We start from the raw sequence: 57,671 nt of genomic DNA on the forward strand, positions 1-57,671 counted from the left end.
AGTGCCGCTGGCGCAGCAGTTCCTGCTGCAGAAAGACAAGATGGTCGTTTTACTGGATAAGTGGACGGAGGAAGAACTGGACAGGTACCAGGTGCCTCATCCCCTGCTGGGCAAACTGACCGTGCGCGAAGTGCTGTATTTTACGGCCTATCACAACCGCCACCACCTCGTTACGCTGCAGCAGCGCGAAGAACTGAATCAACCGTGGGCCAGCCAGCTGGAACGGACGATATTCTAAATTGCATAACTTCCTGAGGAGCGGGCGCCGGTGGCGCCCGTTTTTTTTGCCATTAAATTCGTAACTTCCATTACTTCTATAACCCCAGGGCTGCGGCAAGCCACCCCAAAAACGAACCGTCTTCCGCCGCCCCACAATTGTTGATTCCATGAAAAATAAACGGCAATTAATGTGCGTCGTTCTGCTGTTGCTGTATGCACCCGTCCGCAGCCTGGCGCAAAGCGAATTTGCGAAGGGATGGATTTTCCCGCTCGAGTTAGGACAGGGCGCGGTCACCGCCTTCAACCAGTCGCCCGACCTCTATCTCGCCACCCTGGCGTTTTCCCCGCAGATAACGGTAGTGCCGGGCAAATTGCGTGTAGGCCTCACCGGGGGCGGCGCGTTTTACGCCAAACGTATTTACGGCTTCGGCGGCGGCAGGGCCTCCCTGATGATCTGGGGCGGCCCCAAAGTGCTGGAAAGCTCCGTATTCAACGTGCAGCTGGTGGGCGAATACCTGTTCGGCACCAAAGACCAGCGGCTGGCGGGCGGCGGCCTGGCTGCCGAAATAGGCACCCTCGCCACGGTGGCCGTCAAAACCCACCGCGACTATGCGTTGAACAGCTGGTGGTTCCAGGCGAGCCTGGGCCTGCACCTATTCCGGAAAAAAGTGGCGCCGCCGCCATCGTTGTAAACCTTAAACCCATCCACATGCCCACAACTGCCTTGGTCATCAGCGGCGGCGGCTCCAAAGGGGCCTTTGCCGTAGGCGTGCTCAAATACATGGCCGCCACCCCGAAAATCAAATTCGATACGCTCTGCGGCACCAGCACCGGCTCGCTCATCGTGCCGCTGGCCGCTTTAGGGGAAATCAACCTGCTCGAAAAACTGTACACCACGCATAAAACCAGCGATATCATCACCACCGGCAACGTCATCGGCCGGTTTGCGGGAAAAGACACCTACTCCCTGTTCGACGCGCAGCCACTGAGCATCCTCATCAAAAACACGTACACGGAAGACATGTACCAGGCGCTGCTGCAAAGCCGGAAAGCGCTGTACCTCACCACCGTGTGCCTGCAAACGGGGCGCATCACCTATTTCACGAACAGCGACCAGCCCATGACGTCCTCCGATTACGATGTGATCCGCGTGCAGAACAGCAGCACGTTCCGCCGCGCCATGTTCGCCTCCTCATGCCAGCCCGTGTTCATGCCGCCTTACAGGGTGATCGAGCAGGAACGCTGGCAGTACGTCGACGGCGGCCTGCGGGAATACGCGCCCATTGAACTGGCCATCGATACAGGCGCCACGGAAGTATACGCCATCCTGCTGTCGCCGGAAACGCCGGCAGTCGACGATCATGAATTCAAAAGCCCGTTCGAGATATTGCAGCAGACGATGGACTGGTTCACGATGGACGTAGCCGTCAACGATCTGAAGATGCCGAAGTTCATCAACCGCAGCCTCGATTACCTGAAAGCGGTCAAAGCCAAAATGAAGGAAGCCGGCCTCAAACCCAAAGAGATCGACGCTTTTTTCGACATCCCGTTCGACAATCCGTTCATGGGCAAAAAGGATTTAAAGCTGCACATCATCCGGCCCGAAAAGCCCCTGAACGGCGGCCCCGGCGGCCTCACCTTCGACCCCGCAGAAATGAAAAAAATGGTGGCCTACGGTGAAGAAACGGCCCGGAAATATTTTGAAGGGCTGTAACGGCAGAGGGCCGTATCATTCCCTGATACAGCCCTCTGTCGTATAGTGCGTTGTATGTTTATCGCGCTACCGCTTTGTTATTCGACCGGTCAATATCCGCCAGCCGCAGGCTGGGATCTATTTCCAGGCTTTTCAGCTGCCCGATGGGCACATCGAGCATCAACGTGTAGGTGGGATGCGTCCAGCGCCAGCCGTCGTGCACGATGTATTGCTGCGCGGGGTTTTCGTTGGGTTTGCTACCGAACATCAGCGTGAGCGGAATGTTGTGCATTTCCTTCCTGCCATCGGCCAGCTCCACGGCCAGGTCTACGGGCATGGGGAACTGTCCTTCGCGGCGAAGGCGCACCGCGGTTTTGCCGTTCACTTCATACACGCTGTCGAGCGCATAATCGATGTGTTTGGTGGAGTTCATCATGTATTGCAGGTACCAGTCGAGCTGCAGGCCGCTTTCTTTTTCCATCACCCGGATAAAGTCCTTTGCGTTGGGATGTTTAAAACGCCAGTCTTTGTAATACCGCAGCAGCCCCGCATCGCGGTTGGCCGCACCGATCACGTAGCCCAGCTGTTCGAGGAACACGGCGCCTTTGGAATAGGCGTTGATGCTGTAGCCGTAATTGGTGTTGAAATGATCGGAATGGGTGCTCATCGGCTCTTCGAAGCCGCTTCTGATCAGCGCGAAATAAGAGCGGTAATTGCCTGCCTGGTGCCATTTTCCTTTCAGTGAATCAACGGTATTGCCGATGGTATTGTCTTCCGCGAAAGTCGTGAAACCCTCATCCATCCATGGGTACAGGCTTTCGTTGGTGGCCAGCATACCCTGGTACCAGCTGTGCATCCATTCGTGGATGGCTACGCCGTACAGTCCGTCCATTTTCCCGTTGCCCATGATCAGCGTGGCCATGGGATATTCCATGCCGCCGTCGCCGCCCTGGATAAAGGAATACTGTTTATACGGATAAGGCCCGTAGTGTTTCTTGATATAGGCGTAGGCGGTGGGGATCATCTCCGCCAGCTGCGGCCAGGTGGCGCGGGTGGTGTCGTTCTCGCGGTAAAAAAAGTGCGCGGTAAAATCGTCCACCTGTTTGGTGATGTGTTTGTATTCCGGATCGGCCGCCCACACAAAATCGTGCACGTTGGGCGCTGAAAACCGCCAGGTGAGCGTGTTCCCGGCCGGGCGGGTTACTTTGCTGCCTTTGGTTTCATAGCCGTATCCGATCTGCTGCGGGTTTTGCAGGTAGCCGGTAGCGGCGATCACATATTTTTTATCGATGGTGATGTTCACGTCGAAGTCGCCCCAGATGCCGTAAAACTCACGCGCGATATAGGGCGTGGGATGCCAGCCTTCGTAATCGTATTCGCACATTTTGGGGTACCACTGCGCCATCGAAAAGTCGATGCCTTCCTTATTGTGCCGGCCGCTGCGGCGGATCTGCACGGGTACCTGGGCTTCGAATTCCATATCGAACACCGCTTTGCTTTTGGGCAGTATCGGCTGGTCGAGGTCCACCACCAGGATGGTTTCTTCGGTGCGGTACGTCTGCTGGCGGCCGTCGCGCTTCAGCGATTTTATTTTCTGATAACCGGTTTCGTCGGGTTTGAGTTTTGAAATGCGATCCGTCACGCGGGCATCCCAGTCGTGTTTGTTATTCCCTTTGGCGTCTTTGCTGGAAACGATTTTCCCGAGCTCCTGGCTGCGCACGTCCATCATGCTGCCCGGCTGAAATGCGTTCCAGTACAGGTGGTAAAATACGCGGTAAAGGGTATCGGGCGAGTTGTTGGTGTACTCCAGCTGCTGTTTGCCGGTGAAGCGGTTGGTTTGCACATCCATCTGAATGTCCATGGTATACTTCACACGTTGCTGCCATCTGTCGGTCTGTGCCAGGGCCCCGGTTGTTCCCAGCATCAGGAAGATGACCGGGAATAATGATCTTCTCATACTCAGATTGTTGGTATAAGGCGCGAAAATAATGAATTTAAACGGAGGGTATCCCTGATTTGGGATGTGCGGTGGTACGAATAAAGGCCTGCCGGCGCCCCGATTGTTCTCATGTCCATTGCTGTTCAGGCCGGCAGGCGGGTTTTTCCCTCTGCATACCAGGCGTATAGCCGGTTATGCGATGGTGATGCCCTGCGTGGTGACGGGGGCAGACAGGTCCCAGTTATCTTTCTGGGCCTGTGTTAAAAATGTTTTGGTGCGGTATACGGTAGGATGCAATATTTTCCGGGGATGATTGGCCAGCCAGTGCTGACGGGCTTTCGTATAGGCCAGTATCCAGCTTTTTTCGTCGCCGCCCCGCAACGGTGTGCGTTCCGGGAACCGGGAACGGAGAAAGGGCGGAATGGAGCCGGAGTGGATATAACTGTCGTAAATGACGAGCAGGCTCAGCGGCAGCTCGAATTTTTCCGCTTCGAAGAAGTGCAGCGCCGGCTGGAAGTAGAGGATCTCGAATGTTTCGTCCTGCGCCTGGCGCATCAGCGGGTCCTGGCGCGCACTGTCTTTCAGCAGTTTGATGAAGTTCCTGTCGTTGACGAGCGATGTGCGCCCCACACGGTCCATGTACGGCGCAAAATCTGCTGCGAAGCTGCCGCCGAGGTCGATGTAGCGCTGCAGCAGATTGCGGAGGTTGCCCTGCTCGGTGGTCTGGCTGCGGCCATACGTGATCTGGCGGCTGCCGCCTCTTCCGTCCGGCAGTATTACGACCGCATCGTACCGGCCGTCTGCGCTGCCTGTTTCGAAAACATTGACGATACGCAGGATTTTTCGTTTGATTTCACTGGTAATCATAAGTAAACATTTTGGGGATTTTATGGTGTCCATTGCACGGTAAGCAATTGTCGCATCCAGGGCAGCCTCACAGGATCCGAACCGGGCGGATTCCCCGCCGTTTGCCGGTTTATCTGTAAACGCCAGGCATCATGGCTGTATTGCAGGCGGCCCTCCCGTTGCAGCCAGCCGCTGCGTAATCCGTCGCGGTGCATGCCGTATAATGCCGCCGCTTCATCGAGTGAAGTGAGGGCGCATTGTTTTTCCGCCGCGGTGAGCTGCACATCTTTTTCCACGGGAGCGTCCAGCGGCAGGCCGCATAGCAGTTTGTGCAGCGCCATATTATATTCCGGCGTCTGTTCGGCGCCGCCGGCCATAAACTCCAGCAGGTGCAGGGCCCTGGCATGAAAGTCCCGCTGCAAGGCGGCAGCCGGTTCCAGCCAGTTCAGCCTGCCAAACAGCGACGGCAGTTGGTGTTGCAGCAGTACGAGGCCCGCCTGTTTCACCTGGAGTGGCTCATCGATGTCGAGGTTGGGAGATGATGCGGGAGGGGTGATTATTTTGCGGGGCACGGGCGCCGGAAAGCCCTGCAGTACTTCAGGAAAGGAGATGCCGTCGAGCAATTTACTGCTGGAGATGGTGATGTCGGCCTGCATCCAGTTGCGCCACTTTTCGCGGATACGGTCTTTCAGCCGCAACGGCCCGCCGCCTGCCATGAGGGCGCCGAAAAGGGCGTCCCAGTAGATGCAGCGCAGGTGGTTTTGAGCGGTCGCAGCCTGTTCGGAGAACCGCTGCAGCAGGCCGCCTTCCGCGGCGATGGCCGCTTTTCCCGCGGCATCGCCAAACACGGCGCGCAGTACCGCCTGTTGTGTGGCGGAGGAGCATTGCTGCACCCAGCGCTGGATATTCAGCCGGTTGGCCGCCCAGGCTTTCGCCCATTTGTGGCGGCACAGCGCTTCGTGCCGCTGCACTGCGCCGATGATATTTTCTTCGAGGGTAGCGGGCGTTTCCTGCTGCATCCACCAGGGAATCAAACCATACTGCATAAAAAAGAACCAGGCGTACTGGTAAATTTCATCCACAGAACAAAGACCCCATTGCTGATCCTGCTCGGTTTCAGGGTACAGCCCGTTTTCATGCTCCTGTTGTGGCGATGCGCTGTTCCAAACTTCCATAAAGTATTTATTTTGACTGCCTCTCCTGGGTTGCGGGCAGCAGTTTTAAGAATCCGTGCGTGTACGGCCGGCGGAAATGCCATTCATTGTGCGTCTGTTACCTGCGCTCCAATAGCTGTAAGACACCAGATGCCTGAGTTTATTTTGGGGTCGCATCTTTTTACGGTATCCTGGGGTTGAATGAAGTAGGCGGTCTTTTGTTCTTCTTTTCCGGGGCTGTACTATTATGTAATATTAGTCATAATTCCGAACATGACAAAGCGCCGGGTCAGGCGTTTTTCCCTTCCACGATCATTACGATCTCCCCTTTCACGCCTTTTTCCGCAAAATAGTCGCGTACTTCCTGCAGGGAGCCTCTTTTATTTTCTTCGAACATTTTGGTAAGCTCGCGGGAAACGCAGCAGGGCCTGTCTGCGCCGAAATAGGTGATAAAGTCTTCCAGTGTTTTGACGAGGCGGTGGGGCGATTCATAAAACACCATGGTGCGGTCTTCTTCGGCCAGGCGGGTTAACAGGGTGTGGCGGCCTTTTTTGGGGGGCAGAAAACCTTCGAAAGCAAAGCGGTTCATGGGGATGCCGCTGTTGACGAGCGCCGGCACGAAGGCCGTTGCGCCGGGTAAACATTCCACCGGTACGCCGGCGCGGATGCATTCGCGCACCAGCAGGAAACCCGGGTCTGAAACACCCGGCGTGCCTGCATCCGTCAGGAGGGCCATCTGTTTGCCAGCCTGCAGCTGCTGTACCAGGTGCTGCAACACCTTATGCTCGTTGTGCTGATGATAAGGTGTTACAGGCCTCGTAATGCCATAGTGCTTCAGCAGTACACCCGAGGTACGGGTATCTTCCGCCAGCACCAGCTCCACCGTTTCCAGCACTTTTACGGCCCTGTAGGTCATATCCGCCAGGTTTCCGATGGGTGAAGGAATGATGAAGAGTTTGGACAAATTATTGGATATTAACTTCGTAAAATTCCATTACCTGGTTGGCCAGCAGTTTCTGGCAGGCATTTTCAGCAATGTGCTGCGCCTCTTCTTTGGAACCTGCCTCGATCTGCAGGGTAATGTGTTTGCCTACACGTACATCGTGTACATTTCCAAGGCCGAGGTTCTTTAACCCGCCCAATACGGCTTTACCCTGGGGATCCAGCAGTTCTTTCAGCGGCATCACGTTGATATGTGCAGTAAATGTCATTTGTCTCGAAAATTTTGACGCAAACCTAAGGAATAAATCAGGAATTACGAAATGCACCGCATCCGTAGATTCCTTTGAAATACAATACAGTAATGAATATCACCCTATTTGGATGCCTTATTTCAGGCCACGGAAATTTTCGGCGGCGCCAGCAGGGAAAGCCCCACATACACGATGAAGATAAACGGCACCACGGCGAACCCCAGCACGGGGATGCCGGCAAGGGTGAGCGCGATCAGCAGGAAGCGCGGCCAGTTGTCCTTCACGCTGAAATTCTTGAATTTGAGGCTGATCATGGGATGTGAGCTCACCATCAGGTAACAGAGCGCCGCAATGATGCCGTAAAGCACCCATACGTTTTCCAGCCAGTGCGCGAGGTTGAAGGGATTGTTGAGCATGATGAGCGGGAAAGACGCTACCAGGAAACCGACAGCCGGGGTGGGTACGCCGATGAAGTTCTCGGATTGCCGCGTATCGAGGTTGAACACCGCCAGCCGGTACGCCGCGAAACAGGGTACCAGCAATGCCGGGGCGAGGTTGAGATAAGACACGTCGAACACATCGGGCGTGCGCAAATAAGCGCTGCGGAGCAGGCGGAACAATATCATGCCCGGCACCACGCCGAACGACACCACGTCCGCCAGCGAATCCAGCTCCTTGCCGAGCGGCGACGATACTTTGAGCAGCCGCGCCACGAAACCGTCGAAAAAATCGATGATGCCGGCCAGCACCACCAGCCCTGACGCCCAGTAGATGGGCTCGGGATTCGTGACGGTGTATTCGGTGTTGTTGAATTCTGCGATGTATTCCGGCGCATGAAGGATAAAAATGATCGCGAGCGCGCCGCAAAAAAGATTGGACAGGGTAAGGATGTTCGGAATTTGTTTCATCAGCGTATTATTCGTCTTTTCAGTGGCCTGATGGAACTCTCACATGCGATTTGCTGTACCAGGCCGGTAAGCGTTTCATCAGTTTATCGTTCGTCTTTTCAATGGCCTGATGGAACTTACATATGCGATAGCAGCACCAGGCCGGCAAACGTTTCATCAGTTTATTGTTCGTCTTTTCAATGGCCTGATGGAACTTACATATGCGATTGCAGCACCAGGCCGGTAAACGTTTCATCAGTTTATCGTTAACACCGGAACCGGCCGCAATAGCCGGTTCCGGTGCCAATATACAGGATTATGCTTTCATCAGGGCTTCAATTTCTTCCGCGGTGATGGGGATGTTTTGCATCAAATCCACGTTTCCGCTTTTCTTCAGCCAGATATTGTTTTCAATCCGGACACCCATCTGCTCTTCTTCGATATAGATACCCGGCTCCACGGTCAGCACCGCGCCTTCGGGCAGCGGCTGGTGGAAAGAAGGCGCCAGGTCGTGCACATCCACGCCCAGGTGATGGGAAATACCATGGTAGAGATATTTACGGTAGGCAGGCGTCTCAGGGTCCTGGTTCTTGATATCGTTTTCCGTCAGCAGGCCGAGTTTCACAAACTCCTTACCGGCTTCCACGCCCACCATTTCGTGATATTTCGCAATGGTGACGCCGGGGGCCAGGATGGATTTGGCGTAGTTGTGCAGGTGCAGGCAGGCGTTGTACACCTGGCGCTGACGGTCGGTAAACCTGCCGTTCACCGGCACCGTGCGGGTAAGGTCCGCGTTATACCCGCCGTAAGCGGCGCCGAAGTCCATCAGGATCAGTTCGCCGTCTTTACACTCCTGGTTGTTGGACACATAGTGCAGCGTACGGGCCCTGTCGCCGGAAGCGAGGATGGAACTGTACGCTTCGCCGGTAGCGCGGTTGCGCAAAAATTCGTGCATGATCTCCGCATGGATTTCGTGCTCGAACACGCCGGGCTTGATGAAGGTCAACAGGCGGCGGAATGTTTTTTCCGTGATATCGATGGCCTGCTGGATGACTTTTATTTCCTGCTCCGTTTTTACGGCCCGCAGTTCTTTTAAAATGGGCGCGGAACGGAGATAGTTGTGCAGCGGATAGCGGGCGCGCAATTCTGTCGCGTACCGGTAGTCGCGCACGGGCACCAGGTTGGCCTTACGGTTGTTTTCGTTCGTGTTGAGATAGATGTTCTGCGCATCGTGGATCCAGGGCTGGAGCAGCGTGTCCAGGCTGTCGAGCCACACGATGGTCTGAATCCCTGAAATGGCCTGTGCTTCTTCGCGGCGGAGGCGGTGGCCGTCCCACTTCTCCTTCAGCTCGTTAGGGCGCACCAGCACCAGTACTTCGCGGTACTTGGGATCCGGGTTATCGGGGAACAATACCAGCATGGTATCTTCCTGGTCGATACCCGTGAGCCAGTACAAATCCGCATTCTGCTTAAAGGCATGCAATGCGTCGCCGTTGGTGGGCAACTCGTCGTTTGAATTGAATATGGCAATCGATCCCGGCTGCAGTTTAGCTTTGAAGCGCTCCCTGTTGTTGATAAAGAGCTGTTGGTCGAGCGGTAAATATTTCATCTGTTTCTGTTTTCAAAAAGTATGAGGGCTCAAACTTACCGGAAAATCACCAACCGGCAAAAACGCATCGCGGCGTTTCAAGCGGCGGAGCCGTTCGATAATTAACAAATAAATATTCCCGCGGTCCTTTGATTTTCCGGCAAATTGAAATCGAATGAATTAGATAATATCTAAAAACAACCCTCAAAACCATTGATTTTACAGGAAATTAAGTGGTGCAACATCCATAAAATTTGATAATATCAAAAAAAGCATAGATTTGCTCATACACCAAAACAATCTTTCTTTATGCAAATCAGCAGTGTAAGAGATACACTCAGAGAATTGCGGGATCTTGGCATAGAGAACATCGCCGATGTACATTACCAATTGCCGCCTGAGGAGTTAACAGCGCAGACACTGGCATTGCACCAGGGTTGCCAGACAGATACCGGCGCATTGATGGTCAATACCGGCGAGTTCACCGGCCGCTCCCCTAAAGACAAGTTTATCGTCAAAGACCAGCTCACCGCCAACTCCGTGAACTGGAACGATTTCAACCAACCATTTTCCGCAGAGCATTTCGAAAAGCTGTACCAGAAAATCACCCGCTACTTTACCGGCAAACCGGTGTGGGTGAGGGACTGCCAGGCCTGCGCCGACCCTGCCTACCGCGTCAATGTGCGCGTGATCACGGAAAGCCCCTGGGCCAGCCTTTTTGCATATAACATGTTTCTCCGGCCTTCTGAAGACGAGCTGGAGCACACGGAACCGGAATGGACGGTTATCCAGGCGCCCGGCTGCCATGCCGACCCTGCTGAAGACGGTACCCGCCAGCACAATTTTGCCGTGGTGAGCTTCACCCGCAAAATGATCCTCATCGGAGGCTCCGCCTATACCGGCGAAATCAAGAAAGGCGTCTTTACCATACTCAACTACCTCCTGCCGCACACGCAGAACGTATTGAGCATGCACTGCTCCGCCAACCTGGGGAAAGACGGCGACACGGCTGTTTTCTTCGGCCTCAGCGGCACCGGTAAAACCACCCTGAGCGCGGATCCGGAGCGTAAGCTGATCGGCGACGACGAACATGGCTGGACGGACAGCGGCGTTTTCAACTTTGAAGGCGGCTGTTATGCCAAAACCATCGACCTCAGCGCCGAAAAGGAGCCGCAGATATTCCAGGCCATCCGCGAAGGCGCGCTGCTGGAGAATACGGTTTTCTTCCCCGGTACCAGCAATGTGAATTATGCAGACAAGAGCATCACCGAAAACACCCGTGTGAGCTACCCGCTGCATTACATCGATAACGCCCTGGAGCCTTCCATCGGCGGCATCCCGAAAAACATCTTTTTCCTGACCTGCGACGCGTACGGCGTGTTGCCGCCCATCTCCCGCCTGAGCCCCGGCCAGGCCATGTACCAGTTCATTTCCGGTTATACTGCGAAAGTAGCCGGTACGGAAGCGGGCGTAACAGAGCCGAAATCCACGTTCAGCGCCTGTTTCGGCGCACCCTTCCTCCCCCTCCACCCTGCCCGTTACGCGCAGATGCTCGGGGACAGGATGCGGGCGCACCAGGTGAACATCTGGCTGATCAACACCGGCTGGACCGGCGGCGCTTACGGCACCGGCCACCGCATCAAACTCAGCTACACCCGCGCCATGATCAGCGCCGCACTGAAAGGAGAGCTCGATAAGGTAGCGTACAAAAACCACGAAGTGTTCGGCGTGGCCATCCCGGAAAGTTGCCCCGGCGTGCCCGACGAACTGCTCGACCCGCGCAACACCTGGGCCGACGCCGCTGCGTACGACGCCCAGGCGAAAGACCTTGCCGGGCAATTCGTGAAGAATTTCGAGAAGTATGCCGCACAGGCCGGGGAAGAAATCCTGGCCGCAGCGCCGAAAGTGTAAGATGCGATTTATTACGGCTATCGTTATTCAATATGTAAACCGTTTGCCTTTATACCTCCCGCGGTTTGACCGCGGACATCCTTCCGGGGATTTCCATCGTCAAAACTTCGTGTGTTCCTTTTAAATTCCAACGTTCATTTATCAATTTGGTTTGACGGGGTTGCCTTTGGCCAGGCAACCCCTTTCCATTCCCCGATTTTTCTTTACCTTTGCGCATGCAAATTTTAGACGGCAAACACGTATCCCAGGCAATTAAAGACCAGCTGGCAACCCAGGTGGCTGAATTAAAAGCGCAGGGCAAAAAAATCCCTCACCTGGCCGCCATCCTCGTAGGCAACAGCGGCGCCAGCGAAACCTATGTGGCCAGCAAGGTTAAATCCTGCGCCGAAATTGGCTACAACTCCACCCTGCTGCGTTTTGAGGACACCATTTCCGAAAAGCACCTGCTGGATCACATCAACATGCTGAACGAAAACACCGACATCGACGGCATTCTCGTACAGCTGCCGCTTCCCAAACACATCAACGAAGAGCTGGTCATCAATACCATCGACCCCAGCAAAGACGTGGACGGCTTCCATCCCATGAATGTGGGCAAAATGGTGAGCGGTCTCCCTACTTTCATACCCGCCACGCCCTACGGCATCATGCTGATGCTGGAGCATTATAACATCGACACCAAAGGCAAACATGCCGTGGTGATAGGCCGCAGCCATATCGTGGGCACGCCCATCAGCATCCTGCTCAGCCGCAACACCAATCCCGGCAACTGCACCGTTACCCTTTGCCACTCCCACACCAAAAACCTGGCGGAGATCTGCAAACAGGCCGATATTGTGGTAGCCGCCATCGGCAGGCCCAATTTCGTGACCGCTGATATGGTGAAGGAAGGAGCCGTGGTGATCGACGTAGGTATCAACCGCATCGCGGACGCTTCCAAAAAGAGCGGCTTCCGCCTCGTGGGAGATGTGGACTTTAACGCCGTGGCGCCCCTTTGCAGCTACATCACCCCCGTTCCGGGAGGTGTGGGCCCCATGACCATCGCCGCATTGCTGAAAAACACCTACCACGCCGCCACCGGCCAGCGCGGGCACCAGAACTAATTAATCAGTTACCTTTGTACCATGCAAAGCACCGCTTTACATACCGCTACTTTACCCGTGATGGAATCTTTTTACACCCTGCAGGGCGAAGGATTCCATCAGGGGAAAGCCGCGTACTTCATCCGCCTCGGCGGCTGTGACGTAGGCTGCGTATGGTGCGATGTGAAAGAAAGCTGGGATGCGGACAAACATCCGCAGCTGGCCATCCCGGATATGGTACGGGAAGCAGCCGCCAACCCCGGCCGGATCGTCGTGATCACCGGCGGCGAGCCCCTGATGCACGATCTCACCGTCCTTACCCAGGCCCTGCACAAAGCCGGTTTCCGGAATCATATCGAAACGTCCGGCTCTTCTCCCCTGAGCGGCAGCTGGGACTGGATTACCCTTTCCCCGAAAAAATTCAAGGCGCCCCTCCCCGAAATCTGCGCCAAAGCCCACGAACTGAAAATCGTGGTCTACAATAAATCCGATTTTGCCTGGGCGGAGAAATACGCCGCCCTGGTGGGCAAACAGTGCAAACTGTACCTCCAGCCCGAATGGAGCCGCGCCGCGGAAATGACGCCCTTTATCATCGATTACGTAAAGGAGAACCCCCAATGGCAGATTTCCCTGCAAATCCATAAGTATATCAACGTTCCTTAAAACAGTCCGCCTCTACGGTTGTGCGAAAATGCTGTGAGCCATTCATCATCCTAGGGTATTCTTAGGGTTATTATAGGGTTATCATTGGTTTTTTAATTTAAAAAGCCTAAGATAACCCCAGGAATACCCTATTTTTATTCTATGATGCTGCTATTCTGCGTAAGACGTCATTAATTCCGCTTCATCATGGCAATCAATGAGCCTGACGCCCGAACCACAAGCATCCCGGTCGTCCCGGGCGCCGGGGCTATCAGCAGGCTCAAACCCGGATTAAGGACTACCTTATATTACAATTCATTATAATTCCCATACCGGAAACCCTTATTTTTCCGTTATTTAGGGACTTGCTATGAAACACATCCTGTTATGCTGCTGCTGCCTTTTCAGTCTCGGGCTGATGGCGCAAAAAACCGACAAGGCCGACAAAAAGGCGAATGAGCTGTTTGAACGGTCGCTCGAATCGATGCGCGTATATAAGTACGATGAAGCGATCCAATTCCTTCAGGAAGCGCTGAAGGTGAAGCCCAACTATCCGGACGCCTACGGGCAGATGGGGCTCACCTATGTGGCCAAGAAAAACTATAAGGAAGCGATCACAGCGTTTAAGAAACTGCTGGAAATCGACCCGGACGGCATCCGTTTCATCCGCTTTTCGTACGCCAAGGCGCTGGCGGGCAACGGCCAGTTCGCGGACGCCCTGCGCATGGCCGACGAACAGCTGGCCGCCTCCAAGAATCCGTCTGTGGAGCTGAGGGCCTTTAAGAAAAACATGGAGTACGCCCTCACCACCAAGCCGGTGCCGTTCGAGCCCAAAAACCTCGGCAATCAAATCAACTCCCCCGACGCGGAGTATTTTCCCTCTCTTACCATCGACGGTAAAACGCTCGTGTATACGCGACGCGTGGGCGGCCGGAACGAAGACTTCTTTGTGTCCGAAAGAGACAGCCTGCAATGGCTGGCCGCCAAAGACATGGGTGAGCCCGTAAACTCCGAGTTCAACGAAGGCGCGCAGAACATTTCGCAGGACGGGGAAATGCTCGTGTTCACCGGCTGCGACTTCCCGGGCGGGCGGGGCAGCTGCGACATCTACTTTTCCGTTAAAACCGCCAACGGCTGGCTGGCGCCCCGCAGCATCGGAACTGCCATCAACACCGAACTGTGGGAATCGCAGCCCTGCCTTTCTCCGGATAAACAAACACTTTATTTCACCCGCGAAACATCCGACGCCGGCGCCGATATTTTTGTGAGCCGCCGGGGCCCGGACGGGCGCTGGAGCCTGGCGGAACGCCTCGGTCCGAACATCAATACGCCCGGCCGCGAAATGACACCCTTCCTGCACGCGGACGGCCAGACGCTGTTTTTCGCCTCCACGGGCCACCAGGGTTTCGGCGGGCTCGATATATTCTTTTCCCGCATGCAGCCCGACGGCAATTGGGGCCCCGCCATCAATCTCGGTTACCCGATCAATACCATCGATGAAGACGGCAGTCTTACCGTAGCCGCAGACGGCGTAACGGCTTACTTCGCCTCCGACCGTACAGACAGCAAAGGCTCGCTCGACATCTACAGTTTTGAACTGTACGAAAGCGCCCGCCCCCAGCCGACCCTCTACGTCAGAGGGTATGTGTACGACGCAAAAACCAACCAGCGCCTCGTAGCGGCCCTCGAGCTGACCGACCTGGCAACCAAACTAACGGTGGCGAACATACGCAGCAGCGAAAACGGCGAATACCTCGTTCCCTTGCCAACGGGCAAAGATTATGCGTTGTCGGTAAGCCGGAAAGGGTATCTCTTTTTCTCGGAGAATTTTTCACTGAAAGAAGTGAAGAAGGGGCAGCCTTACGAAAAGAACGTGCCCCTGCAGCCGCTGGAAGCCAACGCCGTGGTGGTGCTGCGGAACATCTTTTTCGCCAGCAAGGAATACACCTTGCAGCCCGCATCCACCACGGAGCTGGACAAACTCGTGGCGCTGCTGAAAAGCAATCCCACGATGCAGGCCGAGTTAAGCGGGCATACAGACAACGTGGGCAGCGACGCAGACAACCAGGCGCTGTCCGAAAACCGCGCGAAAGCCGTGGTAGCGTACCTGGTGCAACAGGGCATCGACGCCAAAAGATTGAAAGCAAAGGGCTATGGGGAAACGAAACCGGTTGACACGAATGATACGGAGGAAGGCCGTGCGCAGAACAGGCGTACGGAGTTGAAGGTGGTGAGTATGTAATAGCTTACAGATAATAAAAGAAGAAGGGAGGAAAAAAATGCTGTTCCTCCCTTCTTCTTTTATTTCGATAATTGTTTTTTCAGCGTGTCGATTTCCTTTTCCTGCTTCGCCAGTTTCTGTTGCTGGCTCTTCATCACTTTTTCCTGCGCAGTCATTTTTTTATTCATATCGATCATATAAAGCGTCAGCTCTTCGATTTTCTGAAGGAGCATGGCCTGATTGCCACCTACGTCCAGTCCCTGCTGCTGCACTTCCGAAGCCGGCGGCATTTCAGGGAGGTGTTTATGTTTTGCGATGAACCCTGCTACTTCTTCCAGGCTTTTCAATCTATACTCCGGCTGGAATACGAAATCGGGCCATTCTGATACGGTAACTTTTATTCTCCGCGTTTTTATATCACCGTTCACCGCTAATTTGTATCCGCTGCTCTGGCTGGTTCCAATGCAGAGGCCGCCGTATTCGTCCATAATGATTTTATTATGTTCAGCACCGCCGTTTGTTTTTGTGGTAAACACCAGTTTTCCGCCAATGAGGCCCGGATGGCTGGGAAGGTCTGCCTTTTCCGCCCAGATACCTGCCACCTGGCGGGGTGCGTCGGACTGGCCGGTGAGGTTGGAGAAAAATATCGCCCCTACCCGTTCTCCCGTGCCCAGGGCGCTGACAGGCCGGCCCAGTTCCAATACGGGCTGTTCGGCTGCCGCGATGCTTACCACTTTATCCTGCTGAGAATAGGTACGTGGATAATTTACCTGGTTCTGGTTGTAAAAGCTGCCGGGAACGAGCGTACCGAAGCCGATGTTACCATTGCGATCGACGATCATATGGGCATCGTCGGTATTATAGCCATACCCTCCCAGCATTACAGGCAATGCAACGCCGGTATTCTGATAGAACCCTTTTATCCATATGCCGACTTCATCGTTCAGGTCGTTGCCGCCCGGAGCAGTAGAAAGATAGCGCTCCGTTGCAGGCCCCAGTAACTGACGGCCTGATTGTTCAGGAAAGAGGTGGTCGTAGACATTGTTAACCCCAGCGGGTGCCCATATTGTGTCTGGACGTCGGGGGTTTGTGCGGCAATGCCGCTGGGCAGACCCTGGCTGCTCGCGCAATAACAGGTCAGCAATGCGTTAAGAAACAGGATGATTTTTTTCATAGTGAAGGGATTTTAACGCATCAAGATATCAAAATTCCCTGACCTGCTTTTTCAGCACGCTATCCGTTTGCTGCGGCGTGAGCCCGCGCGGCGCCAGGGCGCTGAGCCAGTCGCCGTACATCACGTTCGGCAGCACGATGAACCTTCCGCCGAATTCGTCACGCAACTGATCAACGGCGGCGCTTCTTTCCGCCGGCGATTTCCTGTAAAACACTTCCGCGAAGTCGCCGAGGTTATCGCCTACGAGCATGGCGATTTCAAATTTCCGGGCAACCACGGCACGGCGGGGCTCTTTATTGGAATTGCCGTCCGACAGGATGAGATGATCGTTGTCGGCAAACGGAAAACCCCAGCGCTGCAGGTTTTTCAGGGTAGCGGCCCTTTCTTTTTCGAGGCGGTTGGTGATGTAATAGATCGTGAACCCTTTCGCCGCGGCATCTTTGAAAAAAGACAGCGCGCCGGGCACGGTATCTGCCGCGGCGAGGGCCGTCCATTCTTCCCAGGCCTGCTGTGAATAAGGTTTTCCGGCTAAGGCGTTTTTGGCCGAGAAGGGGCTGTTGTCAAGAATGGTTTCGTCGATGTCCGTTACGATCGCCCGCGGGCGAAGGGTTTGCTGATGGCTCATCACTTCCACGCGCTGCGCCGCCACCTGGTATGCCTGCAGGCAGAGCGCTTTGTATTCCGCTGCGCGCTGCTGCCAGAGCGCTCCCCAGGCGGGGCCGGTGGCCGAAAAAGAAACGGCGGAAGTTGGTTGTGGCGTTTTGCAGGCGGTGAAAATGAGCAATCCTGCAAGCAGATATCTGATATACATAAGCGGAGGTATGTGCTGCAAACTTCGCCAAAAAAACGTACATTGAATGTACTTAAATTGTTAACCCATGCGCGATGAATTACACTACCGTATCGCATTGACCCTCATTCCGCAGGTAGGCGACGTAGTGGCGAAAGAGCTATTACGGCAACTCGGCACCGCCCGCGATATTTTCACGGCAAAGAGAAAACACCTCGAATGCATACCCGGTGTAGGCGTGCAGCGTGCGGCCGCCATCCGGCATTTCAATGCTTTCCACCTGGCCGATGCGGAAATCGGCTTCATGCAACGCAACGGCGTGCAGGCCGTGTTTTACACCGATGCGGCATACCCGAAGCGTTTGCAGCATTGTTACGACAGTCCCGTGATGCTTTATACCAAAGGGCAGCTTGATCTGCAGGCGGAAAAGATGCTGGGCGTTGTGGGCACACGCAAACCCACCGCATACGGCCTGGCCATCTGCGAACAGTTTGTATCCGCATTTACGCAGCATCATATCACCATCGTGAGCGGCATGGCCTACGGCATCGATATCGCCGCACACAAAACCGCCCTGCAATGCGGCCTCCCTACCATCGGCGTGCTGGCGCACGGGCTCGACAAACTGTACCCTTCCACACACGCCGCCACGGCGCGGCAGATGCAGGAAAACGGCGGGCTGCTCTCCGACTTCGGCAGCGGCACCAGACTCAGCAAACAGAACTTCCCCCGCCGTAACAGGATAGTGGCGGGGTTGTGCGATGCCACGCTGGTGATCGAAAGCGGTATCAAAGGCGGTTCCCTCATCACTGCCGATATTGCCGGCAGTTACAACCGCGATGTACTGGCGGTGCCGGGCCGCATCGGCGATCTGCGCTCCGAGGGCTGCCTCGAGCTGGTGCGGCGCAACAAGGCGGCGCTCGTGACCGGGCCGGACGACGTGCTCGACATGCTCGACTGGCGGCCGGCCGCTCCCAAAAGCGCCCCTGCCGTGCAGCGACGGCTGTTCCATCACCTCACGCCCGCCCTGCAGCATATTATGGAAACACTCGGCAGCGGCCACCTGCACATCGATGAAATCCAGCACCGCAGCGGAGTTCCGCAGCAGGAAATCTCCGGCGCCATGCTGCAGCTCGAAATGGAAGGGCTGGTACGCCCCATGCCCGGCAATACATATCAATTAATCTGCACATGAAAAATGAACTGCGCTGGTTACGTAAAATAGTCGTACATTTGCGTGCAATTATTTAGAAAACTGCCAAAATAATTGCAATATGCCTGCGGGAAAATCCAAACAGAAATTTGTAGCTGACGGTCTAACCTTCGACGATGTGTTGCTGGTACCAGCCTACTCAGAAGTGCTGCCCAGAGAAGTCAACATCACTTCCCAACTTACCAAGAACATCCGAATCAACATTCCCATGGTGTCTGCCGCGATGGACACTGTAACGGAAGCCAATCTGGCCATTGCGCTGGCGCGCGAGGGCGGTATCGGCATCCTGCACAAAAACATGAGCATTGAAAAACAGGCGGAGCTGGTAAGAAAGGTGAAACGTAGCGAAAGCGGCATGATCATCGATCCGCTCACGCTGAGCGCCGACTCCACCATCGGGCAGGCGCTGCGCATGATGCGGGAAAATGGCATTGGCGGTATTCCCATCGTGGATGGCGACAAAAAACTGATCGGCATCCTCACCAACCGCGATCTGCGGTTTGAAAAATCCAACACCAAAAGGCTCATCAGCGAGGTAATGACCGGCAAAGACAAGCTGGTAACCGCCCCGGAAGGGACCGACCTGAAAAAAGCCGAAAAAATACTCCAGCAGCACCGTATTGAGAAATTACCCGTAGTCAACAAACAGGGTAAACTGACCGGTTTGATCACTTACCGCGACATCCTGCAGCTGCAGAGTTATCCCATCTCCGCCAAAGACAATTTCGGCCGCCTGCTGGTAGGCGCCGCGCTCGGTATCACCGGCGACCTGCACGACAGGGCCGCTGCGTTGATCCATGTGGGTGTGGACGTGGTAACGCTCGACAGTGCGCATGGCCACTCCGTGCACGTACTGGAAGCGCTCCGCAAGCTGAAAAAATCATTCCCGAAATTGCAGGTGATCGGCGGCAACGTAGCCACCGCGGAAGGTGCGCTGGCGCTGGCCGCAGCAGGCGCGGACGCCGTTAAGGTAGGCGTAGGCCCCGGTTCCATCTGTACCACCCGCGTGGTGACAGGCGCAGGCTTCCCGCAGTTGTCCGCCATCATGAACGCCGCGCAGGCCCTGAAAAAATCAGGCATCCCCGTGATCGCAGACGGCGGCATCCGCTACACCGGCGACATGGTAAAAGCCCTCGTAGCAGGCGCTTCCACCATCATGGCCGGCTCCATTTTCGCAGGCGTGGAAGAAAGCCCCGGAGAAACCATTATCTACGAAGGCCGTAAATTCAAAAGCTACCGCGGGATGGGCTCCATCGAAGCGATGTCTGAAGGCAGCAAAGACCGTTATTTCCAGGACGTGGAAGCCGATATCAAAAAACTGGTGCCCGAAGGCATCGTAGGCCGCGTACCGTACAAAGGCAATTTGTCCGAAGTGGTGCAGCAGTTCGTAGGCGGTCTCCGCGCCGGTATGGGCTACTGTGGTGCGAAAGACATCAAGGCCCTGCAAGACGCGCAGTTCGTAAAAATCACATCCGCCACGGTGAAAGAAAACCACCCGCACGATGTGGTGATCACCAAAGAAGCGCCGAACTACAGCCGCTGATCAGCATACTATTAACAACATATTAAAAAGGGCATACCGCGCGCATACCTGCTCCGGATGCCCTTTTTTCTTTTTATTTTTGAACGATGAACCCTTTCCTCAGCAAGCGCGCGCCCCTGTTGCTCAGCATTCTGGCTGGCTGCACCATGTGGGCGGCCTGGCCCACATCTCCTCTTACCTTTCTGATTTTCGCAGGTTTTGTGCCCCTCCTGGCCATCGCCGACCGGGTAGAGCGAAGGGGTATTTTCTGGGGCCTGGTATATCTTGCGTTGTGGATATGGAACACCGGCACCACCTGGTGGGTAGGCAATACCCCCGTGCCGGCCAGCGGCGTTTTCGCCAACGCGTTTAATGCGCTGCTGATGAGCATCCCCCTGCTCGGCTTCAAAATCGCCAAAGAAAAGATGGGCCGCAACATGGCCTATTTTGCCCTGATCATCTACTGGCTCACCTTCGAATACATCCACCAGCAATGGGAACTGACCTGGCCATGGCTGACGCTCGGCAATGCATTCGCGATGCGGCCGGATTGGGTGCAGTGGTACGAATTCACCGGCACTACCGGCGGTTCGCTGTATGTGCTGCTCGCCAATATTTTAGTGTACGAAGCCATCCTGCAATACAAAAAAGCGCCCGGCTGGAAAGCAGCCTGGAAACCGTTGCTGTTCATCCTTTTGCCCATCGGCATCTCCCTGCTCGTCCGGCCCGCGGGGCAACAGGCGCCCGCCATCGGCGTAGTGGTGGTGCAGCCGAACATCGACCCGTACAATGAAAAGTTCACCACCGGTATGGCGCGGCAGCAGGTCGAAAAACTGCTCGCACTCACCCGCTCCAAAGCGGATGTCTCCACCCGGTACGCCATCTGGCCGGAAACCGCCCTTTTCCCGGAAGGCGCCTGGGAGCACGAGCTCAACCAGCAGCCGGAAGTGCAGCTCATCCGTGAATTTTTGCGTCAGTACCCGCAGTTGACCATCATTTCGGGCGCATCCACCTACAAAAAATACACCGGCAGCGACGACATCCCGGTTTCCGCCCGCACGACGTCGGACGGTACCGTCACCTACGATGCGTTTAATTCCACCATACAGATCGACACCTCCCTGAACGTGCAGGTATACCATAAGGTGAAGCTCGTGCCCGGCGTGGAAATCACCCCGTACATGAACTATCTCCCTTTCATGAAAAAACTGGCGCTGGATTTCGGCGGCATCACCGGCAGCTACGGCCTGACACCGGGCGTTCCCCTCTTCACGGCGGCGGGCGGCATGAAGGTTTTCGACGCTATCTGTTATGAGTCGGTTTACAGCGACCTGGTGGCGCAAAAAGTGCAGGCAGGCGCCAACTTCCTGGCCGTGAGCACCAACGATGGCTGGTGGGGCAACACCCAGGGCCACAAACAGCATATGCAATACGCCCGGCTCCGGGCCATCGAAACCCGCCGCTGGGTGGTCAGAAGCGCCAACACCGGCATTTCCTGCGCGATAGACGACCGGGGAAGGATACACGAATCACTGCCATACTGGGAAGAAGGCGTATTGAAAACAGCACTTGTTCCCGGCAGCAGGCAGACTTTCTATGTAAGATTCGTCGATTTCATTGCCAAAGCACCGTTGATCTTTTGTATATTGCTGCTGACATACACCATTGTTTTACGGGTAATACGCAGGAAGTATGTGGAAAACAATTAACAACGGAGGCCGCGACGGCGCTTACTGGACGGAAGGGGAAGGGAAAGCGGTTATTTTGATACATGGATTTGCGGAAGATCATTCCGTATGGGAACATCAGACTGCTTTTTTACGGAACCATTACCGCGTGCTGGTGCCCGATTTGCCGGGGACGGGCCGCTCCCAGCTCACCACGCCGCTCAGCATCGAAAGCATGGCGGAATTCATTTACGAGATACTGGTGGCCGAAGCCATCAGCCAGGTCACCCTCATCGGCCATTCGATGGGCGGTTATGTGGCCCTTGCTTTTGCGGAAAAATACCCTCACCTGCTGGAAGGTCTAGGCCTGTTCAGTTCTACGGCAAAGCCGGACAGTGAAGAGAAAAAAGAAGGCCGCCAGAAATCGATCCGGATGATCAGCCAGTACGGGCTTGAATCCTTTTTCAGGCAGATGCTCCCCAGCATGTTCGCCGCGGATTTCCGTACCCGGCAGGCGCCGATGATCGAAAACTATATCCAGCAGGCGCTGACCTCCGGCACCACCGAAGGCGCCATCGCCTATTACGAAGCCATGATGGCGCGCCCCGACCGTACGGAGGTGCTGAAGACCATCAAAGTGCCCGTTTTATTTTTTATCGGAAAAGAAGACCAGGCGGTGCCGGTCGACAATGCGTTATCGCAGGTAATCATGCCGGCCGTTGCCAGCATTCACCTGTTCGATCAGGTGGGGCATATGGGATTGCTCGAGGTATATGAAGAGAGCAACCTGATATTACACCATTTCGTTGCATTTTGCCAACATTCGTCGTAGCACTACAGAACATTGCGGAAACTCCTGCTAATATTCCTGTTGGGCCTGGGTTCCATGGCTGCACGGGCTGATCATATCATCGGCGGGGAGATGTATTATACTTACGTTCGTACAGACGGCAGCGGCAACAATGTATACAACCTCACCCTCAAGCTATTCCTCCGCTGCGACGCCAGCGACGCCCAGATCGACGAGAACGTGGACATCAGCATATACGACGCAGGCGGCACCTATTACAACACCTTCCGCTTCGACCGGAACAACCTCCAGCGCTTCACCGCCAACGACGTCGACCCGTGTATCGTGAACCCGCCATACGTGTGTTACCAGATCGGGTATTACGCGGGCCAGGTAACACTGCCGGCCAATTCAAACGGATATATCGCCACCTTCCAGCGGTGCTGCCGCCGTACCGGCCTGGCGAACATTTCGTCGAACCGGAACGATGTGGGCGCTACTTACTTTACACGCATCCCCGGCACAAACAGCGGGTTCCAGGCCAATAACAGTCCAAGGTTCGAAGCAGAAAGAGGCGCCATCGTATGCGCCAATAACCGCTTCCGGTATAACTTCGCGGCGGAGGACCCCGACAGCGATTCCCTGGTGTATTCGTTTTCCACCGCCTATACCGGCGGCACGCAGGGCGACCCGAAGCCCACCCGCTCCCAGACGCCCAGTGTACCGGTGAGCTACATCAGCCCCTTTACGGCGGCGCAGCCGCTGGGCGACAAAGTCACCATCGACCCGCACACGGGGATTATTTCCGGCATCGCACCGCGTAGCGGGCTGTACATCGTTACCGTGTCTGTGCGCGAGTACCGGAACCAGGTGCTGATCGGCGAGCACCGTAAAGAGTTTCAGTTCACCGTGGAGTCGTGCGTACGGCAGGTAACCGCCGCCATGCCGGATAAGTATGCGGACTGTGACGGCTATACGATCAATTTCGTGAATAACAGCACGCCAGGCAAGGAATACGTATGGGATTTCGGTGACGGCTCGCCGTTGTTCGTCACCACCGACCTCGCCACTTTCCCGCACACATATGCCAGGCAGGGCACTTACCAGGTGAAGCTGGTGGTGGATCAGCAGAGCAGTTGCGGAGACAGTGCGTACGCCACCGTGCATGTATATCCTTTCCTCCGTCCCTCCTTCGATGTGGCCGGCCTCTGCACCACCAAACCGACGGATTTCAGGCATACGTCTACCAACGACGTGGGCAATTTCGAATACCTGAAATGGGACTTCGGGGAAGCCGCCCTGCAGAACGACACTTCCAATCAAAACAATCCACGCTGGCAATACACCGTGCCCGGTGACTATACGGTGAAACTACTGATGCGCACAGACAAGGGTTGCGAGCGCACCATTTCCGAAACATTTACGATCTACGATAAACCGCCCTTCACGACCACCCGCGATACGGCGCTTTGCATCAACGACGTGCTGCAGCTGCGGGCGGAAAGCCTGCTGCCCGGCTCTTATCAGTGGGGGCCGCTGTACAATATCACCGGCGAAAACACCCCTACGCCCACTGTTTCACCCAAGGTAGACACGGAATACCAGGTGACCTTTACAGACGCCACCGGTTGCGTGAACACCAAAAAAGTACTGATCGACGTAAAGGATAAACTGCTGGTGACCGCGCCGAACGACAGCGTGATCTGCACCGGCGACCCGGTTGATCTGAAAGCCGTGGTAGACGGGCCGTACGCCTTTACCTGGACAGACGTGGACACCCGGCAGGTAGTGGGCGCCCAGCAAAATGTAACCATCACCCCGGCGCGCAGTTCGATGTACGAAATACTGGTGACGCTCGGCACCTGTTTCAACCGCGATTCGGTGTATTACAAACTGGTAGACCCTCCGAGGGCGGATGCCGGCGCGGACGCCACCATCTGCCACGGCGAAACGATCTGGCTCGAGGCCAGCGGAGGCTCGTCGTACCGCTGGGAGCCTGCCGCCACGCTTACCAGTCCCCGCCGCGCCCGCACGCAGGCCTGGCCGAAAGACACTACGACCTACACAGTAACGGTCACCGATACACTGGGATGCCCCAAAGCGGTCACCGCCGATGTAACGATAAACGTGGTGCCGCCCGTGCCCGCATTTGCCGGCAACGATACGATCCTCATCAAGGGGCGGCCCTTCCAGCTGAACGGCACCGGCGGGTTCCGGTACGAGTGGTCCCCGGCCGACGGCCTGAGCAGCACGAACATCCCCAACCCCCTGACCACCATCGACCGTGCTTTCACCTACCACCTGAAGGTGTATACGAAAGAAGGATGTTTGGGCGAAGACGATATCAACCTGCGTTTTATGGCCGGGCCGGAGATTTATGTGCCGAACGCCTTCAGTCCTAACGGCGACGGGCTGAACGACCTCTTCCGCCCCATACCCGTGGGCATCACCCGGCTCGATTATTTCCGCGTGTATAACCGCTGGGGCCAACTGGTGTACAACACGCAGGAATACATGAAGGGCTGGGACGGCCGGGGCGCAGACAATGGAACGTACGTATGGGTGGTAGGCGGCCTGAACGATACCGGGCAAATGGTTGAGTATAAAGGCACTGTGGTATTGATACGATAAAAGCCGCCACAACGCCGGTACGCCGTTTTTATTTTCCCGTTTCAAAATAATTCCCCGATACAAAAAGCCGGGCCATCATTCCAATCCGGTCTTCCTCTTTTTGCCTTTTTCCGGATAAAACTATCAACTAAAGCATTACACTTTATTAACTTTTTTATATAGCACTGGAGCGCGTTTCAGCCCATTTATATTTCAGCAGGCCCTTTATTTTCCGTAAATTCAGAGTAGCAAGAAAAGCCTTTCCCCATGGGCAAATCTGTTATCCTGCTTTTGTTCTTTTATTTATGGATCGGTGCCGCCAGTGCATATCATATTATCGGTGGCGAGATCTACTACCGCACGGTGGGATATAATTTCACCAACGGTGCTTACCGGTATGTTTTCATACTAAAACTATACAGGGACGGGGATTTTGTGTGCGGCACGCGCCAGGGCTGCCTTGACTATTTCGAGAATCCCGTTCCCATCAACATCTTCAACGCCGCCGGCCAACGTGTAACACCCGCCAAACTGCTCACCATCAAAAACACCCGCGCCATCCGCGATACACTCAAGAACCCTTGCCTGGCCCCGCAAACCATCTACCTCGAAGTGGCATTTTACGAAAGCGATACCATAGACCTGGCGCCTGTACCGGGTGGTTATTATGTGTCTTATCAGCGCTGCTGCCGCGGCGAGGCATTGACTAACATTTACAACTCCGAAAGGGAAGGTTCCACTTTTTACACCGTGATACCGGGCAGCGATCTGAGGCCCGGCAATAACAGCGCGTATTTCGGGATTGATGAGGCGCCGGTGATTTGCGCGGGGCTCCCTTTCCGTTATAATTACTCCGCCACGGACCCGGATGGCGACAGCCTGACTTATTCCCTGTGCAGCGCACTGGCCGGCGGGAGCTCTCGGACGGGTGAGTCTGTAACGCCTCCTCCCTACACCACCACGGTCAGTTATATTCCGCCCTATCATGGCGGTACGCCCATGGGCGGCAACCCCGCCATGGCGATAGACAACAGCGGCCTGATCACGGGTGTGCCGGACCGCGCGGGCAAATTCGTGGTGTCTGTATGCGTCTCCGAATGGGACCGTGCAACAGGGCGGTTGTTGGGCGTGCATCATAAAGACATCCTGATCACCGTGTACAATTGCGTAACGCGGATTGTGGCATCCACCCCCACCCAGCTCAACCATTGCAACGACACACTGGGGTTCGCCGTGCCCATCACCAATAACAGCACCGCCGGGTTTACTTCCACCTACAAATGGATTTTCAGCGACGGCACCGATACCACCACCGATTCCCGTAACGTATTTTTCCACCACTTCCCCGATACCGGCTCTTACACGGTCAAACTGATCGTGAACCCGGGCCTGCCCTGTACAGACAGTACCACGGGGCGTATCAACAACTACCCTGGCCTTCGTACGGGTTTTACCGCAGACGGGCTCTGCCGTGAAAACCCCGTGTATTTCAACGACACGTCGAGTTACCGCTACGGGCGCATCACATCGCGGAAATGGGATTTCGGTGTGCCCGGCACCAAACTCGACACGGCGCTGACAACCAACCCCGTGTACAAGTTCCCCCATGGGGAAGTGTACACCGTTACGCTGCAGCTGCAAACCAACCGCGGCTGTGCCGCTACCGTCATCAAAAACCTGCGCCTGTACGAAGTGAATCCCTTTGCCGGCAACGACACCATTCTGGCGCGGGGGCAGCCCTTGCGGCTCCAGGGCTCCGGCGGCGACATCTATGCATGGTCGCCTTCCACCGGCCTCTCCGACCCTGCCGTGCGCGACCCGACGCTGAACTGGAACAGCGAGATCAACCTCGTGCTGCGCGTGAGCAATGCACAGGGCTGCTTCGGCTACGATTCCATCAACGTGAAATATTATACCGGCCCCGAATTTTATATCCCCAACGCCTTCACTCCCAACGGCGACGGGCTGAACGACTATTTCCGGTTTATCCCGGTAGGCATCCGGGAATACGCCTATTTCCGCATCTTCAACCGCTGGGGCGAACTGATCTTCGACTCCCTCGATTTCAGGCGGGGATGGGACGGGTATTACCGCGGCCGCCCCGCCTCCATCGACACCTACCTCTGGATACTGGAAGGCATCGACCTGAACGGGCAGAAAATATCAAAGAAAGGAACGGTAACTTTGCTGCGTTAAATACTGTATCATGAAGACTGGAAAAATTGCCCTTATCACCGGCGCAACGGCCGGGTTTGGTGAAGCCTGTGCAGCAAGATTTGCCAAAGAAGGTTATGACCTCATTATCACCGGCCGCAGGGCTGAACGCCTCGCCGAGCTGAAGCAGCAATTGCAGGAGCAGTACGCCGTGCAGGTAACCACCCTGGCATTCGACGTCCGCAGCCGTGAAGCCTGTACGACGGCCCTCGGCTCCCTTTCCGCCGAATGGCAGGCCGTGGATGTACTGGTGAACAATGCCGGCCTCGCCCTCGACCTCTCCACCATCGACGAAGGCAATCCGGACGACTGGGATACCATGCTGGACACCAACGTGAAAGGCCTCCTCTACGTATCGCGCATCGTGATGCCCTGGATGAAGGCCCGTAAAAAGGGACATATCGTCAATATCGGTTCCACCGCCGCCAAAACCGTGTACGCCAAAGGCAACGTGTACTGTGCCAGTAAAGCGGCCGTAGACGCCCTTTCCCAGGGCATGCGCATCGACCTGCTGCCCTACAACATCAAAGTGACGGCCGTGCACCCCGGCGCCGCCGAAACAGAGTTTTCGCTGGTGCGGTTCAAAGGGGATGCAGACCGGGCGAAGGATGTGTATAAAGGCTTTACGCCATTGAGCGGGGAAGATGTGGCGGACGTGGTGTATTACTGCTGCGCACTGCCGGCGCATGTATGCATCAACGACCTGGTGGTAACGCCAACGGCGCAGGCGAATGCCTACTACATTCACCGGTAAAATTACACATAAGTGTTATTACATACTTTAAACATATATACTATATTTGGAATCCTATAAGTTTTGAGCGGAAGACGAGTACCGGCAGGGGAGCCGGGTGCCTTATAAATACCACAGACTAGCTATCAGAAAAAAGTACAGCTGCATCGAAAGGATGCAACTATGAAAACGAGCCTATAAATCCTATAACCATATCCCTATGATGACATTTGTTACTATGTACGTCCTCAGACTGTACTATCCTAGATGTAAGGAGTTTCTGAGTTTCTATTTCGACAGGTCACGCAGAAACAATTATGGCCGCTGGGCCATGCGTCAAAGCTGGAAAGTGGAGAAATCTTACTCTTTCGGCTATAGCTGAAAATTTGCTTTTTCACGATAAAAGGGTGTTTCGATTCATCGGAACACCCTTTTATTTTTGGGCCTGAAGCAATCATTGTTTATTCCTTCAGCGCGGCCGGTGGGATATCGTGTAAGCCGTTACCGTATTATCATACAACACCAATTGCGGCGAATGCGCCGGACACGCCTGACCGGTGCCGCGTATGGGACCTGATGATAAACAAAACGGGTGTTTCAAAATGAAACACCCGTTTTGTTATATGCTGATCAGACCGGTTAATCCCTCGGCAGATCGGGCCGCTGCATCTTGTACTGCGTGGCCGTAATGGCGTCCATGAATGCTGCCAGAGCCTTGATTTCTTCTTTGGTAAGATTGAGTTTTTTCAGCAGCGGGTCTGTAACGGGGTACAGCCTGTCCTGCTGCTTCTGCTCGGGTTTGGGGTCGATCATATGCATGCCGCTGTTGTAGATGTTGATCACCCCCGTGATATCGTTGAAGAGCCCGTTGTGCATCCAGGGCGCGTTATGCATCACATCCCGCAACGACGGTGTTTTGAACCTGCCCACATCGGCGGGGTTGCTGGTGAGGTTATAACGGCCGAGGTCTTCGTATTTGCGTTTGTAATAGGTCAGGCCGATGTTGTGGAAACTTTCATCAGTGAGGTACTGCCCGTTGTGGCAATTCATGCAGCGCGCCTTGGTGCGGAAGAGGTGCATGCCGTGTATCTCTTCATCGGTCATTGCTTTGTATTCACCATCGAGGAAGCGATCGAAGCGGCTTCGCCGGCTGGTGATGGTGCGCTGGAATTCCGCCAGTGCGGTCACCACTTTTTCCGTCGTCACTTCTTCATTCCCGTACGCTTCCCTGAACAGCATGCGATATGCTTTGATCGCGCTCAGTTTCGGGCCCAGCTCGCTGGCTTTCATATTCATTTCGTGGTGGGCTTCAATGGGGAAGGTCGCCTGGTCTTCCAGCGAAAAAGCACGCCCGTCCCAGAAGAAAGATTTCCGTTGCCCGATATTGAGCAGGCTGGGCGTGTTGCGGGTGCCCTGCAGGTGGTCTGTGCCGAGCGATACCCGGCGGCCGTCGCCCCACGACAGATGCGGATCGTGACAACTGCTGCAGGAAATCTGGCTGGAGCTGGACAGCAGGGGATCGAAAAAGAGCAGTTTGCCCAGCTTCACTTTGGGCTGGGCCATCAGCCCGAAATAAGCAGTATCCGTTTTGGGAAGCGATTTAAATTCCGCCCACACCACCCCGGAATCGATATCCGGTTTCGGCCATTCCTTTACCGGTTTTTGATACAGCGCCCGCAGGTCGCCGGGCTCCAGTTTCGTCAGAAAACCGGTGCCGGTGATAAATACCGTTGCTACAGTCAAGATGATCAGTTCCCGCCTCATTGTTATTGTTGGTCGTTGTGTTAAAATTGAAATGCCGTCAGTATCCTGAAATCCCTCTTACCGGTACCGCTTTGGTAACCGGCATCCGCACTGATGTAACAAGACAGCCGGGCCGTCAGGGGGAAATCCACCCGTACGCCGCCGCCGTAGTTCATGCCGGAAGCCGTGAGGTATGCAAAGTTACTGTTCAGCATCGGGTAAATTCCCTTACGGGGGTCAACATCCGGCCAGCTGCCTCTGCTTTGCAGGTTCTCCTGCCGTTGTGCGAGCAGGTTCAGGCTGATGAAGGTACTCCGTACCTGTTTACGTGCCGTGAAATCAAGTCCGGCGACGACGTTGTTGTAAGACAACTCACGGTCGGGCTGCACGTATTGTTCTACATGATCATGCACAGTGCCTTCGATGCCCACGAACCAGTCGATGGCGCGCCCTGTGCGCCCGTATACACTGCGGACGCCCAAAGCGTTGTAATCGTGCTGGTAGCGCAGGTCTTCCGAAATCAGCTGGATGCCCGCCTGTGCGTCGCGGTTATTGAATTTGGCTTCGAACCCTTTTCTTTTTACGCGGGTTGCTTTCAGTTCGGCGATGAAGTGCTGCCGGTTTTGCTGGTAGAGATAACCGATGCTGCCGTTCAGCGTCAGTTCTCTCACTTTGCCTACGTCAAACGTAATATTCTCCAGCAGTTTCCCCACATTCCACTGCCGGAACCCCGCGTGGGCAAACCAGCCTTTGTATTGAACGGGAGACAGCTGCAGATGAGCGCCGTATCCCCAGCCGTTGAAGTTTGCGGAAGTGCGCGTTCCGGCCAGGAACTCGTTGTAAGCACCGAGGCCAGCGGCATGATATACCAGCGGGGTGCTGATCTCGTTGACAAATGACAGGGAATTCCTTTGTCCATATTTCGTGCCGTCAAGATCAAGCGCGAGCGCATAACGCGAGCCGAGCTTCCGGGAGGCCGACAGGGTAAGGTCGATTTCCGAGGTAACGTTTTGCGCACGCGGGTCCCTGTCGCGGTAAGACTGCCGGCCCTTGAAGCCCGCGCCCAGCCCAAGCTGGTACTCGCCTGCCGCCTTGGCGATGCCGCCTGAAAAGGCGTAGGTTTCCGCTTGGAGGTCGCCCCCTACCGAATCCGCCATCACATAAGGATATACCAGGTGGTAGTCGGCCGTTTCGTTGAACCTTACTTTGTAAAGGCGCTCGTTGTTATAATAAGCTTTACCCCACAAGGTGAGCTCCTCCTTCGGTTTCAGGTACGTTTCCGAATGCACGGTGAAGGTTTGCCGGCCACTCCCTTCCTGCTGCAGGTACAGATCCTGGTTGTATTTGCGGAAAGCGGCAGACAATGCGGAATACGTATTTTCCCGTTGGTAAACCCTCATTGAAGGGCTGGCGTACAACTCATCGCGCAGTTGCACCACCGGCGAAGTCTGTTCCCATATCAGCCGCACGGGGATAGAATCCTGGGCGCCCGCGGCGATGCCGGCGACGAGGTATAAAAATGTCAATATGATCGTTGGTCGCCAATACATGTATTACGGCATTAAGGAGGCTTTGGCCTCTGCTTCGAAGTCGAGCGTTGAATTATTATTGTCTTTCAGGATCACGCGACCATCGGGGTTAGTGGACAAAACTTTGCGCTTAACGCTTTTGCCGAAGCGGTTTTCGTCGGAATCCACTTTGCCGCAATAGCTCCAGCCCATGTCTACCGCGGGGGAGGTCAAAATCCATTCATATACCGTGGGCACGGAAAGGTTCACCGCGTCCATGATCCAGCTGTTGGGAAACTTGTAGGCGTTTGCTTTGGTTTCGCCGCCCGCGGAATTGGTATAGGCGTAGGTGTAAAAGTTGTCTTTCTTGAATGATTCCACCGTGGTACCTTCCGGCAGCCGGCCGAGGATGTAGCTTTTGAACCCACGGTTGTGCATCGTCATAAAGCTGTTCACATTGATCAGATCGGTCACCTGCGGATTATCCACGTCGATAGATGATAGCAGCGTCAATTCAAAATCCGCTTTCGTCAGGTCAAAGGAATTGGTATTATATTCTTTGTGATTAATGGCGTTGTTGGCGATGACGATCTGTTTGCCGGGGTATACCGGGTACTGTTTACCGGTGCCGGGAATCATCACGATGGAGCCTGCCGTGAACGCTTCATTCATAATATCCGGTGTGTAAACCCTTTTGGTGGTAGACAGGAAAGCGGCTTCTGCAATCACCAAGCCGTCTGCATACAGGGTATCTTCCGAATTGTTGTAAATGATAAAGTACTTGTCGCCGTTGTACTGTTTGCCCTGCGGCGTGATGGTGCCTGCGAAGAAGATTTCTTTGAAGACAAATTTCGCGGCCGCGTCGTACAGGAACAGCGGGATTTCCACATTCACGGTACCGCCTTTGATCACGACGCCTTGTTTGTAACCGCGGATTTTGCCGGTATAAGTCCCGTTGTCGTCCTTATATTCCACATCCCCGTCGAGACTGATGTCGTATGAACCTTCCGGCAGCACGGTACCGGCCCCCTGCCATTTGATAACGGTGGATATACCGCTGTTGATTTCCTTGAACGTGAGCTCGATGTTCGATGTTTTCACATTCTGCAGGCCGGCGGGGTTGGTCAGTGTTAAACCCACAGCTGAATTTTTGGCGGTCAGATCATCCTTCCTGCACGAAGTGGTAAACACGAGGCCGCCCATCACCAATATGAATAAAAGTAGTTTTGCCTGTTGCATATATCTCCGTTTTTTATAAGTTCAGATTAAGTTCCATGCCGAAGTACGGGCTGATAAAGCCCGCCCTTCTTATTTTAACGTTGTTGAAATAATAGTCGGGTGTGTAAGTGAACAGCCTGTTCACGAACATGGAAATGGCCACCTTTTTCCTGAATTCTTTCGTGGCTTTGAAATTCACCTGCAGATCGACAGGAATCGTACGGGGCATGAACGCCGTAGCGCTGAAATGCTGGTTCAGCCATTGCAGGTCAGGGTGCGTTTTACTTTCCTCCGTATAGGGATGTGCATTACCTTCAATATCGATGTATTGTACGGGCGTACCGGATTTCCAGGTATCCTGCCGCCAGGTGAACCAGATATTTTGTATGGACGACGATACGATCATTCCCAGGTTCGGCAGATAGGTGTCGATCGTCAGGTTGGTGTTGAATTTCTTCCTCAGATATCCGTCGGTGTCGTTATACAATCCCGCATACTGATAAGCATTGCTTCCTCCTGTTGAAACATCGCTGACGAGATCGTAAAAAGGAAACGTATTCACGTAAGTAGTATTGAACCAGGCACCGTTCACCGTGAAACGGGTATTGATGCTGTTGAGGCGTCTGGACTGGAACTGGAATTCAACCCCTTCTTTAATGAGCGTGCTGCCGTTGGTAACGATGGTGTGGCCGAAAAAACGCCGGGCGTTGACGTATGCGAAATCGCCGGTAGCAGGCGGCGCGGTCATGTTATCGGCATCAACGGAACTGTTGTCGTATTGTTTGTATTGCAACACCTGTACCCTCGACTCATCCCGGAAACCGGACGTCAGCTTTTCGTGAAAATAGGTGAGCGAGAGACGATTGCCGTTCAGTGTAAAGTCGGCGTTCAGCTCCAGTTTTCGGTTAACGGCGGCCCGCAGGTCGTAGTTCGTCCTGTTGAGGATGTAAGTCATCGCATTGACCTTCCTGAAAGCGGGGTTGTTATGGTAGAAGTTAAGCTGCACGATGTCGCGGTACTGCCATGTGGGATAGAGATGATCCAGCGTCGGCATTTTTGTATGCAGGCCATATCCCGCTCCCAATGTAACAAACAGTGTCTGCTTACCCGTAGCTACCCCTGGCAATGCCCAGCGCACATTAATACGTGGATCGAGGTAGATCTTGTTCGCGATGGCGTATTTTTTATCCATTCTCAGCAGGCTCATCCCCCGCAGGCCGAGTGCTGTGGTGAACTGGTGACGGCCAAAATTGACACTGAGCATGTCTTCTGCAAAAAACGCCTGGTTAAGCATGCCGGGTATGCTATCGAACGCCCGGGGCCGGGCAGACATGACGAGTTTGGTAGGATAGTTGATGTCGTAAACCTGTCCCTTGCCGAAGTTCTTGCTGAAATTGGTTTCGAAGCCGAGTTTCACCTGGTGCCGGATGGCATTTGTTTTGAACCCGAGTTGCGCCATACCTTTCAGGAACGCGTTGAGCGGCTGGCCATCTACGGTCAGATCAGAAATATAGCTGGGCGTGAGATAGGCCACATCGTGCTCCCCGGCCGTCATGGAGTTAAACAGAACGGTGGCGGTACGCGCCTGTATCCATTTGGTGGATGCCAACCTGTCGCGCTGATAGCTCACCTTGCCGGATACTTCCCATGATTTTACCAGCGATTTGTTACCGAGCAACTGGTTCCTGATACCGGTGGTCAGTCCGTAGCTATTGAAGGTGGATTTGAATTTATCAATGGGTGCGTAGCCATTGTCGGGGTCGGTGCGCTGATTGTCGATAGTAGTGCCATAATCCAGGGCGGCATTCCAGCTGGTGCGGCGGTAATTGCCGGCCCAACGTTTTTCCATCCTTACACTGGCATTGATCCTTTTGTAGTTCTCAAAATTATCGGAGGGCTCGTCTTTTGAATCCAGGTACCCGAGGTCCACATTCAACGTCATGTTTTGCGAGGGCACATTGAAACCTTTCCCCAGCGAAAACAGTTTGCTGAAACCGTCGGTTTTCATACGGGCGCTCAGTGGGGTGGCGCCTTTTTTTCTTTCGATCCTGATGAGGCCGCTGGTGAGGTCTCCATACTCCACGGAAGGGATGCCGCGCACCACTTCCACTTTTTCGATCTGGTCGGTGGAAATGCTGCGCATGTCTACACCTTTACTGGTGGAGTTCCGCAGTTTATTGGGATCCATATCGTAGAAGCTCGATGCATCCTGCAGGTTGGCTGTGGTGTTGATGGGCGCCCCATCTATGAAAAAAGCAGTGCCCAACGAAGAAATATCATACTTCCGGCCTTCCTGTATCTGGTCGGCTTCGCGCAGGGCGATGCGGTTCATCGAAGTGAGGTTCGGGTCCGAAGCGCGGCCGCCGGGCAATAACTCCAGCAAGTCCGCGAAACTGGAGGGCTGCAGATGCTGCATGGCCGTCCGATCAATTATCGAGGTACTGGTCATGCTTTTGGCTTCCGTGGCGGTGATGAACACCTCCTTCAGGGTGAGGTGCACTTTTTCCACCGCCAGGTCTATCTGCTGGTCTCTCAGCAGGTGAACCGTTTTGCGGGGAGTTTTATAAAGGATGCTGGCAATGGTGACTTTGTAGACGCCCATGGGAAGCGCCCTGAACACGAAGCGCCCGTTGGCGTCGCTCATGGTGCGGTGCTCCGCATCGTCCTTTTGGGCGATTACCATAATGGAATCGGCGCCACGTGCGCTTTCCATATCTGTCAACCTGCCCGACAATACCGCTGTCTGTTGTTGTGCAATGGTATAGGCTGGAGCAATGATAAACAGGAAAAGTAGAATGAACGACTGTACACGACGTCGCCTGATGATGCTGAACTTCTCCACTATGCAGATTTCCGTTGTTCTAAATGCTGCAAAACTATAGAAGAATGCAAAGGTTTGCGAGCCCTCTGGGCTGCCATCCATCATATTTTCCCGATCCGATCAATGCGTTTTCCCGATTTGATCAATGCCGGTGGCTGGTTTCGGCCTGCGTCACTTTTTTGTCATGCATCCACTTTTCCCGATCCGATCATCGCCCGGGGCCTAAAGGCCGACCAGCTGCGCGCACACCACATCCCTCTCGCCTATACGTTTTTTGTACGCCACCAACACCTGGCCGTTCCCGGCCGCCCTCAATACGGGGAAATTGGCGTATCCGCCGGCTTCGGTGAGAAAGCGCTTCGAGAGGGTTTCGCCGGCAGGGGATTTATGCAACAGGCCAATGCGGTTCGCCGCTGTATCCACGGCTTCATCCCACACAAGCGCCAGGTCACCGTTGCCAAGGGCCGTCAGCTGGGGATGTTTGGCGGTGGGCAAGGCGCTGATGTTTTCTCTTTTGGAATAGGTAATGCCGTTGTCGGGCGACTGGCAGTAAAACACACCTTCGCCGCCGCCCATCGTAAACCAGGCAAAGTGCAGGCCGCTGCTGTTTTTGACCATTGCCGGGCCGGTATGCGGGCACCCGTTGATCATCCAGTTATCGGCGCTGATGCGTACGGGCGTCGTGAAAGACCGCCCACCGTCGGTAGAAACGATGTGCACCATATCGCGGATGCTGTCGTTGATGATATCGCGGAAAGCGGCATGCAGCGCGCCCTGCCCGTCGGTATACAGCGCTGTGCGGCAGCACTGGCAAACGGTTTGCACCAATGGCCGTTCCTTTTCGAAACCGGCGGCGCCGGCCGTTGCCATGTAGAGGGTGGAACCTTCCTGCCGGTGAAACTTGCGGTTATCGAGCCAGATGGCGGCCACTTCGCCGGAAGGCAACAGCGCCATATCGAAGTATCGCTGGTCATAGCCGGCCGTATCTGTTACCAAAGGCTGAGCCGGCAACCAGCTCGCGCCTCCATCCATCGAACGGACGTAACATACTTTGCCGGCGTATTTGTTCCGGGGGTCGTTGCTTTCCAAACCATACATGGCGATCACTTCACCATTGGGGCGAAAGATGATCTTGGGCATGTTCTCCGGATGCGGCTGAATGCCGCTGGCGGTAGTGATGCGTTTGGGAGCGGCAAAGGTTTTGCCGCCATCGGGAGAAACGGCATAATACATCCCGCCGTCTTCCACCCAGCTGATGACGGGGTTCCCTTTTTCCGTATTCGTCAGGTACACGCAGGAGGCGTTCCGGGTTGTATCCGACAGCACCGTTTCGTGCGCATTCCCGGATGGGGCGTTGTTACAGGCTGCCAGCGCGGTTATGATCAATAACAGATAATATCGCATGGTCATTTTTTTGCAGTGATGGTATATGCCACACCTACGTTAAAGGTTCTGTCGGGGCCGGGGCGGTAGCTTTTGCCGAAGGCCGTCTTGTCCGCTGTGGTGGCATACATCACGCCACCCACGTTCCGGCAGTTCACCCAGCATTCGAGGTTGCTCCAGTTAAACCCGGCGCGGGCGTTCAGCAGGCTGTAGCCACCGTATGTTTCGGTATTGGCGGGGTCCATGTAATAACGGCCTACATACTGCCACTCGAGCGAGGTACGGAAATACTTCAAAAACTTGCAGCCGAGCTCCGTGTTGGTGATCACCGACGGCGCTCCGTTCATGCGGTTGCCATCGTATTGTTTGCCTTTGTCTTCATACGCGATAAAATCATGCTGTGCATATGTTCCGCCGGTGCGGAAAAGTATGGCGGCAAAGGGCGCATAACGCAGGTTCCATTCCACCCCGGTGTGCCGCGTGCGGCCTGCATTACGGTTTTCGGAAGAATTGTCGGCAAGGCGAACGCTCACGATTTCGTTTTTTCCATCCATGCGGTAAACGCTCACGTCTGCGTAACCTTTGTCACCGGCAAACGCAAACCACCCGCCCAGCTCATAGTTATAATAGGTGGCGGGTTTCAGCACGGGCACTTTTACCCCGCGGTATAATTCCGAAATATTGGGCGGAGCAAAACCAACGCTGTAATTGGCATACAAACCGCGGTCGTGGCCGAAGTCGTACGTCAGGCCCAGCTTCGGCGTCCAGGCATGAAAATAGTTCCGTTCATCCGGAGAGCCGGTGAATGCGGAGGGCGGCAGGTGATTGTCGAAATCATAGTCCATCCGGTCGTACCGCAGGGCGGCGATGATTTTCATCCGGTTGAAGGGGCTCATTTCCGCCTGCATATAGGCGGCGGTGTTGAGCAGGTTGGCCTGGTAATCCGTTAGTGCGGAATCCGTGCGGGCGAAGCCGGTGAAGTAACCGGCGGCATCCCTGTCTACATCGATGTAGCGGGCAAAATAACCGGCGGGACTGTAATCCGCACTCACACCCGCTATCAGAGAGGTTTTCTGCCAGTTAAAATATTTCTTGTGCTGCGCCAGCAAACCGAAACTCCGGAAATTGTCGCTGTTGATTTCTCCACGGGCCTTCAGCGGGTTGCTGGTTGTTTTGATGGCGTAGAAGGGATTCTGTCCTATTTCGTTGCTGCGGTAAAAGAACGTGAAGTTGGTAAAATTACGGTCGTTCCATTGTTGCGACAGTGTGCTGCGCAGCCGGAAAGCCTTTACCATGCGATAGGAGAAGGTATGAAAACTCTTATAGTTTTTTGAATGGAAATTCGCGCTGTCTACCCCGCCCGTCTGATCCGTTTTATAGTCCACATACGAAATACTGTTGGTCCATTTGCTGCGTTCGCTGATGGCGTATTCCGTTTTCAGGGTAAGGGCCAGTTTATGAAAATCGCTGTGCTCGATGTACCCGTTCCGCTGGTTGGCGTAGTATCCGCCCAGTATCACACCCAGCTTGCCCTTTGTACCGGAAACATTGAAGTCGGTGCGTTTATATCCGCGATCGCTCATTTCCGCCTGTATCCTTGCAGAGGGAAGCATCATTGGCGAAGCCGTGATGAAATTGACGGCCCCTCCCACCGCCTCGCTGCCATACAGCGAAGAAGCCGGGCCGCGGATGACTTCGATAGTTTTCAGGGCAGCCATGTTGATTTCGATGAGCGCGTTGTGATTAAAGTCGCCGGTGGTGCGGATGGGAATACCATCTTCGAGATACAGGAACAGGCTGCGGTAACCGATGGGCTGGCGAATGGCCATGGTATGCTGTTCGTTGCCGAGGTCTACCATGTATACGCCGCTGACTTTGTTCAAAACCTGTTCCAGGGAAGTGGCTTTTGTTTCCTTGATCATCTGGGTAGAGATGGTGCTGATGGCCACAGGTGCTTCGGTACGGTACTGTTTGTCGCGGCCCGCCGATACGATGATCTCATTCAGGCGGGTCGACAGTGGCTGGAGGTACACTATGATGTTGCTACCCGGTACCGGCAGCCGCTGCTCGGCATACCCGAGAAAAGATACAGCGATGGAATCGTGCCCCGTTCTGAGGCCCTGGAGCGCAAATGCGCCGTGTTGATCGCTCAGGCAACCTTTGTTGCCGGCTTGCAGTACCCTTACACTGACGCCGGTGAGGGCTTCACGTGTGAATGCATCCACTACCCTGCCTTCCAGCGGTTGCTGCGCGGCCAGGGGTACAGTATATAAAAAGAGTGCAATAAGAATGAAGAAACGTTGCATGTTAGAATTTTTACGTAATCCGCCGCCATTGCGTTGCCGGTTGTATAAAACAACGGGCCCGCAGCGCGCGGCATTACGTGCGGGAACATCCGCCGGCCGGAATGCAGGGTGCGCAAATGCAACTCCGGAAGGCGCTTGTTCGCCATGAATCAATACCGGGCTGTTGTGAGCGGTGCAGCATGCATGCCTGCGCCATTAACATCAGGGTGCCGGTTGTGCAGGATGTTCAATCTGCATCCTGCAAGGATGGATCGTTGGAAAATGTACCGCCGTAAGGATTGGCGGGTTGCGTCAATTGCAACATTAAACACGGGGCGGGTGGAATACCGCGTGGAGCGGGTCCTGCGCCAGGCCGCCATTGTAGGCTGTCAACAGCTTTACAACCCTGGCAGAAGGCGTCATTTCGAAGGGGACGTTCATCTGGGAGAAGAACACCTCGTATTTCTCTTTTACCGCATTGCCCTTCTGCTCCTGCTTCGTTTCTTTTTCCATCTGTTTCATCAGGTGGCACTGGCCGTTACAGCCTTTCTTCGGCTCCGCTTTGTTGATGCAGAGCACGCGGGCAATGTATTCCTTGTTCAGCATGTATTCCGCCAATACAAGCCCTTTGCCGAACGTTTGCAGCAGGATGCCTGTTAAAGTGAGTATGACGAAAATTTGCTTCATAGAGAACACCACAAATGTAAAAGTATCACCCTTGCCGTCAAATGATTTTCATCATTCATTCCCGTAATAACAAACGGGGAATCCGCATGATTGGATTCCCCGTTGCATGATTTATGTTGCCGTACGGCTATTGCGCCAGCATAAAGCGGAGCGTAACGCCCCCGCGGGTATTGGTAATCGGGTAAGCGGTGGATATCACCGGGATGGTCTGCCTCCTGTCGTAGAAGAACTTGATGTTCAGGCGGTTGTTGACCACATAGTCGATCGACGGGGCAATACTGATCACCTTCTGCCCTCCCGTTGGCAGCGGCGAATCCGCATCGAGGCGGTTATTGACGGTCTTATCGTCCCTGAAACTCATATCCAGCCTGAAGTTCATGTCGTTATCCAATTTCCTGCTGCCGTCTTTGCCGATGCTGAACGGCATGGGCAGGCCGCGTACACGGTAACCGCCGCCGATCACCACTTCGCTGCTGCGCATTTCGCTTAGCTGGTAATCGATGAGGCTCAGACTGAGGGTGCGGCTGCGTTTGAAGCCCACGCGCAGGTTGAGGGAGTTGGTGAAGGTCATATCGGCTTCCAGCAGGGGCTCGAATTGCTCTGAGATTGTCAGGTTCGGCACCAGGAAGTACGGAACGTAGTTGCCGGAAACAGTATCTACGAACGAGGGGAAGCCCATATACAGCGGGTCGTAGAACATGAGCGCGGTGTTGTACGAGTTCATGGTCAGGCGGCCCACATACGCATGCGTCAGGGTGAAGTTGGTGAGGAAGTCCGTGAAAGGTTTCACGCGGCTCAGGCCATTATAGGAAACCCGCCAGTTGGGCCTGGGCAGGATGTTCTTGAACGGATTGGTGCGCACCGTGGGGCTGCTCTGTTTCAGCAGCGGAACGGACTCGGGGCTCTTACCGGTGTACGCCGCCAGGAATGCGGGTATCAGCACGTCCTGCGCATAACGGCCATAACCATAACGGTATTTCGGGTCTTTGGGATCGTATACCGGGTTGGTGCCGTTGTTGCTGTACGGGTTGTCCCTGCCCAGTCGTTCTGAAATGATCTGCCGGTAACTTTCGAACTGCCGGAAGGTTTCAGATACGCCTTCAGTGGTATTGATTTTACCCCACATGGTTTTGATGGCGATGAACGTAATATCGAAACCACCGGCATCATAGGGGCTCAGGTGCCCGAAGCTGCCGTTGCCCACCGTGTCTTTGAACAGCTCGGTATGCGTTTTGGTGAACGACTTGGTGAGGTTCAGGTCGATGCGCAGATCGCGGATGGGCTCCAGTTGCGCCTGGATGTCGAGCTTCTGCGTGAACTGCTGCTGGAACTGGATATTAAAGAGCGTATCCGGCGTGATGAGGCCTTTCTTAGAGAAATCATCCAGCCATTTGCGCGTCGGCTGTTTGCCGACCACAAAGTCGAAACCGGGCGCCATCGACTGGAAGTTCATCCCCAGCAGTTTGGTACTGTCGAGGTAGCCGGGCAAACGGGTGCCTACATTTTCGGTATAGTTGATATTCACCCGTTTCAGCGACATCAGGATGCGCATGAACGCTTTCAGCACGGGTGAGGTATTATCTTCATCCTCGGCCTTTTTCGGTTGCGCAGCCGCAGCATTGGGCTGGCCGGTGTTCATCATACCGGGCGGCACGTATTCTTTGGTGGGGCTGCTGGCGTTCATTTTGCGCAGCCACTTGCTTTTGTTGTACAGTTCGGAAAACTTCAGCTCGGCCGTAATGGTTTTCTGGTTGGAGTTTTCGATGGCGTTACCCAGGTACATGGCCAGGCGGGAAGCGCCAATCCAGCGGTATTCCATGCCGTAGCTCAGGGCAAGGTTGGTCCAGCTCAGGAGCGGGAATTTGCCCATGGGCACCGTGTAGGTAACGGTGGCATTGTGGAAGTAGTTGGTGGTACGGCCGCCTTTCCAGAAGTTGCTCCGCACGCTGTCTTTTTTCGCACCGGTGTTGATGCGCCCGTTCGGTTCGTCGATGCGGGAGTTGTTCACGGCATTGAAGTCGAGCGACAGGTTGCGGGAGAAATCCCATTTGAAAGTATAATACCGGTCGAAGCGGAAATATTTGTCGTACGTTTCCTGCAGCTGGAAAGGCCCGCCGCCCACGTTGCGCAGGCGGGTGGCGCCGAACTGGCGGGTGACGTCTGCCCTGAAGCTCAGGATAGACGGTACGTAGTTGATGTTGAACTCTTTGATAAGCGCAAACCAGGGCGACTTGCTCTTGATGAGGTTTTTAAACGGCTCGATGTATTTGGCCTGTCCGGCGAAATTATACCCCAGGCCGCCGCGGTGGCGCGTCAGCATGTCGTTTTCAATCACGGGATTGCGGCGGTTCATTTTGGAGAATGAATAACTCACGTCAAAATTCTCGATATCCCACAACCTGTTTTTGGTTTTGCCCACACCCATTTTACGGACGTTGGTAAAGTTCAGGCTCGTGATGGAAGTAAAGTCCTGCGCGTTTTTCCGGATGGAATCGCGGTGCTCTTTATCGCGGGCCATCGACAGTTTATCTTTCAGCTTGATGTCGAGGTCGTACGGATCATATTCCGGGTTGCTGGTGGTTTGGGAATAACCTGCGTACACCGGTACGGTGATGCCGGTGCGTTTGGGCAGCAGCTTGCCGAGGTCGAGATTGGTGGCTACATCGTACTGCAGGAAGTTGTCGCGGAAACGTTCGTTTACGCGTTGGTCCACGCTGCCGAAACCTGCGGTGTGCATGTTGCCGCTGAAGGTCAGCGTACCGAGGTCGGCCAGGTTCAGGTCTACCCTCGCCAATGCCGCATAGCCGCCTTTTTCATCGAGGCCGGTAAGGCGTAATTCGTTGAACCAGACTTCGGTACACTGGGGCAACCCGTCGTCTTTGGGATTGTACACCCCTATCATAATATTACGCACATCACCCAGGCTGGGGTTACCCACCACAGCCATGAAGTTCTTGCCGTCTGCCTTTACGTAAGGCAACAGCGGGGAAGCAGACGGGTCGTTATTCCGCTGCATTTTCAGCCTGGCAAAAGCATCCAGGTCGAGGTCGAGCTCGTTGACAGAAGGCCAAACATCAGTATCCCGTGAAGCGCCCCAGGCGGTAGGCTTGAGGGGAATACGGTATTCGTAATAGTTTTCGGTAAAGTCGCTACCCACACGTACAATCGCATGCACGGCATTCTCTTTCAGGTTCAGCGGGTCTCCCACGGATTCAGCATGCACGAACATCTGAATGCGTTTGTACTGACGTAAATCGAGGTTCAGGTTTTTATACACCGCCCGCACCTCGTCATCTTTCAGATTACATATTTGTGCCGACAGCGCCTGCTCGTTCAGCTGGATGTTTGTATTGTTGTTGCTCAGGGTGTTCTGGCGCAGCGTGCCCGGAGGCAGCACATACGGAATAGGCACACGCCTCGAGTTTTCCTCGATGTTCACGGCAGATACGTTAAAGGTGGTGCTTTCATCCACCGGTATCGGATCCCCGGGTTTCAGTTCGTAGAGGTAACGGCGCCACTGGTTGCGAACCAGGTCGAGCTTCGCAAAACGCAGTACTACGGAATCTTCAAACCCGGTCAGGAACATACGCATAAAACGAACGGACTTGAAGTCGGGGATATTGCCCACTTTCCGGTCGTACCGGGTAACCGGCACCTTAAACTGATACCAGTACTGTTCCAGCACAGTTCCATCTCCCATGTCGTTTTTCACCAGGAACTTATCCACCACATAGTTTTCACCGATCTGCATATTCGGTTTCAGCTCAACACGATACTGGAAATACTCTTCCGTTTCGTTCATGGTATTGTCACGGTTCAGGTCTTCCGACTCGGGATAGTTGGTAGCAGCCTGGGAAAAGGCGGAGTTGTCGTTGGAAACGGGCGAGTTGCCGTCCGGTCCGTTGACGCGTTTGTAGCGGCCCAGGATGTCGGTGCCCGCGCCACCATCATATTCGCCATCACGATACCATTTATAGTTATCGTTTGACGGGTCTGTCGCTGCGTTCGTATAGGCGGCGGAGCTTGCTCCAAACGCCGTTGCAAGGTTAGTCAGATATTGCTGGCGGAATCCTTTTTCGTCTTCCGTATTCAACCCGTCGTATCCTACGTCCTGGTAGCCCCGGATGGCAGGGTCGTTGTCGAACGCCTGGGTGATCTGTTGCTGGAATCTTGGGATGCGGCCCCATTTGGTGGAGTCGAGTTTGTTACGGTTGGCGGGATTGTATGGATCCGGCAGGCCGTTTTCGAACGACTTCCGGGAATCTTTCAGGATATCTTCCGATACGTTGCCGAGGTTGAAGTACAGGGAACCGCCGTCGCTGTTGGGCTTATTATAGAACGGATCCGGGATCCAGAACTCGATGAATTCTATATTGGCCGTTTCAAAGTCGCTGTTGTCGATCGCACGCATGATACCGCCCCAGCGGTTTTTCGGATTTTTGAGCGTACCGTCGGCATTCATGCCGATGGCGTTGGACTCAAAGTTATAAGGCCCTTTTTCCGTGGGGTAGTAAGCGAGGTCGAGTGTGCTAAGCTGGCTTTGCCCGAAATCGGTAGAACGGTTCGGGAAAACATCGCGCTGGTAAATGAGGCGGGTCCGCGGGTCGTGCTGCGATTCTTTTGTAATGCCTCGGGGCCGGTTCGGAGAATTCGGGATTTGCAGGGTGGGCTCGATGATATACCAGGCCAGCAATGCCCTGTTTTTGCCATAAGAGAGCGTATCGTTGTCGTCCGCTTCCGGGAACAGGATGTTGCCGTTGGCGTCGGTAGCGTCTTTCGGGGTGGAGGCGAGCGCCCAGCTGGTGGCAGGGAACTTGAGGTCAAAGCCGTTGCGCGTACCTTCAAAGTCGTCGATCATCACCTGGCCCTGCTTGCTGCCGGGAGCATTTACCAGCTTGCTGTGGCCGGGGAACAATTTGGCCACCTCACCGGTAAAGTTGATGGACGCCGGTTGGGTGCTCTGGAAATTGGGCAGTTTGTCGAGCATCCGGGTGAGGCCGCGCCATTCCGAAATATAATTCGCGTCAAGGCCCACCACAGTGTTTTTGATCGGGTCGTCGCCGTAGTTCACCTTCTGGTAGTAAGGCCGTTCGCTCATTCTTACAACGGTACCACCGATATTCAGCTTGTCGTTCACGAAATAATCGAGGCGGGTGCCCATGTAGTTGCGCACCTGCTGGCCGAAAAGGGCGTTGTTTTCAAACTGTACGTTGATGGGTACGCCGGAGCTGAGCACCCCGCCGTTGATGATCTTGATACGGCCGAGGTTATAATCGATCACGTAATCAACGTCTTCCCGCAGCATCTGGCCACCGGCCGTTACAGACACGGAGCCCCGCGGGATGTTATAGGCGTTGAGCGAAATTTCCGAAGAGTTGCTGGATTTGTAGGAGCCCCTGAGCAGGTAGCGGTTCAGGTTCGGGAACTGCTGGGCCACCACCTTGATGGAGTCGTACAGCATGGTGTACATGTACTGTTTCTCCAGCGCCACGTCGCCCCCGAAGGCCGGACGCAGGCCGGCCGCGAAAGGTTCCAGCACGGGAAACATCACTTTCCCGTTCTGGGAGGTGATCGTGTACCCTTCCACGTAATCGAACACCCCATCCGGCTGCGGGTCGTTCTGGTTATTGAGGCGGTCGAGGTTCAGGATGGAGATGATCGGCGCCCCGGCAAACTGCCCCTTGGCATCGGGCAGGTATCTTTTTTCGCTGGGTACACGGGTATCGGCCCCCTGGTCTTTCCCCGGATCTTTATATAATACGTCCAGCTTGAAGTCAGCCCGGTTTACCTGGAATGCGTCTGTGGAGTAGATGTTTTTCATCATCAGGTCCCAGATCGGCAAAGCGGGGCGAGCGGAGGTGGCTTTCAGCATTTTAAGGAAGAGGATCTGCTGGTTGGCGGCATTATTCTGGTCCGGCGGCACGTCCTGCGAAAACTCACCTACGGTAAAGTGGCGCCCGTTGTAGGTGTACTCGTAGGCTACGGCCAGCACTTCATCGGGCTGCAGTTGCTGGTTGAGCGAGATGAAGCCAAGCTGGCGGTTGAGGATATAGTCGGTAGAATCGAGCTTGCGGGCGAAGGTTTTTTCGAATTCCTGCACCGGCTTGAGGCCCAGGGCCAGCAGGCGGCTCACCACGGTGCCGGAAAAGCGGGCGCCGGGGTCGCTGACGAGGTTGCGGTAGAGGTCGTTCGTATTCCGGTCCGGCCGCTCGTCGTTGGTCAATACCTGAATGGCAGTTGTGTTGAAAGGTTTCTGTTCTGCGAGGTCCATCAACGCCACAATGTCCCTTGTGTTGGTAGTGGCGCCTGTTTTATTGGTCACCCACACCTCGATGCGGTTGATGTACACCTGGCTCCTGATCACAGGCAGGTTGCCCATGGCGTAATTGAAGGTATCGCGGAAAAACCGGCCGAGCAGGAAGTGGCGGTTGTCTTCGTACTCATCGGCCCGCTTCACGAAATCCTGGGTGCTGTTCCCCCCGCGGAGCACCATGTTCTGCTTCTGCGACTTCTGGTTACTGAGCACGCTGGTAACGGTGAGGCGGCCGAACTGCAGCTGGGTTTTGATCCCGAACAGCGACTGCACCCCGGGAATAAGGGAGCTGCTGAGGGGGAAACTCACGTTGCCGGCTTCGATTTTTTTGATGATTTCGTCCTGATACCCGGTATATTCCAGTTTCACCTGGTTTTCGAAGTCGAAGGTCGACTGGGTATTATAATTGGTGATGAGCTTCAGTTTTTCTCCGATACGCCCGGTCACGTTCATATTGATGTCGATATCGAAGTCGAATCCCCCGTTTTTACGGGCTCTTTCCACCAGTACCGGGTTTTTCACGTTCTGGCCCTGGTACCCGAAGGTGAGGCCGAGGCTCCCCTGGGGCCGGATGTCTACTTTCGTGCCTCCGAAAACGCGGTCGAACAGTTTATCCCCGTAATAGAGCTGGGGCGCCTGGCTGCGCTGGTTGAGGTTACCGATGGTACTGGCCCTTTTCTGCCAGTAGTCTTTTTCGCTCTGGTCGGCCTGGAGGCGGTAAAAGTCGGCAAAATTCATGACGGTGGGCTGCCGGTAGAACTGGCTTCCGATTTTTTCCGTCACGATATATTGTTTGGTAACCGGGTCGTATTCAACAGACTTTTGAATGTTGGAGGGGTCTTTCAGATCTATGGCATTGCGCACCGGATCCGTCACGGCAGTCCCTCTCCTGTCGCGGATGGGGTATTTCAGCGTGTCTGGTTTGGAAGTCGTATCTGCAACGGGTATATCAGTTTTTTCAATCTCAACAATTCCACGGAAGCTTCTATAGGTATTCCCCGAACTTTTACTGGCGGCCGATTCTACAATGATTAAAGATACAACACCTATTACTGCAAGTGCACCATAGTATTTCTTTCTTGCCAAGCGATCTTAGGTTTTATAAGAGGTCAAGGATTTAAATTTATAAATTTTTGAGGGATTTTTTGATAAGTATCTCCAGTTCATTCAATTGCGGCTCGGCTTTCAGTACCCTCTGTACCGCCTGTTCTGCCATATTGCGGGCAATACCCAAGGTGACTAAAGCATTTAACGCGTCATCCTGTATAGTATTGTGGGACGGGGAAGATAAATATGTTATTTCTTCCTTATGCTTCTTCATCTTGTCTTTCAGCTCCAGGATGAGGCGTTTGGCGGTTTTAGCGCCTATGCCCTTCACCCCTTCCAGCATTTTTTCGTTTTCCATCATAATGGCCCGCTGGATATCTTCGGGGTGCAGGGAGCTGAGCATCATCCGGGCGGTGCCGGCCCCGATCCCTGAAACACTGATCAGTTGCAGGAACATGCTTCTTTCGGCATCCTCAAAAAAACCATACATTGTGTGGGCGTCTTCCTTGATATGTACGAAAGTGAGGAGTTTGACGGTTTCGAGGTGCTGGATTTGCGACCAGGTGTGGAGGCTGATCTGTACTTCGTACCCCACCCCATTGACATCCAGGTGTACCAGGGCGGGTGATTTATAGGCCAATTTGCCGTTCAGGTAAGCAATCATATGCAATAATAAGGGCCAAATTTAAATCATAAATATAATTATTCGTTTATGTCGTATTTTTACGCCCATTTTAATAACTTATCCTAACAATATGAGCAAAATAACGGCCGCTATTACGGCGGTGGGTGGGTATGTTCCCGACTATGTACTGACGAACCAGGAATTGGAGAAACTCGTTGACACTACAGACGAATGGATCACCACCAGAACGGGCATCAAGGAAAGAAGGATACTGAAGGGCGAGGGCAAAGGCACGTCGGAACTTTGCGTACCGGTAGCCCTGGAGATTTGTAAAAAAAGAGGTATCAGCCCGGAAGAGATAGACCTGCTGATAGTAGCCACGGTAACGCCAGACATGGTTTTCCCGGCTACTGCCAACGTGGTTACGGATAAGATTGGGGCCAAGAACGCTTTCGGGTTCGACATCAGCGCGGCCTGTTCGGGCTTTTTATATGCGCTGGACACAGGGGCCCGGTTCATCGAAAGCGGGCGCTACAAGAAGGTATTGGTGATCGGGGCCGACAAAATGAGCTCCATCATAGATTATACCGACCGCGCCACCTGCATCATCTTCGGCGACGGCGCCGGCGGGGTGCTGCTGGAACCGAATACCGAAGGCCTCGGCGTGATCGACAGTATTCTCAAAAGCGACGGCCATGGCCGCGAATTCCTCAATATGAAAGCCGGCGGCTCCAACAGGCCGGCTACGGCCGAAACGGTGGCCAACCGCGAGCACTACGTGTTCCAGGAAGGCAAAACCGTGTTCAAATACGCTGTGGCCAATATGAGCGACGCAGCACGCAGCATCATGGAACGCAACCATCTGTCCGCAGACGATATCGCCTGGTTGGTGCCCCACCAGGCCAACCTCCGCATCATCAGCGCTACGGCCGATCATATGGGTGTTCCCGAAGAAAAAATCATGATCAATATCCAGCGCTACGGCAATACCACGGCCGGCACCATCCCCCTGTGCCTCTGGGACTGGGAAAACAAGCTGAAAAAAGGCGACAACCTGGTACTGGCGGCCTTCGGCGGCGGGTTTACCTGGGGCGCCTGCTACGTGAAATGGGCGTACGACGGTAGTAAAAACTGATTCAATCCATAAAAAAGGGCGCTTCCACGGAAGCGCCCTTTAATTTTTTGATCAGCAGTAACGGGGTTGTTCGTAGCGATACGAGTCCGGCGGATAAAACCGTACAGACCCTCCCATATCACCTTTGATGCGCTTCCCTCCTTTGTTGCCCGCCTTGTGCGCCGGTGAGTGGCAAAACGGCAAGGGCAACAGCACAAAATGCAAGTCAGTCTGCATCAGATCTCAAATACAAAGCCGTGCTGGGTGAGCGCGGCATACTTCTTTTTATCGAAACGGTACAGGTTGGCGCCTTTCTTGGAGGTACTTTTATCTTTTTCATCGAGCTTTTCCAGGATGTCCATCGCCAGTATCTTCTTGCGGAAGTTGCGTTTGTCGAGCGGGCGCTGGTATATTTCTTCATACAGGTTCCTTAGCTGCGGCAGGCTGAATTTCTCGGGCAACAGTTCAAAGCCGATGGGGTGAAAGCGGGCTTTGTCGCGCAGCCTGGCCAGGGCATCGCTGAGCATCCTGCTGTGGTCGAAAATGAGCTCGGGGATTTGGTGAAGCGCCAGCCAGTGGGCTCCATGTGCGTTGGCCAGCATCCGGTCGTGCTCACTGATGCGAATCAGGGCATAATAAGCCACGGATATCACCCTGGCGCCGGTATCCCGGTCCGTTTCCCCGTAACACTGGAGCTGGTCCATATAAATATCCTGGATGCCGGTGGTTTGCTGCAATACGCGGGTAGCGGCATGGTCGGTGCTTTCCTTTTCCTGCACAAACCCGCCTACCAGCGACCAGGCGCCTTCCATGGGGTCTACCTTTCTTTTGATGATGAGGAGCTTCAACTTACCATCCTCGAAGCCGAAGATGATACAATCCACCGCTACCAGGTGCCGGGGAACATTTACGTAAAATGAAGGGAGACTCATAGTTACAAACTTAACTTATTTCTTGCTGCGGGTGAATTCAATAAAATCGGTGGCCGGGATTTTGGTAGCCCCCACCTGGCGCAACATGGTTACCAATTGGCCCCGGTGAAAACCGGAGTGGCTGAATACGGTAAGCAGGGCATGCTGTACGGCCGACTTGCAGATGCCCCTGACGGGATGGTGATATTCGATGGTATGGGCCAGCCGGGCATCCGAAGCAGTGGCGATAAAATCCTTCAGCATCACGCTTTGCCGCTGAAACGCCTGCACAAATTCTGGCCAGGTACCCGTAAAACCTTCCGCAGGCCTGATCACCGGCGACGCCAGCTGCAGGCGCTGATACCAGATGCTCTCCACATCCCAGATGTGATAAACCGTTCTCCGCAACGTCGGGAAACTGCTGCCCAGGTCGCGGTCGAGCTGCTCTTCCGTCAGCCCGCCCAGCACATTCAGCAGCCGCTGGTTTGCCCAGATGTTGTACATCGCATACTGCAATAGGAGATCCTTCATCTATTATCTTATTTTTACAACGGAATAATCTATAACAATATACTCTAAACCGGAAAACATTCAAATAGCCAAGCCATGAAACAAACACCGCTCACGGGTTTCAGTTCAGTATGCGTACATGCAGGGCATGAGCAGGATCCGCACTACGCCCACCTCACTCCCATATATGCCTCATCCACTTACGTATATGACTCCGCAGACCAGGGCATGCGCCGCTTTAGCGGACAGGAAGACGGTTATATTTATACCCGTTGGGACAGCCCGAACTTCCGTGAAGCCGAGCAGAAAATTGCGGCGCTGGAATGCTTCGGCCTCACAGGCCCCGGCGGCGGACCGTTGCAGGCCAAGGCCAAACTGCATGCATCCGGCATGGGAGCCCTGTCTACCCTGTTTATCGGCAACCTCAAGTCCGGCGACAAAATCATTTCCCACTATTCCCTGTATGGCGGCACGGATGAACTGTTCCGGAAAATATTGCCGCCGCTGGGTATTGAGGCGGTGATTGTGGACATGCATGATATCAACCAGACCGAAGCGGCCATCAAAGCGGATCCGTCCATCCGCATGATGTACCTCGAAACGCCCGCCAATCCTACGCTGCGCTGCGTCGACCTGGAAGCGCTCATCGGCCTGGCGCATCAGTATAAACTGGTGTCGGCGGTCGACAATACTTTTGCCACCGCCTACCTGCAGCAGCCGTTTGCATATGGTGCGGATTATGTTTTTCATTCCACCACCAAATTCCTCAATGGCCATGGGACTGCCATCGGCGGGGTATTGATCGGAACGGACGTTGAAAAGATGAACGGCCCCATCGAAAAAGTGCACCGCCTCCTGGGCGCCAACAGCAATCCCTTTGATGCGTTTTTACTGACGCAGGGCATTAAAACCATGGAGGTGCGTATGGAGCGCCATTGCCACAACGCCATGGAAGTGGCCGGTTTCCTCGATTCACATCCCGCGGTGGCCAGGGTGAACTACCTGGGCCTGGCCGATCACCCTGATTTTACGATCGCTTCCCGCCAGATGAAACATGCCGGGGCGATGATGAGTTTTGAGTTGAAAGGCGGGCTCGAAGCGGGCAAACGTTTCATCGACCGCCTGCAGATGTGCCTGCGCGCCGTTTCCCTCGGTACATGCGATACACTCATCTGCCACCCCGCTTCCATGACGCATTACGGCGTACCGAAAGAGATGCGTGAAAAATACGAGATCACCGATGGGCTGATACGCGTGAGCGTGGGCATCGAAGCCGTTACCGATATTCTTAACGACCTGGATCAGGCATTGCAATAAAAAAATATGTCGTCTATTCACATCAGAAGAGCAGAGAAAAAAGACTGCCCGCGCATGATGGAACTCGTGCGCGAACTGGCGTTGTATGAAAAAGCGCCGGAGCAGGTGACCGTAACGATGGAACATTTCGAAGAAAGCGGGTTTGGCCCCAACCCTGTATGGTGGGCCTTTGTAGCCGAATCGGAAGGCGTCATTACCGGTCTGGCCCTCTATTATATCCGTTATTCCACCTGGAAAGGAAAACGTATGTTCCTGGAAGATATCATCGTAACGGAAAGGGCACGCGGCCAGGGTATCGGCAAGTTGTTGTTCGACCGGCTGCTGGTGGAAGCAAAGGAAAAAAAGCTGAGCGGCATGGTGTGGCAGGTGCTGGACTGGAACGAGCCCGCCATCAATTTCTACAAAAAATACAACGCGAAATTCGACCCGGAATGGTTGAATGTCAGCATAGACATTGAGTCATGAGCGGTTATTGCTAAAAGGCGGGAATGCTCAATGAGTGATCAGGATTGCGAATAATCGCTGCTTGTCAATACCACGCAATGACGGAATGCCGGCATTGCGAAAAACTTCCTGTGTTAAAAAATAAGCAGCACGATGCGCAGAATTGGTATCTGCACCGGTATCGAATACTACTGCTTCTCAAAAATAACGAGATCGCCCAACCCGCCGGGATCAGTGAAAAAACGGCCGATGGTAAATGAGCGGCCGTCCGCGCTCATGCGGAAATAGAACTTTTCCTGGCGGGTTTTTAAGATCAGGCTATCGCCCGCCAAAGAATAAAAATAAATGCCCGACTCGCTGGCCCTGCTCGACGATGGCGGCAAAGGGCGCGTCTGGAAGTAAAAACTCCGCTCCTCTCCCATGTACATATCGCTGCTGTCGGGCTTTCCGTTCCGGAAAACAATCACTTCTTTCCGCTGGCTTTTTTCGAGCCATCTTTCTTCAAGGCTTTGGGATTTACTGCAGGCTGCCAACAGCAGGGCCATTGGTATATAAAGCAATGTCAGACGCATAGCGGGATGGTTATGTTATTGAAACGGCAGGCCGGATGAAATAGTTACAGGGGTAAGGTGAACGGGCGAATGGGCTCGCTGAAACGTTGAAATCGGGAGGTAAAATAAAAAGCCGGACATCGCTGCCCGGCTTTTTCATTATGATATCCAATGGATTATTTCGCCACCGCTTCTTCCAGTCCGGTGCTGATACCGTCTGTAGCGGCGTTTTTGTCAATTTTGGCAATCAGGCCCTGCAGTACCTTGCCGGGGCCCACTTCCGTGAACCTGCCAGCACCATCGGCGATCATAGCCTGTACGCACTGCGTCCATTTTACCGCGCCGGTGAGCTGGCTGATCAGGTTCTGCCTGATCTCCTGCGGGTCGGTAACGGCCTTGGCCACTACGTTCTGGTATACCGGGCAGATGGGCGTGTTAAAGGTGGCTTTTTCGATGGCGGCTGCCAGTTCCGCCTGGGCCGGGGCCATCAGCGGAGAGTGGAAAGCGCCGCCCACAGCCAGTTCCATGGCTCTTTTGGCGCCGGCGGCCTTGAGCAGGTCGATGGCGCGGGCAATAGCGGTTTTGGTACCGGAAATTACCAGCTGGCCGGGACAATTATAATTGGCAGGCACCACCACATCGTCTGTGATGGTGGCGCAGATCTCTTCTACTTTTGCATCGTCGAGGCCCAGCACTACAGCCATAGTGGAAGGCGTGATCTCGCAGGCCTTCTGCATGGCGTTGGCGCGGATGGCGACGAGGCGGAGCGCCTCTTCAAATCCGAGCGCCCCATTGGCTACCAGCGCAGAAAACTCACCGAGGGAGTGGCCTGCCGTCATTTCCGGGCGTGGATTGGTCAGGCACAGGTACCCGATCACTGAATGCAGGAACACGGCGGGCTGCGTTACTTTCGTCTGTTTCAGGTCTTCTTCGGATCCCTCAAACATGATGTCTGAAATCCGGAAGCCCAGTATTTCATTGGCTTTTTCAAATAAAGAACGGGCCTGGGCATTGTTGTCGTAAAAACTTTTACCCATACCAGTAAACTGCGCTCCCTGACCGGGAAATACAAAAGCGTGTTTCATTTGTTTGTTTTCAGTCTTTCAGTGCTGTGATGGCCGCTCAAGGGCATCACTGATCTTATTAATTATCAGAGGACAAATATATATAAAAAAATATGGTTTAATCCTCAAAAAGCGGTTTAAACCATCAGCCGGCTTTCACCGGCGGTGTTTTAGCGGCGGCTCATCAGGTCGGAGCTGATCAGTTTCATGAATTCGGCCCTGGTAGTGCCGTCCTGGAACTGGCCGCTGAAGGCCGATGTGGTGGTAACGGAATTCTGTTTCTGTACACCGCGCATCATCATGCACAGGTGCTGCGCTTCAATCACCACAGCCACGCCCTGCGGTTCCAGAGTTTCCTGGATGGCGTCGAGGATCTGGTGGGTGAGGCGTTCCTGTACCTGCAGGCGGCGGGCAAACACGTCTACCACCCGGGCAATTTTGCTCAGGCCGGTGATATAACCGTTGGGGATATATGCCACATGCGCTTTGCCGAAAAAGGGCAGCATGTGATGTTCGCACATGGAGTAAAGTTCGATGTCTTTCACGATCACCATTTCGCTGTAAGCTTCTGTGAAACGGGCGCCTCGGAGGATTTCGCGGGCGTCGAGCTGGTAGCCCTGCGTCATGTACTGCATGGCTTTGGCGACGCGCTCAGGGGTCTTCAGCAGCCCCTCGCGCTCCGGATCTTCACCCAGCAATGAAATCGCTTCTTTATAATTCCCTATCAGCCCCGATGTTACCTTCTCGTCGAATGATTCTATCTTCTTGTAAGCCATATGCCTGTTTTTAGATCAGTTATTTACCGCCGTAGTATTCCACGTAAATCTTGGCGGTTTCGTGCAGTTTGATACAGTGCAGCTGTACCGGTGCCGGCAGGTGTTTTTCCAGTTGTTCCCAAATAGCGATGGCCACATTTTCCGCTGAAGTGAACTTGTCTTTCATGAAGTCGACGTCCAGGTTCAGGTTCTTATGGTCCAGTTTCTCGATAATCACATCCTTGATCAGCACCCCCAGTGTTTTGGCGTTGAAAACAAAGCCGGTTTCGGGATCGGGGTTGCCTTTGATGGTCACGTGCAGGTCGTAGTTATGTCCATGCCAGTTGTCGTTCGCACATTTGCCGAATACTTCAAGGTTTTGCTCCTTGCTCCATTGTGGATTGAATAACTTGTGTGCCGCATTAAAATGCTCCACGCGCGTCAGATAGATCATTTTGTTAATTGAGATAAATTTCTGCAAAAATAAAGCAATTCGATGAGAACGGCGGATTGAGTAACTTTACGGGATGAAATTGCTCCTTGCCGCCGCTACGGAATCAGAGATAAAATCAACACTGCACTGGCTCAGAGAGGAAAATTACCCGGACGTGGACGTACTGGTGACCGGCGTGGGCATGATGGCCACCGCATGGGAGTTGGGACGGTATTTTGCCCGTCACAGGCCCGATCTGGCTATCCAGGCCGGTATTGCCGGCAGTTTCCGGCACAGCTGGCCCTTGGGAGAAACCATACTGGTCAACCGTGAAACCCTAGGTGACCTGGGCGCGGAAGACAACCAGGAATTCCGCGACCTGTTCGACATCGGCCTCTGGCAACCTGGCATGAAGCCGTTTACGGATAAGGAATTAATCAATACGTTCAGTCTTTTCCCGGAATCCCTGCAAGGCCTGCCGCAGGCGGCAGGCGTAACGGTCAATACAGTGAGCGGCAGCACGGCTTCCATTGCCCGGCTGGAGCAAAAATACCGGCCTGATGTGGAATCGATGGAAGGAGCTGCTTTTCACTACAGTTGCCTCATTGAGCAGGTGCCTTTTCTGCAGCTGCGCACCATTTCCAATTATGTGGAGGTGCGCGACAAAAGCCGCTGGAATATCCCGCTGGCCGTAAAAAACCTGAATGATACGTTGCAGGCACTGCTGACAGAGTTAAAGTAATGAGCATTGCGGGGCACCTCTGCCCGGCATTCCACCTGAGTGACGAATGCATGTGCGATTGAACCGCCGTAAAACGGCGTTAAAATAACCGAACCATGGAATTGACTTTAGGATTTTCACCCTGCCCGAATGATACTTTTATATTCGATGCCCTGGTGAATAACAGGATGGAGACAAACGGGCTGCAATTCGACACCCGGCTGGAAGACGTGGAAACCCTCAACCAGTGGGCCATGCAGGGCAAACTGCATATCACCAAGCTCAGCTTCGCCGCCGGGCTGAAGGTGGCGGACCAGTACCGCCTGCTCAACAGCGGCAGCGCGCTCGGCAGGGGCTGTGGACCGCTGCTGATCGCACGCGAGCAGGTAGCCCCCTCACGCGTAAAAGACCTCACCATTGCCATCCCCGGCGAAAACACCACCGCCAACCTGCTGTTCAATATCGCCTATCCCGGCGCCGTAAATAAAAAAATCATGCTGTTTTCCGAGATCGAAAATGCCGTATTGAGCGGCGAGGCCGATGCCGGCGTGATCATCCACGAAAACCGCTTCACCTACCAGCAGAAGGGCCTGGTAAAGATCACCGATCTGGGCGAATACTGGGAACAGCAAACCGGGCAACCGATTCCGCTGGGCGGAATTTTTATCCGGAAAGATGTGCCGGAAGAGATACAGCAACAGGTAGACCGGCTGATTCACCAGAGCCTGCAACAGGCATTTGCAGCCTACCCCACCCTTTCTCCTTACGTGAAAGCGCATGCGCAGGAAATGGATGAGCACGTGATGCGGCAGCATATCGATCTGTACGTGAATGAATTCAGCCTCGATCTGGGGGAAGAAGGCCGCACTGCCATCGAGAAACTGAAAACGATGGTGGCCTGATCATTTCTTCAGTGCTTTTCCATACACTTCCAGCGCGCGTTTGCGGGCATCTTCATGCACCACGATGGGCGCAGGATAGGTGAGCCCGTCTATTTCCGGCACCCATTTACGCACATACTGCAGGTCTTTATCGAATTTTTGTGTTTGCAGCGTGGGATTGAACACCCTGAAGTAGGGCACTGCATCGCAGCCGCTGCCCGCCGCCCATTGCCACCCGCCATTGTTGGCAGCAAGGTCGTAATCCAGCAGCTTTTGGGCAAAGTAAGCTTCCCCCCAGCGCCAGTCGATCAACAGGTGCTTGGTAAGGAAACTCGCCACGATCATCCGCACGCGGTTGTGCATATAGCCGGTGGCGTTCAGCTCCCGCATACCCGCATCCACAATGGGATAACCCGTCTGGCCGCTGCACCACTTTTCAAATTCAACAGGGTTATTGCGCCAACGGATGGCGTCGTATTCTTTCCGGAAAGACTGATGCACCACCTCCGGAAAATGCCAGAGTATCATCTGGTAAAACTCCCGCCAGATCAGTTCGTTCAGGTATATTTCGTTTAATTGCCAGGCTTGCTTTGCCAGCGCCCTTATGCTGATGGTGCCGAAGCGCAGGTGTACGCCGAGGCGGCTGGTCCCCTCCACAGCGGGGAAATCGCGGGTTTGATGGTAATGGCGAAGGAGAGTGGTTTCCGTTTCCGGGGGAGGAAAATCGCCGGCTACCGGCAGGAAGCCGATCTCCTTCATAGACGGCACCGGTATGGGTGGCTGCTGAAAAAAGTTATGGCTGTATTTTTCAACGGAGTATGCCTTGAGGTAAAAATCTTCCAGCTTCGACTTCCACTTACGGCTGTAAGGCGTGAATACCGTGTAGGGCTCACCGTTATCTTTCACCACTTCGTCTTTCTCAAAAATCACCTGGTCTTTGAACGTATGAAACGTAATGCCCGCCTCACTCAGCTGTAGTTTCACCGCCTCATCGCGCCGACGCCCATACGGTTCATAATCGTGATTCGCGTAAACGGCCGCAACGGGATACTGCTGTATAAAATACGCAAAGGCTGCTTCGGGTGTACCGTGGAATACATGCAGGGTGCTACCCATTGCCTCCAATTGCCGTTGCAGGTGTTCCAGGGTGTTGTGAATGAACTGGACGCGGCGGTCCGCCTTGTCTTCCAGGTCGCCGAGAATATCCGTGTCGAACACGAACACCGGCACCACCGCATGGCCGCTGCTAAGC

General features: G+C 54.4%; 45 protein-coding genes (2 of these 45 running past the window's edge). 19 read left to right on the forward strand and 26 right to left on the reverse strand.

The features are described 5' to 3' along the window. The 3 genes from EGT74_RS22640 to EGT74_RS22645 all read left to right on the forward strand — a co-directional run. Positions 1–238: the end of a DinB family protein gene (locus EGT74_RS22640; protein WP_123848804.1), read on the forward strand. Its footprint begins 323 nt before the window's first position; 238 of the gene's 561 nt are visible here — the last part of the coding sequence; its start codon lies beyond the left edge, outside the window; its stop codon occupies positions 236–238. 169 nt (positions 239–407) lie between these two features. Continuing rightward, positions 408–911 carry a hypothetical protein gene (locus tag EGT74_RS26970; protein WP_158618268.1) on the forward strand — a complete coding sequence of 168 codons (504 nt, stop codon included), beginning with the start codon at positions 408–410 and terminating at the stop codon, positions 909–911. Positions 912–928: 17 nt separating this feature from the next. Beyond that, the gene (locus EGT74_RS22645) at positions 929–1,933 is read left to right on the forward strand and encodes a patatin-like phospholipase family protein (RefSeq protein WP_158618269.1); all 1,005 of its coding nucleotides are present in this window, start codon (positions 929–931) and stop codon (positions 1,931–1,933) included. Positions 1,934–1,991: 58 nt separating this feature from the next. Here EGT74_RS22645 and EGT74_RS22650 read toward each other — a convergent pair whose 3' ends face one another. From EGT74_RS22650 to EGT74_RS22680, 7 genes are all read right to left on the reverse strand, one after another. Then, positions 1,992–3,869 (reverse strand): M1 family metallopeptidase, encoded by a 1,878-nt coding sequence (locus tag EGT74_RS22650; RefSeq protein WP_123848806.1) that lies wholly within the window; start codon positions 3,867–3,869, stop codon positions 1,992–1,994. Between the two features lie 174 nt (positions 3,870–4,043). Beyond that, the gene (locus EGT74_RS22655; protein WP_123848807.1) at positions 4,044–4,718 is read right to left on the reverse strand and encodes a chitosanase; all 675 of its coding nucleotides are present in this window, start codon (positions 4,716–4,718) and stop codon (positions 4,044–4,046) included. Positions 4,719–4,738: 20 nt separating this feature from the next. Further along, the gene (locus EGT74_RS22660; protein WP_123848808.1) at positions 4,739–5,872 is read right to left on the reverse strand and encodes a contractile injection system tape measure protein; all 1,134 of its coding nucleotides are present in this window, start codon (positions 5,870–5,872) and stop codon (positions 4,739–4,741) included. 268 nt (positions 5,873–6,140) lie between these two features. Beyond that, a complete protein-coding gene (gene rsmI, locus EGT74_RS22665; protein ID WP_246008280.1) occupies positions 6,141–6,815 on the reverse strand; it encodes a 16S rRNA (cytidine(1402)-2'-O)-methyltransferase in 675 nt (224 codons plus the stop codon). 1 nt (position 6,816) lies between these two features. After that, positions 6,817–7,062, reverse strand: a complete 246-nt coding sequence (gene purS / locus EGT74_RS22670; RefSeq protein ID WP_123848809.1) for a phosphoribosylformylglycinamidine synthase subunit PurS — start codon at positions 7,060–7,062, stop codon at positions 6,817–6,819. 122 nt (positions 7,063–7,184) lie between these two features. Continuing rightward, positions 7,185–7,952 (reverse strand): CDP-alcohol phosphatidyltransferase family protein, encoded by a 768-nt coding sequence (locus EGT74_RS22675; protein WP_123848810.1) that lies wholly within the window; start codon positions 7,950–7,952, stop codon positions 7,185–7,187. Between the two features lie 295 nt (positions 7,953–8,247). Continuing rightward, positions 8,248–9,540 (reverse strand): aminopeptidase P N-terminal domain-containing protein, encoded by a 1,293-nt coding sequence (locus EGT74_RS22680; RefSeq protein ID WP_123848811.1) that lies wholly within the window; start codon positions 9,538–9,540, stop codon positions 8,248–8,250. 288 nt (positions 9,541–9,828) lie between these two features. Here EGT74_RS22680 and pckA point away from each other — a divergent pair, with 288 nt between their 5' ends. The 4 genes from pckA (at position 9,829) to EGT74_RS22700 (ending at position 15,396) form a co-directional block, all read left to right on the forward strand. Further along, on the forward strand, positions 9,829–11,430 hold the full coding sequence (gene pckA, locus EGT74_RS22685) for a phosphoenolpyruvate carboxykinase (ATP) (protein ID WP_123848812.1): 1,602 nt from the start codon (positions 9,829–9,831) through the stop codon (positions 11,428–11,430). Between the two features lie 215 nt (positions 11,431–11,645). Next, complete coding sequence (gene folD / locus EGT74_RS22690) at positions 11,646–12,533, forward strand: bifunctional methylenetetrahydrofolate dehydrogenase/methenyltetrahydrofolate cyclohydrolase FolD (protein ID WP_123848813.1); 888 nt, start codon at positions 11,646–11,648, stop codon at positions 12,531–12,533. 21 nt (positions 12,534–12,554) lie between these two features. Next, complete coding sequence (locus EGT74_RS22695; RefSeq protein WP_246008281.1) at positions 12,555–13,175, forward strand: 7-carboxy-7-deazaguanine synthase QueE; 621 nt, start codon at positions 12,555–12,557, stop codon at positions 13,173–13,175. A 349-nt stretch (positions 13,176–13,524) separates the two neighbouring features. After that, positions 13,525–15,396, forward strand: coding sequence for an OmpA family protein (locus EGT74_RS22700; protein ID WP_123848814.1), 1,872 nt, complete (start codon positions 13,525–13,527; stop codon positions 15,394–15,396). Positions 15,397–15,455: 59 nt separating this feature from the next. Here EGT74_RS22700 and EGT74_RS22705 read toward each other — a convergent pair whose 3' ends face one another. The 3 genes from EGT74_RS22705 to EGT74_RS22715 are packed head-to-tail and all read right to left on the reverse strand — an operon-like array spanning position 15,456 to position 17,360. Continuing rightward, positions 15,456–16,265 carry a hypothetical protein gene (locus tag EGT74_RS22705; protein WP_123848815.1) on the reverse strand — a complete coding sequence of 270 codons (810 nt, stop codon included), beginning with the start codon at positions 16,263–16,265 and terminating at the stop codon, positions 15,456–15,458. Between the two features lie 53 nt (positions 16,266–16,318). Further along, positions 16,319–16,549 (reverse strand): hypothetical protein, encoded by a 231-nt coding sequence (locus EGT74_RS22710; RefSeq protein WP_123848816.1) that lies wholly within the window; start codon positions 16,547–16,549, stop codon positions 16,319–16,321. A gap of 28 nt (positions 16,550–16,577) precedes the next feature. After that, complete coding sequence (locus EGT74_RS22715; RefSeq protein ID WP_123848817.1) at positions 16,578–17,360, reverse strand: 5'-nucleotidase, lipoprotein e(P4) family; 783 nt, start codon at positions 17,358–17,360, stop codon at positions 16,578–16,580. A gap of 67 nt (positions 17,361–17,427) precedes the next feature. Here EGT74_RS22715 and dprA point away from each other — a divergent pair, with 67 nt between their 5' ends. From dprA to EGT74_RS22750, 7 genes are all read left to right on the forward strand, one after another. Continuing rightward, positions 17,428–18,534: a DNA-processing protein DprA gene (gene dprA / locus EGT74_RS22720; RefSeq protein WP_123848818.1), complete on the forward strand. Its 1,107-nt coding sequence runs from the start codon at positions 17,428–17,430 to the stop codon at positions 18,532–18,534. Positions 18,535–18,613: 79 nt separating this feature from the next. Further along, positions 18,614–20,095, forward strand: coding sequence for an IMP dehydrogenase (gene guaB / locus EGT74_RS22725; protein ID WP_123848819.1), 1,482 nt, complete (start codon positions 18,614–18,616; stop codon positions 20,093–20,095). Between the two features lie 86 nt (positions 20,096–20,181). Continuing rightward, entirely contained in the window at positions 20,182–21,783 is a 1,602-nt protein-coding gene (gene lnt, locus EGT74_RS22730; protein ID WP_123848820.1) for an apolipoprotein N-acyltransferase, read from the forward strand. After that, complete coding sequence (locus EGT74_RS22735) at positions 21,767–22,573, forward strand: alpha/beta fold hydrolase (protein ID WP_123848821.1); 807 nt, start codon at positions 21,767–21,769, stop codon at positions 22,571–22,573. The genes lnt and EGT74_RS22735 overlap by 17 nt, the downstream gene beginning before the upstream one ends. A 54-nt stretch (positions 22,574–22,627) precedes the next feature. After that, on the forward strand, positions 22,628–25,162 hold the full coding sequence (locus EGT74_RS22740; RefSeq protein ID WP_123848822.1) for a PKD domain-containing protein: 2,535 nt from the start codon (positions 22,628–22,630) through the stop codon (positions 25,160–25,162). A 246-nt stretch (positions 25,163–25,408) separates the two neighbouring features. After that, a complete protein-coding gene (locus EGT74_RS22745; RefSeq protein WP_123848823.1) occupies positions 25,409–27,337 on the forward strand; it encodes a T9SS type B sorting domain-containing protein in 1,929 nt (642 codons plus the stop codon). Positions 27,338–27,347: 10 nt separating this feature from the next. Then, positions 27,348–28,109: an SDR family NAD(P)-dependent oxidoreductase gene (locus EGT74_RS22750; RefSeq protein ID WP_123848824.1), complete on the forward strand. Its 762-nt coding sequence runs from the start codon at positions 27,348–27,350 to the stop codon at positions 28,107–28,109. Between the two features lie 618 nt (positions 28,110–28,727). On the opposite strand, the gene EGT74_RS22755 is transcribed toward EGT74_RS22750, so the two are convergent. The 9 genes from EGT74_RS22755 to ruvA all read right to left on the reverse strand — a co-directional run bounded on the left by EGT74_RS22755 (position 28,728) and on the right by ruvA (position 47,757). Beyond that, complete coding sequence (locus EGT74_RS22755; protein ID WP_220392931.1) at positions 28,728–29,831, reverse strand: cytochrome-c peroxidase; 1,104 nt, start codon at positions 29,829–29,831, stop codon at positions 28,728–28,730. Positions 29,832–29,872: 41 nt separating this feature from the next. Next, positions 29,873–31,381 carry a DUF6850 family outer membrane beta-barrel protein gene (locus EGT74_RS22760; protein WP_123848826.1) on the reverse strand — a complete coding sequence of 503 codons (1,509 nt, stop codon included), beginning with the start codon at positions 31,379–31,381 and terminating at the stop codon, positions 29,873–29,875. A 3-nt stretch (positions 31,382–31,384) separates the two neighbouring features. Further along, a complete protein-coding gene (locus EGT74_RS22765) occupies positions 31,385–32,578 on the reverse strand; it encodes a DUF4876 domain-containing protein (protein WP_220392932.1) in 1,194 nt (397 codons plus the stop codon). A 13-nt stretch (positions 32,579–32,591) separates the two neighbouring features. Further along, positions 32,592–35,399 carry a TonB-dependent receptor gene (locus EGT74_RS22770; RefSeq protein ID WP_158618270.1) on the reverse strand — a complete coding sequence of 936 codons (2,808 nt, stop codon included), beginning with the start codon at positions 35,397–35,399 and terminating at the stop codon, positions 32,592–32,594. Between the two features lie 201 nt (positions 35,400–35,600). After that, positions 35,601–36,782 (reverse strand): sialidase/neuraminidase family protein, encoded by a 1,182-nt coding sequence (locus EGT74_RS22775; protein WP_123848828.1) that lies wholly within the window; start codon positions 36,780–36,782, stop codon positions 35,601–35,603. A 2-nt stretch (positions 36,783–36,784) separates the two neighbouring features. Next, positions 36,785–39,067, reverse strand: coding sequence for a TonB-dependent receptor (locus tag EGT74_RS22780; RefSeq protein WP_123848829.1), 2,283 nt, complete (start codon positions 39,065–39,067; stop codon positions 36,785–36,787). 303 nt (positions 39,068–39,370) lie between these two features. Next, positions 39,371–39,733, reverse strand: a complete 363-nt coding sequence (locus tag EGT74_RS22785; protein ID WP_123848830.1) for a hypothetical protein — start codon at positions 39,731–39,733, stop codon at positions 39,371–39,373. Between the two features lie 127 nt (positions 39,734–39,860). Further along, entirely contained in the window at positions 39,861–47,132 is a 7,272-nt protein-coding gene (gene sov / locus EGT74_RS22790; RefSeq protein WP_123848831.1) for a T9SS outer membrane translocon Sov/SprA, read from the reverse strand. Between the two features lie 37 nt (positions 47,133–47,169). Next, complete coding sequence (gene ruvA / locus EGT74_RS22795) at positions 47,170–47,757, reverse strand: Holliday junction branch migration protein RuvA (protein WP_123848832.1); 588 nt, start codon at positions 47,755–47,757, stop codon at positions 47,170–47,172. Between the two features lie 91 nt (positions 47,758–47,848). On the opposite strand from ruvA, the gene EGT74_RS22800 reads away from it, so the two are divergent. Then, a complete protein-coding gene (locus tag EGT74_RS22800; protein WP_123848833.1) occupies positions 47,849–48,853 on the forward strand; it encodes a beta-ketoacyl-ACP synthase III in 1,005 nt (334 codons plus the stop codon). Positions 48,854–49,068: 215 nt separating this feature from the next. Here EGT74_RS22800 and EGT74_RS22805 read toward each other — a convergent pair whose 3' ends face one another. Together EGT74_RS22805 and EGT74_RS22810 are read right to left on the reverse strand one after the other, a co-directional pair. Then, positions 49,069–49,764: an NUDIX hydrolase gene (locus EGT74_RS22805; RefSeq protein ID WP_123848834.1), complete on the reverse strand. Its 696-nt coding sequence runs from the start codon at positions 49,762–49,764 to the stop codon at positions 49,069–49,071. A 15-nt stretch (positions 49,765–49,779) separates the two neighbouring features. Next, entirely contained in the window at positions 49,780–50,274 is a 495-nt protein-coding gene (locus EGT74_RS22810) for a DinB family protein (RefSeq protein ID WP_123848835.1), read from the reverse strand. 75 nt (positions 50,275–50,349) lie between these two features. Here EGT74_RS22810 and EGT74_RS22815 point away from each other — a divergent pair, with 75 nt between their 5' ends. Then, positions 50,350–51,570 carry a trans-sulfuration enzyme family protein gene (locus EGT74_RS22815; protein WP_123848836.1) on the forward strand — a complete coding sequence of 407 codons (1,221 nt, stop codon included), beginning with the start codon at positions 50,350–50,352 and terminating at the stop codon, positions 51,568–51,570. 6 nt (positions 51,571–51,576) lie between these two features. Continuing rightward, positions 51,577–52,035, forward strand: a complete 459-nt coding sequence (locus EGT74_RS22820) for a GNAT family N-acetyltransferase (RefSeq protein ID WP_123848837.1) — start codon at positions 51,577–51,579, stop codon at positions 52,033–52,035. A gap of 167 nt (positions 52,036–52,202) precedes the next feature. Here EGT74_RS22820 and EGT74_RS22825 read toward each other — a convergent pair whose 3' ends face one another. From EGT74_RS22825 to EGT74_RS22840, 4 genes are all read right to left on the reverse strand, one after another. After that, positions 52,203–52,586, reverse strand: coding sequence for a hypothetical protein (locus EGT74_RS22825; protein WP_123848838.1), 384 nt, complete (start codon positions 52,584–52,586; stop codon positions 52,203–52,205). 155 nt (positions 52,587–52,741) lie between these two features. Beyond that, on the reverse strand, positions 52,742–53,650 hold the full coding sequence (fabD, locus tag EGT74_RS22830) for an ACP S-malonyltransferase (protein ID WP_123848839.1): 909 nt from the start codon (positions 53,648–53,650) through the stop codon (positions 52,742–52,744). A 149-nt stretch (positions 53,651–53,799) separates the two neighbouring features. Continuing rightward, positions 53,800–54,405 (reverse strand): GTP cyclohydrolase I FolE, encoded by a 606-nt coding sequence (gene folE, locus EGT74_RS22835; RefSeq protein ID WP_123848840.1) that lies wholly within the window; start codon positions 54,403–54,405, stop codon positions 53,800–53,802. Positions 54,406–54,424: 19 nt separating this feature from the next. Then, on the reverse strand, positions 54,425–54,838 hold the full coding sequence (locus EGT74_RS22840; RefSeq protein WP_123848841.1) for a 6-pyruvoyl trahydropterin synthase family protein: 414 nt from the start codon (positions 54,836–54,838) through the stop codon (positions 54,425–54,427). A gap of 73 nt (positions 54,839–54,911) precedes the next feature. Here EGT74_RS22840 and mqnB point away from each other — a divergent pair, with 73 nt between their 5' ends. Together mqnB and EGT74_RS22850 are read left to right on the forward strand one after the other, a co-directional pair. After that, the gene (gene mqnB / locus EGT74_RS22845) at positions 54,912–55,559 is read left to right on the forward strand and encodes a futalosine hydrolase (protein WP_123848842.1); all 648 of its coding nucleotides are present in this window, start codon (positions 54,912–54,914) and stop codon (positions 55,557–55,559) included. A gap of 95 nt (positions 55,560–55,654) precedes the next feature. After that, on the forward strand, positions 55,655–56,440 hold the full coding sequence (locus tag EGT74_RS22850) for a 1,4-dihydroxy-6-naphthoate synthase (protein WP_123848843.1): 786 nt from the start codon (positions 55,655–55,657) through the stop codon (positions 56,438–56,440). Here EGT74_RS22850 and EGT74_RS22855 read toward each other — a convergent pair whose 3' ends face one another. Next, positions 56,441–57,671, reverse strand: the 3' portion of a protein-coding gene (locus EGT74_RS22855; RefSeq protein WP_123848844.1) for a cryptochrome/photolyase family protein. 65 nt of this gene lie beyond the right edge of the window; the window shows 1,231 of its 1,296 coding nt (coding positions 66–1,296); its start codon lies beyond the right edge, outside the window — the gene reads right to left on this strand; it ends in the stop codon at positions 56,441–56,443.

The sequence above is a fragment of the Chitinophaga lutea genome (assembly GCF_003813775.1).
Classification (GTDB): Bacteria; Bacteroidota; Bacteroidia; order Chitinophagales; family Chitinophagaceae; genus Chitinophaga; species Chitinophaga lutea.

Coding starts and splice junctions, on each gene's coding strand:
- EGT74_RS22660 (WP_123848808.1), bottom strand. CDS start 5,872: ATGGAAGTTTGGAACAGCGCATCGCCACAACAGGAGCATGAAAACGGG.
- EGT74_RS22750 (WP_123848824.1), top strand. CDS start 27,348: ATGAAGACTGGAAAAATTGCCCTTATCACCGGCGCAACGGCCGGGTTT.
- purS (WP_123848809.1), bottom strand. CDS start 7,062: ATGACATTTACTGCACATATCAACGTGATGCCGCTGAAAGAACTGCTG.
- EGT74_RS22710 (WP_123848816.1), bottom strand. CDS start 16,549: ATGAAAAAAATCATCCTGTTTCTTAACGCATTGCTGACCTGTTATTGC.
- ruvA (WP_123848832.1), bottom strand. CDS start 47,757: ATGATTGCTTACCTGAACGGCAAATTGGCCTATAAATCACCCGCCCTG.
- dprA (WP_123848818.1), top strand. CDS start 17,428: ATGCGCGATGAATTACACTACCGTATCGCATTGACCCTCATTCCGCAG.
- EGT74_RS22780 (WP_123848829.1), bottom strand. CDS start 39,067: ATGCAACGTTTCTTCATTCTTATTGCACTCTTTTTATATACTGTACCC.
- EGT74_RS22810 (WP_123848835.1), bottom strand. CDS start 50,274: ATGAAGGATCTCCTATTGCAGTATGCGATGTACAACATCTGGGCAAAC.
- EGT74_RS22820 (WP_123848837.1), top strand. CDS start 51,577: ATGTCGTCTATTCACATCAGAAGAGCAGAGAAAAAAGACTGCCCGCGC.
- EGT74_RS22815 (WP_123848836.1), top strand. CDS start 50,350: ATGAAACAAACACCGCTCACGGGTTTCAGTTCAGTATGCGTACATGCA.
- EGT74_RS22655 (WP_123848807.1), bottom strand. CDS start 4,718: ATGATTACCAGTGAAATCAAACGAAAAATCCTGCGTATCGTCAATGTT.
- EGT74_RS22745 (WP_123848823.1), top strand. CDS start 25,409: ATGGGCAAATCTGTTATCCTGCTTTTGTTCTTTTATTTATGGATCGGT.
- EGT74_RS22680 (WP_123848811.1), bottom strand. CDS start 9,540: ATGAAATATTTACCGCTCGACCAACAGCTCTTTATCAACAACAGGGAG.
- pckA (WP_123848812.1), top strand. CDS start 9,829: ATGCAAATCAGCAGTGTAAGAGATACACTCAGAGAATTGCGGGATCTT.
- EGT74_RS22765 (WP_220392932.1), bottom strand. CDS start 32,578: ATGCAACAGGCAAAACTACTTTTATTCATATTGGTGATGGGCGGCCTC.
- EGT74_RS22840 (WP_123848841.1), bottom strand. CDS start 54,838: ATGATCTATCTGACGCGCGTGGAGCATTTTAATGCGGCACACAAGTTA.
- EGT74_RS22650 (WP_123848806.1), bottom strand. CDS start 3,869: ATGAGAAGATCATTATTCCCGGTCATCTTCCTGATGCTGGGAACAACC.
- EGT74_RS22675 (WP_123848810.1), bottom strand. CDS start 7,952: ATGAAACAAATTCCGAACATCCTTACCCTGTCCAATCTTTTTTGCGGC.
- EGT74_RS22645 (WP_158618269.1), top strand. CDS start 929: ATGCCCACAACTGCCTTGGTCATCAGCGGCGGCGGCTCCAAAGGGGCC.
- EGT74_RS22775 (WP_123848828.1), bottom strand. CDS start 36,782: ATGCGATATTATCTGTTATTGATCATAACCGCGCTGGCAGCCTGTAAC.
- EGT74_RS26970 (WP_158618268.1), top strand. CDS start 408: ATGTGCGTCGTTCTGCTGTTGCTGTATGCACCCGTCCGCAGCCTGGCG.
- EGT74_RS22715 (WP_123848817.1), bottom strand. CDS start 17,360: ATGTATATCAGATATCTGCTTGCAGGATTGCTCATTTTCACCGCCTGC.
- EGT74_RS22700 (WP_123848814.1), top strand. CDS start 13,525: ATGAAACACATCCTGTTATGCTGCTGCTGCCTTTTCAGTCTCGGGCTG.
- guaB (WP_123848819.1), top strand. CDS start 18,614: ATGCCTGCGGGAAAATCCAAACAGAAATTTGTAGCTGACGGTCTAACC.
- EGT74_RS22850 (WP_123848843.1), top strand. CDS start 55,655: ATGGAATTGACTTTAGGATTTTCACCCTGCCCGAATGATACTTTTATA.
- fabD (WP_123848839.1), bottom strand. CDS start 53,650: ATGAAACACGCTTTTGTATTTCCCGGTCAGGGAGCGCAGTTTACTGGT.
- folE (WP_123848840.1), bottom strand. CDS start 54,405: ATGGCTTACAAGAAGATAGAATCATTCGACGAGAAGGTAACATCGGGG.
- folD (WP_123848813.1), top strand. CDS start 11,646: ATGCAAATTTTAGACGGCAAACACGTATCCCAGGCAATTAAAGACCAG.
- EGT74_RS22760 (WP_123848826.1), bottom strand. CDS start 31,381: ATGTATTGGCGACCAACGATCATATTGACATTTTTATACCTCGTCGCC.
- EGT74_RS22805 (WP_123848834.1), bottom strand. CDS start 49,764: ATGAGTCTCCCTTCATTTTACGTAAATGTTCCCCGGCACCTGGTAGCG.
- EGT74_RS22735 (WP_123848821.1), top strand. CDS start 21,767: ATGTGGAAAACAATTAACAACGGAGGCCGCGACGGCGCTTACTGGACG.
- EGT74_RS22800 (WP_123848833.1), top strand. CDS start 47,849: ATGAGCAAAATAACGGCCGCTATTACGGCGGTGGGTGGGTATGTTCCC.
- EGT74_RS22740 (WP_123848822.1), top strand. CDS start 22,628: ATGGCTGCACGGGCTGATCATATCATCGGCGGGGAGATGTATTATACT.
- mqnB (WP_123848842.1), top strand. CDS start 54,912: ATGAAATTGCTCCTTGCCGCCGCTACGGAATCAGAGATAAAATCAACA.
- lnt (WP_123848820.1), top strand. CDS start 20,182: ATGAACCCTTTCCTCAGCAAGCGCGCGCCCCTGTTGCTCAGCATTCTG.
- EGT74_RS22825 (WP_123848838.1), bottom strand. CDS start 52,586: ATGCGTCTGACATTGCTTTATATACCAATGGCCCTGCTGTTGGCAGCC.
- EGT74_RS22785 (WP_123848830.1), bottom strand. CDS start 39,733: ATGAAGCAAATTTTCGTCATACTCACTTTAACAGGCATCCTGCTGCAA.
- EGT74_RS22695 (WP_246008281.1), top strand. CDS start 12,555: ATGCAAAGCACCGCTTTACATACCGCTACTTTACCCGTGATGGAATCT.